The sequence below is a fragment of the Leptospira wolbachii serovar Codice str. CDC genome (assembly GCF_000332515.2).
Lineage (GTDB): Bacteria > Spirochaetota > Leptospiria > Leptospirales > Leptospiraceae > Leptospira_A > Leptospira_A wolbachii.
The window spans coordinates 56,184-113,533 of the sequence record NZ_AOGZ02000016.1 but is presented as its reverse complement, the minus strand read 5'-3'; the positions used below and the strand labels follow the sequence as shown (position 1 = coordinate 113,533).

The 57,350-nt window shown below is 39.4% G+C and carries 59 protein-coding genes and 1 pseudogene (2 of these 60 cut by a window edge); 23 read left to right on the top strand and 37 right to left on the bottom strand.

The window, feature by feature from the left end; all coding sequences use genetic code 11:
• Positions 1-405: the 5' portion of a peptide-methionine (R)-S-oxide reductase MsrB gene (gene msrB, locus LEP1GSC195_RS17990; protein WP_015682924.1), read on the bottom strand. It extends 141 nt beyond the left edge of the window; the window shows 405 of its 546 coding nt (coding positions 1-405); it begins with the start codon at positions 403-405; its stop codon lies off the left edge, out of view.
• A gap of 73 nt (positions 406-478) precedes the next feature.
• Between msrB and LEP1GSC195_RS17985 the strand changes: the two genes are divergently transcribed.
• Positions 479-2,140 carry a hybrid sensor histidine kinase/response regulator gene (locus LEP1GSC195_RS17985; protein WP_040507252.1) on the top strand — a complete coding sequence of 554 codons (1,662 nt, stop codon included), beginning with the start codon at positions 479-481 and terminating at the stop codon, positions 2,138-2,140.
• A 59-nt stretch (positions 2,141-2,199) separates the two neighbouring features.
• On the top strand, positions 2,200-3,753 hold the full coding sequence (locus LEP1GSC195_RS17980) for a DEAD/DEAH box helicase (RefSeq protein WP_015682967.1): 1,554 nt from the start codon (positions 2,200-2,202) through the stop codon (positions 3,751-3,753).
• Here LEP1GSC195_RS17980 and LEP1GSC195_RS17975 read toward each other — a convergent pair.
• From LEP1GSC195_RS17975 to LEP1GSC195_RS17965, 3 genes are read right to left on the bottom strand one after another with little or no spacing between them, the layout of a single operon-like run.
• Positions 3,732-4,802 (bottom strand): SAM-dependent methyltransferase, encoded by a 1,071-nt coding sequence (locus LEP1GSC195_RS17975; RefSeq protein WP_015682991.1) that lies wholly within the window; start codon positions 4,800-4,802, stop codon positions 3,732-3,734. The two genes, LEP1GSC195_RS17980 and LEP1GSC195_RS17975, sit on opposite strands and share 22 nt — an antisense overlap.
• 13 nt (positions 4,803-4,815) lie before the next feature.
• Positions 4,816-5,637, bottom strand: coding sequence for a DUF1295 domain-containing protein (locus LEP1GSC195_RS17970; protein ID WP_015682829.1), 822 nt, complete (start codon positions 5,635-5,637; stop codon positions 4,816-4,818).
• A gap of 39 nt (positions 5,638-5,676) precedes the next feature.
• Entirely contained in the window at positions 5,677-6,486 is an 810-nt protein-coding gene (locus LEP1GSC195_RS17965) for an SDR family NAD(P)-dependent oxidoreductase (RefSeq protein ID WP_015682851.1), read from the bottom strand.
• A gap of 91 nt (positions 6,487-6,577) precedes the next feature.
• Here LEP1GSC195_RS17965 and LEP1GSC195_RS17960 point away from each other — a divergent pair, with 91 nt between their 5' ends.
• Complete coding sequence (locus LEP1GSC195_RS17960; RefSeq protein WP_040507240.1) at positions 6,578-7,600, top strand: zinc-dependent alcohol dehydrogenase family protein; 1,023 nt, start codon at positions 6,578-6,580, stop codon at positions 7,598-7,600.
• Positions 7,601-7,824: 224 nt separating this feature from the next.
• Here LEP1GSC195_RS17960 and LEP1GSC195_RS17950 read toward each other — a convergent pair whose 3' ends face one another.
• Together LEP1GSC195_RS17950 and LEP1GSC195_RS17945 are read right to left on the bottom strand one after the other, a co-directional pair.
• Positions 7,825-8,241, bottom strand: coding sequence for a putative toxin-antitoxin system toxin component, PIN family (locus LEP1GSC195_RS17950; protein WP_015683038.1), 417 nt, complete (start codon positions 8,239-8,241; stop codon positions 7,825-7,827).
• A complete protein-coding gene (locus tag LEP1GSC195_RS17945; protein WP_015682951.1) occupies positions 8,241-8,486 on the bottom strand; it encodes a CopG family ribbon-helix-helix protein in 246 nt (81 codons plus the stop codon). The genes LEP1GSC195_RS17950 and LEP1GSC195_RS17945 overlap by 1 nt, the downstream gene beginning before the upstream one ends.
• Before the next feature lie 494 nt (positions 8,487-8,980).
• Between LEP1GSC195_RS17945 and LEP1GSC195_RS17935 the strand changes: the two genes are divergently transcribed.
• Complete coding sequence (locus tag LEP1GSC195_RS17935) at positions 8,981-10,732, top strand: alginate export family protein (RefSeq protein ID WP_015683004.1); 1,752 nt, start codon at positions 8,981-8,983, stop codon at positions 10,730-10,732.
• 181 nt (positions 10,733-10,913) lie between these two features.
• On the opposite strand, the gene LEP1GSC195_RS17930 is transcribed toward LEP1GSC195_RS17935, so the two are convergent.
• The 6 genes from LEP1GSC195_RS17930 to LEP1GSC195_RS17905 all read right to left on the bottom strand — a co-directional run bounded on the left by LEP1GSC195_RS17930 (position 10,914) and on the right by LEP1GSC195_RS17905 (position 14,537).
• Positions 10,914-11,903 (bottom strand): BtrH N-terminal domain-containing protein, encoded by a 990-nt coding sequence (locus LEP1GSC195_RS17930; protein ID WP_015682864.1) that lies wholly within the window; start codon positions 11,901-11,903, stop codon positions 10,914-10,916.
• A 54-nt stretch (positions 11,904-11,957) separates the two neighbouring features.
• Complete coding sequence (locus tag LEP1GSC195_RS17925; protein WP_015682934.1) at positions 11,958-12,350, bottom strand: hypothetical protein; 393 nt, start codon at positions 12,348-12,350, stop codon at positions 11,958-11,960.
• Positions 12,347-12,736, bottom strand: a complete 390-nt coding sequence (locus tag LEP1GSC195_RS17920) for a hypothetical protein (RefSeq protein WP_015682945.1) — start codon at positions 12,734-12,736, stop codon at positions 12,347-12,349. Before LEP1GSC195_RS17920 ends, LEP1GSC195_RS17925 begins: the two co-directional genes overlap by 4 nt.
• 73 nt (positions 12,737-12,809) lie before the next feature.
• The gene (locus LEP1GSC195_RS17915) at positions 12,810-13,124 is read right to left on the bottom strand and encodes a hypothetical protein (RefSeq protein WP_015683027.1); all 315 of its coding nucleotides are present in this window, start codon (positions 13,122-13,124) and stop codon (positions 12,810-12,812) included.
• 15 nt (positions 13,125-13,139) lie between these two features.
• Complete coding sequence (locus LEP1GSC195_RS17910) at positions 13,140-13,952, bottom strand: ZIP family metal transporter (protein ID WP_015682869.1); 813 nt, start codon at positions 13,950-13,952, stop codon at positions 13,140-13,142.
• Positions 13,953-14,537, bottom strand: a complete 585-nt coding sequence (locus tag LEP1GSC195_RS17905; RefSeq protein WP_015682937.1) for a DUF6935 domain-containing protein — start codon at positions 14,535-14,537, stop codon at positions 13,953-13,955.
• Between the two features lie 92 nt (positions 14,538-14,629).
• On the opposite strand from LEP1GSC195_RS17905, the gene LEP1GSC195_RS17900 reads away from it, so the two are divergent.
• Positions 14,630-15,019, top strand: a complete 390-nt coding sequence (locus LEP1GSC195_RS17900; RefSeq protein WP_015682982.1) for an LA_2478/LA_2722/LA_4182 family protein — start codon at positions 14,630-14,632, stop codon at positions 15,017-15,019.
• A 10-nt stretch (positions 15,020-15,029) separates the two neighbouring features.
• Here the strand turns inward: LEP1GSC195_RS17900 and LEP1GSC195_RS17895 are convergent, their stop codons facing one another.
• Positions 15,030-16,001 (bottom strand): amino acid--tRNA ligase-related protein, encoded by a 972-nt coding sequence (locus LEP1GSC195_RS17895; RefSeq protein WP_015682933.1) that lies wholly within the window; start codon positions 15,999-16,001, stop codon positions 15,030-15,032.
• 12 nt (positions 16,002-16,013) lie between these two features.
• On the opposite strand from LEP1GSC195_RS17895, the gene LEP1GSC195_RS17890 reads away from it, so the two are divergent.
• A complete protein-coding gene (locus LEP1GSC195_RS17890; protein ID WP_015683010.1) occupies positions 16,014-16,373 on the top strand; it encodes a hypothetical protein in 360 nt (119 codons plus the stop codon).
• Here LEP1GSC195_RS17890 and LEP1GSC195_RS17885 read toward each other — a convergent pair.
• On the bottom strand, positions 16,342-16,758 hold the full coding sequence (locus LEP1GSC195_RS17885) for a DUF4279 domain-containing protein (protein ID WP_002975700.1): 417 nt from the start codon (positions 16,756-16,758) through the stop codon (positions 16,342-16,344). The genes LEP1GSC195_RS17890 and LEP1GSC195_RS17885 overlap by 32 nt on opposite strands.
• Positions 16,759-16,816: 58 nt before the next feature.
• Between LEP1GSC195_RS17885 and LEP1GSC195_RS17880 the strand changes: the two genes are divergently transcribed.
• The 5 genes and pseudogenes from LEP1GSC195_RS17880 to cutA all read left to right on the top strand — a co-directional run.
• Positions 16,817-17,542: a response regulator transcription factor gene (locus LEP1GSC195_RS17880; protein ID WP_002975764.1), complete on the top strand. Its 726-nt coding sequence runs from the start codon at positions 16,817-16,819 to the stop codon at positions 17,540-17,542.
• A gap of 9 nt (positions 17,543-17,551) precedes the next feature.
• Positions 17,552-17,836, top strand: a complete 285-nt coding sequence (locus tag LEP1GSC195_RS17875; RefSeq protein WP_002979579.1) for a DUF883 family protein — start codon at positions 17,552-17,554, stop codon at positions 17,834-17,836.
• Positions 17,837-18,172: an LBF_4227 family protein gene (locus LEP1GSC195_RS17870; RefSeq protein WP_015683047.1), complete on the top strand. Its 336-nt coding sequence runs from the start codon at positions 17,837-17,839 to the stop codon at positions 18,170-18,172.
• A gap of 4 nt (positions 18,173-18,176) precedes the next feature.
• On the top strand, positions 18,177-18,422 hold the full coding sequence (locus LEP1GSC195_RS17865; protein WP_015682847.1) for a hypothetical protein: 246 nt from the start codon (positions 18,177-18,179) through the stop codon (positions 18,420-18,422).
• A gap of 31 nt (positions 18,423-18,453) precedes the next feature.
• Positions 18,454-18,603, top strand: a pseudogene (gene cutA, locus LEP1GSC195_RS17860) (divalent cation tolerance protein CutA); the annotation flags it as partial.
• Between the two features lie 332 nt (positions 18,604-18,935).
• Here the strand turns inward: cutA and LEP1GSC195_RS17855 are convergent.
• Positions 18,936-19,928, bottom strand: coding sequence for a hypothetical protein (locus tag LEP1GSC195_RS17855; RefSeq protein ID WP_040507237.1), 993 nt, complete (start codon positions 19,926-19,928; stop codon positions 18,936-18,938).
• Positions 19,929-20,408: 480 nt separating this feature from the next.
• Between LEP1GSC195_RS17855 and LEP1GSC195_RS17850 the strand changes: the two genes are divergently transcribed.
• The 3 genes from LEP1GSC195_RS17850 (at position 20,409) to LEP1GSC195_RS17840 (ending at position 21,699) form a co-directional block, all read left to right on the top strand.
• Positions 20,409-20,732 (top strand): ArsR/SmtB family transcription factor, encoded by a 324-nt coding sequence (locus LEP1GSC195_RS17850; RefSeq protein WP_040507236.1) that lies wholly within the window; start codon positions 20,409-20,411, stop codon positions 20,730-20,732.
• A 6-nt stretch (positions 20,733-20,738) separates the two neighbouring features.
• Positions 20,739-21,203: an SRPBCC family protein gene (locus tag LEP1GSC195_RS17845; RefSeq protein WP_015683028.1), complete on the top strand. Its 465-nt coding sequence runs from the start codon at positions 20,739-20,741 to the stop codon at positions 21,201-21,203.
• A 124-nt stretch (positions 21,204-21,327) separates the two neighbouring features.
• Complete coding sequence (locus LEP1GSC195_RS17840; protein WP_015682843.1) at positions 21,328-21,699, top strand: DoxX family protein; 372 nt, start codon at positions 21,328-21,330, stop codon at positions 21,697-21,699.
• A gap of 121 nt (positions 21,700-21,820) precedes the next feature.
• Here the strand turns inward: LEP1GSC195_RS17840 and pnuC are convergent, their stop codons facing one another.
• The 7 genes from pnuC to queA all read right to left on the bottom strand — a co-directional run bounded on the left by pnuC (position 21,821) and on the right by queA (position 29,414).
• On the bottom strand, positions 21,821-22,489 hold the full coding sequence (gene pnuC / locus LEP1GSC195_RS17835; protein WP_015682917.1) for a nicotinamide riboside transporter PnuC: 669 nt from the start codon (positions 22,487-22,489) through the stop codon (positions 21,821-21,823).
• Positions 22,490-22,548: 59 nt separating this feature from the next.
• Positions 22,549-23,226 (bottom strand): class I SAM-dependent methyltransferase, encoded by a 678-nt coding sequence (locus LEP1GSC195_RS17830; protein WP_015682823.1) that lies wholly within the window; start codon positions 23,224-23,226, stop codon positions 22,549-22,551.
• Positions 23,226-24,377 carry a hypothetical protein gene (locus tag LEP1GSC195_RS17825; RefSeq protein WP_015682896.1) on the bottom strand — a complete coding sequence of 384 codons (1,152 nt, stop codon included), beginning with the start codon at positions 24,375-24,377 and terminating at the stop codon, positions 23,226-23,228. Before LEP1GSC195_RS17825 ends, LEP1GSC195_RS17830 begins: the two co-directional genes overlap by 1 nt.
• Positions 24,378-24,450: 73 nt before the next feature.
• Positions 24,451-26,706: an aconitate hydratase gene (locus tag LEP1GSC195_RS17820; RefSeq protein WP_015682988.1), complete on the bottom strand. Its 2,256-nt coding sequence runs from the start codon at positions 26,704-26,706 to the stop codon at positions 24,451-24,453.
• Between the two features lie 111 nt (positions 26,707-26,817).
• On the bottom strand, positions 26,818-27,345 hold the full coding sequence (locus tag LEP1GSC195_RS17815) for a FlgO family outer membrane protein (RefSeq protein ID WP_015683045.1): 528 nt from the start codon (positions 27,343-27,345) through the stop codon (positions 26,818-26,820).
• Positions 27,305-28,090 (bottom strand): hypothetical protein, encoded by a 786-nt coding sequence (locus tag LEP1GSC195_RS17810; RefSeq protein ID WP_015683013.1) that lies wholly within the window; start codon positions 28,088-28,090, stop codon positions 27,305-27,307. The genes LEP1GSC195_RS17815 and LEP1GSC195_RS17810 overlap by 41 nt, the downstream gene beginning before the upstream one ends.
• A 277-nt stretch (positions 28,091-28,367) precedes the next feature.
• Positions 28,368-29,414 (bottom strand): tRNA preQ1(34) S-adenosylmethionine ribosyltransferase-isomerase QueA, encoded by a 1,047-nt coding sequence (gene queA / locus LEP1GSC195_RS17805; protein WP_015682977.1) that lies wholly within the window; start codon positions 29,412-29,414, stop codon positions 28,368-28,370.
• A gap of 63 nt (positions 29,415-29,477) precedes the next feature.
• Between queA and LEP1GSC195_RS17800 the strand changes: the two genes are divergently transcribed.
• The 7 genes from LEP1GSC195_RS17800 to LEP1GSC195_RS17770 are packed head-to-tail and all read left to right on the top strand — an operon-like array spanning position 29,478 to position 36,703.
• Entirely contained in the window at positions 29,478-30,770 is a 1,293-nt protein-coding gene (locus tag LEP1GSC195_RS17800; protein ID WP_015682818.1) for a glycosyltransferase family 87 protein, read from the top strand.
• 22 nt (positions 30,771-30,792) lie between these two features.
• Complete coding sequence (locus LEP1GSC195_RS17795) at positions 30,793-31,836, top strand: glycosyltransferase family 4 protein (protein ID WP_015682942.1); 1,044 nt, start codon at positions 30,793-30,795, stop codon at positions 31,834-31,836.
• The gene (locus LEP1GSC195_RS17790) at positions 31,833-32,420 is read left to right on the top strand and encodes an LIMLP_18675 family protein (RefSeq protein ID WP_015682980.1); all 588 of its coding nucleotides are present in this window, start codon (positions 31,833-31,835) and stop codon (positions 32,418-32,420) included. The genes LEP1GSC195_RS17795 and LEP1GSC195_RS17790 overlap by 4 nt, the downstream gene beginning before the upstream one ends.
• 15 nt (positions 32,421-32,435) lie before the next feature.
• A complete protein-coding gene (locus LEP1GSC195_RS17785; protein ID WP_015682837.1) occupies positions 32,436-33,722 on the top strand; it encodes a hypothetical protein in 1,287 nt (428 codons plus the stop codon).
• 11 nt (positions 33,723-33,733) lie between these two features.
• The gene (locus tag LEP1GSC195_RS17780; protein ID WP_015682820.1) at positions 33,734-35,230 is read left to right on the top strand and encodes an MBOAT family O-acyltransferase; all 1,497 of its coding nucleotides are present in this window, start codon (positions 33,734-33,736) and stop codon (positions 35,228-35,230) included.
• Positions 35,231-35,232: 2 nt separating this feature from the next.
• On the top strand, positions 35,233-36,378 hold the full coding sequence (locus tag LEP1GSC195_RS17775; protein ID WP_015682875.1) for a hypothetical protein: 1,146 nt from the start codon (positions 35,233-35,235) through the stop codon (positions 36,376-36,378).
• The gene (locus LEP1GSC195_RS17770) at positions 36,365-36,703 is read left to right on the top strand and encodes a nucleotide pyrophosphohydrolase (protein WP_015682816.1); all 339 of its coding nucleotides are present in this window, start codon (positions 36,365-36,367) and stop codon (positions 36,701-36,703) included. The genes LEP1GSC195_RS17775 and LEP1GSC195_RS17770 overlap by 14 nt, the downstream gene beginning before the upstream one ends.
• 10 nt (positions 36,704-36,713) lie before the next feature.
• Here LEP1GSC195_RS17770 and LEP1GSC195_RS17765 read toward each other — a convergent pair whose 3' ends face one another.
• The 6 genes from LEP1GSC195_RS17765 to LEP1GSC195_RS17740 are packed head-to-tail and all read right to left on the bottom strand — an operon-like array spanning position 36,714 to position 45,407.
• Entirely contained in the window at positions 36,714-37,421 is a 708-nt protein-coding gene (locus LEP1GSC195_RS17765) for a hypothetical protein (RefSeq protein WP_015683009.1), read from the bottom strand.
• 7 nt (positions 37,422-37,428) lie between these two features.
• Positions 37,429-39,189, bottom strand: coding sequence for a Kelch repeat-containing protein (locus tag LEP1GSC195_RS17760; RefSeq protein ID WP_015682986.1), 1,761 nt, complete (start codon positions 39,187-39,189; stop codon positions 37,429-37,431).
• The gene (locus tag LEP1GSC195_RS17755) at positions 39,182-41,032 is read right to left on the bottom strand and encodes a Kelch repeat-containing protein (RefSeq protein ID WP_040507235.1); all 1,851 of its coding nucleotides are present in this window, start codon (positions 41,030-41,032) and stop codon (positions 39,182-39,184) included. The genes LEP1GSC195_RS17760 and LEP1GSC195_RS17755 overlap by 8 nt, the downstream gene beginning before the upstream one ends.
• Complete coding sequence (locus LEP1GSC195_RS17750; protein WP_015682911.1) at positions 41,019-42,533, bottom strand: Kelch repeat-containing protein; 1,515 nt, start codon at positions 42,531-42,533, stop codon at positions 41,019-41,021. Before LEP1GSC195_RS17750 ends, LEP1GSC195_RS17755 begins: the two co-directional genes overlap by 14 nt.
• Positions 42,517-43,821, bottom strand: a complete 1,305-nt coding sequence (locus LEP1GSC195_RS17745) for a caspase family protein (protein WP_015682978.1) — start codon at positions 43,819-43,821, stop codon at positions 42,517-42,519. Before LEP1GSC195_RS17745 ends, LEP1GSC195_RS17750 begins: the two co-directional genes overlap by 17 nt.
• 5 nt (positions 43,822-43,826) lie before the next feature.
• The gene (locus LEP1GSC195_RS17740) at positions 43,827-45,407 is read right to left on the bottom strand and encodes a methyl-accepting chemotaxis protein (protein WP_015683012.1); all 1,581 of its coding nucleotides are present in this window, start codon (positions 45,405-45,407) and stop codon (positions 43,827-43,829) included.
• A gap of 108 nt (positions 45,408-45,515) precedes the next feature.
• On the opposite strand from LEP1GSC195_RS17740, the gene LEP1GSC195_RS17735 reads away from it, so the two are divergent.
• Complete coding sequence (locus LEP1GSC195_RS17735) at positions 45,516-46,253, top strand: pirin family protein (protein ID WP_015682909.1); 738 nt, start codon at positions 45,516-45,518, stop codon at positions 46,251-46,253.
• Between the two features lie 171 nt (positions 46,254-46,424).
• Here LEP1GSC195_RS17735 and omp85 read toward each other — a convergent pair whose 3' ends face one another.
• From omp85 to LEP1GSC195_RS20075, 9 genes are all read right to left on the bottom strand, one after another.
• A complete protein-coding gene (gene omp85 / locus LEP1GSC195_RS20085) occupies positions 46,425-47,183 on the bottom strand; it encodes an Omp85 family outer membrane protein (RefSeq protein WP_015682859.1) in 759 nt (252 codons plus the stop codon).
• Positions 47,158-47,820: a DUF5982 domain-containing protein gene (locus LEP1GSC195_RS20080; RefSeq protein WP_015683049.1), complete on the bottom strand. Its 663-nt coding sequence runs from the start codon at positions 47,818-47,820 to the stop codon at positions 47,158-47,160. The genes omp85 and LEP1GSC195_RS20080 overlap by 26 nt, the downstream gene beginning before the upstream one ends.
• Before the next feature lie 33 nt (positions 47,821-47,853).
• Positions 47,854-49,287 (bottom strand): pyruvate kinase, encoded by a 1,434-nt coding sequence (pyk, locus tag LEP1GSC195_RS17725; RefSeq protein ID WP_015682999.1) that lies wholly within the window; start codon positions 49,285-49,287, stop codon positions 47,854-47,856.
• A gap of 4 nt (positions 49,288-49,291) precedes the next feature.
• Positions 49,292-51,295 carry a hypothetical protein gene (locus LEP1GSC195_RS17720; protein ID WP_015683050.1) on the bottom strand — a complete coding sequence of 668 codons (2,004 nt, stop codon included), beginning with the start codon at positions 51,293-51,295 and terminating at the stop codon, positions 49,292-49,294.
• A 14-nt stretch (positions 51,296-51,309) separates the two neighbouring features.
• Positions 51,310-52,359: an aspartate-semialdehyde dehydrogenase gene (gene asd, locus LEP1GSC195_RS17715; protein WP_015682968.1), complete on the bottom strand. Its 1,050-nt coding sequence runs from the start codon at positions 52,357-52,359 to the stop codon at positions 51,310-51,312.
• 36 nt (positions 52,360-52,395) lie between these two features.
• Positions 52,396-53,916 (bottom strand): hypothetical protein, encoded by a 1,521-nt coding sequence (locus LEP1GSC195_RS17710; protein WP_015682925.1) that lies wholly within the window; start codon positions 53,914-53,916, stop codon positions 52,396-52,398.
• Between the two features lie 8 nt (positions 53,917-53,924).
• Positions 53,925-55,172: an MBOAT family O-acyltransferase gene (locus tag LEP1GSC195_RS17705; RefSeq protein WP_332248645.1), complete on the bottom strand. Its 1,248-nt coding sequence runs from the start codon at positions 55,170-55,172 to the stop codon at positions 53,925-53,927.
• Between the two features lie 250 nt (positions 55,173-55,422).
• Positions 55,423-55,638: a hypothetical protein gene (locus tag LEP1GSC195_RS19890; protein WP_083901925.1), complete on the bottom strand. Its 216-nt coding sequence runs from the start codon at positions 55,636-55,638 to the stop codon at positions 55,423-55,425.
• A gap of 868 nt (positions 55,639-56,506) precedes the next feature.
• Positions 56,507-56,929: a phosphatidylinositol phospholipase gene (locus LEP1GSC195_RS20075; protein WP_084597435.1), complete on the bottom strand. Its 423-nt coding sequence runs from the start codon at positions 56,927-56,929 to the stop codon at positions 56,507-56,509.
• Between the two features lie 210 nt (positions 56,930-57,139).
• Here LEP1GSC195_RS20075 and LEP1GSC195_RS20070 point away from each other — a divergent pair, with 210 nt between their 5' ends.
• A protein-coding gene (locus LEP1GSC195_RS20070; protein ID WP_232227852.1) for a hypothetical protein crosses the window boundary here: on the top strand, positions 57,140-57,350 show its 5' portion. 86 nt of this gene lie beyond the right edge of the window; 211 of the gene's 297 nt are visible here — the first part of the coding sequence; it begins with the start codon at positions 57,140-57,142; its stop codon lies beyond the right edge, outside the window.

Genomic DNA, 57,350 nt, shown 5'->3' with positions numbered 1-57,350 from the left:
CACATGGCCTAAATGCGAGTTCGCTTGTTTCGAACGTACCTCTGTCCGACTCATGCCGTAAGAACGATCTTCTATTTCTATCACATTGGTTTTTACCAGTGGTTTTGTAAAACTAGGCCATCCCGTCCCCGATTCAAATTTGTCCTTCGAACTAAATAAAGCCTCTTTGGAAACTATATCTACATAGATCCCCTCGTCATGGTTGTCCCAATATTCATTTTGGAATGGTGGTTCTGTTTCGTCCTCTTGGGTGACACGGTATTGCAGATCGGTGAGTTTTTTTCGCAGTTCCAGATTCTCGGATTTTTTCGGAAAGTGGGAAGAAGATTCGGAACAGGAAGTAATCAAAAGCAAACAAAACACCAAAAGGAAGGAAATAGAAGTCAGGGATCCAGTTCGTTTCATAACGATTTAGACTGGTGGGAAAAGCGAAAATTTTGCTTTCCTTTAGGCAAATTTGCTTTCGTCTAAACTTCGTATGTTGATTGCTCCTTTACCGAAAAATGAGGCTGCACGTCTTTCGGCCTTAAAAGGGCTCGAAATCCTCGACACTCCCGAAGAGGAAATGTTCGATGAAATTACAAAAATGGCTTCTCTGATTTGTGATGTTCCGATCTCTCTTGTGAGTCTCATCGACGAAACTAGACAATGGTTCAAATCCCACCATGGACTCGAAGACCGTGAAACTCCCAGGTCTCTTGCTTTTTGTTCCCATGCTATTTTGGGGGATGAAGTCTTTGTTGTCCCCAACGCAAAAGAAGACATCCGTTTTAAAAACAACCCTTTAGTCGAGGAAGCACCCAATGTTATTTTTTATGCGGGGATTCCTCTTGCCCTAGACGACGAAATCAAGTTGGGAACACTTTGTGTCATCGATAACAAACCAAGAGAACTAAACAAAGAACAAATGCAGATGTTGCAGTTGCTTGCCAAACAAACCATTCGTTTGTTACAAATGCGAAAGGCAACAGAACGATTGGAAATTGAAAAATTGGCCGCAGAAAAGGCCTCAGCAGCAAAAAGAGATTTTATCGCTGCGATCAGCCACGACATTCGTAATCCCTTAAATTCCCTTCTTGGTATGTCCGAAATGATTCGAGAAACTGATTTAAATCCAACAGTTCTCAGTTATGTGGACCATATACGAAATGCCGGAGAAGTGATCTTACATTTGGTCAATGATACCATAGAAATTTCTCGATTGGAAGAAAACGCAAGTGTATTAAAAAATGAATGGTTTGAGCTTTATGAATGTTTACATATCTTGAATTCCTTTTTTCAGGCAGAAACCAAACGGAAAAAAATAGAATTCAAACTAGATAGTGGAGTAAACAAAAATGTATTCCTTCATTCAGACAAAAGAAAAATCGAAAAGATATTTTGGAACTTAATTGCCAACGCCGTAAAATTCACAACCAAAGGAACTATCACTTGTTCAGTTCAGTTAGAAACCAAAACAAAAGGGGAAGGAATTTTACAGATTGAAGTGAAAGATACAGGTCCCGGAATTTCTCCTGAAGTGAAAGACAGGCTCTTTCAAAAATACAATCAATTTGTTCCCGAAGGGTGCGGGATCCCTGGTTCTGGACTTGGCCTATCTATCGTTAAACTTTCGTTAGAAGAAATGGGCGGAATGGTGGAGGTTGAATCTAAGTTAGGTGAAGGGTCTACATTTAAAGTAAAAATTCCAATCCTTTGGAAAACAGAGGAAGGGAAGTCTGGGACAACCGACTCAAACATTAAACCCCAATCCCACTTGCCTAGTTTTTCCAGACCACAAAGAGTTCTCATTGCCGATGACAATGATCTCAACCGAAAAGTCCTTCGTAGTTATTTAAAACCCTTACGTTTTGAAATTGTAGAAACTAGTAATGGAACTGACGCGGAAAAGGAATTACACGAATCTCCTTACGATATTGCCTTTTTGGACATTGAAATGCCCGGTAAAAATGGAACAGAAATTGCGAAGGGTTTTAGTGAAAAATCCCGCCGGCCCGTCCTCTTCGCCTGTACCGGCCTCTGCATGCCTGAGGAGAAAACCCATATTCTGACCTCGGGATTTGACTATTTTATGCCCAAACCCTACCAGAAAGAAGAACTCTACCTACACCTGAAGGAAATCGCAGAAAAGGGAACCTAAGACATTTAGGTATTTTTACCTTTCTTTTTTAGGCCGTTTTTTTATTGTATCCTATTTCCATGACTAAGAATGACACCGAAGTTGGAAATGACTTCCAATCCTTCGGATTACGTCCTGAAATACTACAAGGAATCACTGATGCAGGCTTTGAACTACCAAGCCCTATCCAAAAACAAGCGATTCCGCTCGTATTGGAAGGAAAAGATTTAATCGCACAAGCGCAGACCGGTACCGGAAAAACTGCCGCTTACGGACTCCCCTGTTTGAACAAAATCAATGTGAACGATGGCATGCAAGTGCTTGTCCTCACACCAACTCGCGAACTTGCACTGCAAGTATCAGATGAACTGTTTAAATTGGGAAAACATTTAGGAATCAAAACCACCACTATCTATGGCGGAAGTTCCTATTCTAAACAAATTACACAAGTGGCCAAAGGTGCCCAAGTTGCTGTTGCAACTCCAGGAAGACTTCTCGATCTATTGAAAGGAAAGGAACTTAAAAATTTCAAACCTTCAATGGTGATATTGGATGAAGCAGATGAAATGCTCGACATGGGCTTTATGGACGATATTGAATCCATTTTTAATCTACTGCCAACCAAAAGACAAACCTTACTCTTCTCCGCTACTATGCCGGAGCCCATTAAGAAGTTGGCAAGTAAGTACCAAACGCACCCTGCACTTGTAAAAATTGCAGCAACAGAAAAATCGTCTAAGAACATCGAACAAGTGTACTACGTGATTGATGAAGCAGAACGAGAAATTTCTGTCGTACGAATTTTGGATTATGAAAACCCTTTTAAGGCAATCATTTTCACAAAAACTAAAAAAGAAGCAGATGATCTTAAATCAACACTTAGTTTCAAAGGTTATCCCGTTGAAGCTCTCCACGGAGATTTAAATCAAAAACAAAGAGAACAAGTTTTAAAAAGCCTACATGATGGGCGCGTAAAAATCCTTGTAGCAACCGATGTTGCCGCACGTGGTCTTGACGTAAAAGATTTGTCCCTCGTAATCAACTACCATCTTCCTTTTGATAGCGAAAGTTATACACATAGAATTGGTCGTACAGGTCGTGCCGGAAAATCGGGAAAAGCGGTAACTCTTGTAACCACAAGAGAATCTCGTGCCCTTCTCCGATTGAAAGGAACCTCTGGAACCAATCTCACCATTGCAGCTCTTCCTACGAAAAAAGAAGTACTCGCAAGAAGAGAAGAAGACTTCCTAAACAAAGTGGTGGAAACAGAAATTCATGCGGATGCAGAAGAAGTTTTAGAAAAACTTTTGAAGTTGGACGACAAACGTTCTTTATCTTTGAAACTTCTTTCAAATATGCTTGATCAAACCAAAATCAGCGGACCGGAAAAAATCGGTAAAACACCTGGGGAATGGAGTGAAACTCCTCCTGGTGGTGGATCTGGTGGAAGACGACGTGAAGGCGGAGGATCGGGTGGCGGAAGTCGCGGTGGATACCGTGGCGGAAGATCCAACAGTGAAAGAAGTGAACGCGGTGGAGATACTCGTCGCAGCAGTGCTCCCCCTTCTAAAAAAGAAGGTGGAGTGTTTGTAAAAGCGGCTGGGAAAAAAACTCAGCGTTTTCGAAGTAAGTAGTGGCTAACAAACCACTCCTCACCGTTTCGATAGTCCCATAACTCAGCACAGGCGAGAAAGAAAACTTTCCAATAAACAAACCATTTGGTTTTTTCTTTTTCGCCGTAAGTACTCGCAAGGATAGGCAGAAGTTTATCCTTGTTTAGTATCATATTATCATACCAAGCCTCACTCGTTCTCGCATAATGTGTTCCATTCACAACCCAGTGATTTTCGATTAAAAAATCCTTCTGGAAATACAAAAACAAATCATCCGAAGGCATCTGCCCCCCGGTAAAGAAGTATTTCGCCATGAAGTCCGTTTCATCGATGACTTCAAACGGATAAGCAAACTCCTTATGAGTGAAGATATGAATAAAAAACTTTCCATCCGCTACTAGAAACTTCGATAGCTTTTCAAAAAGTTTCTCATAGTTTTTCATGTGCTCTAACATCTCAACAGAAACAATCCGATCAAATTTATCCTTCGTAGTAAAATCGTTCATGTCTTTGGTAATGATGGTAAGATTTTTTAACCCACGTTCTTTAGCGCGTTTGTCGATAAATTCTTTTTGTGTTTTAGAATTGGAAACACCTGTGACTTTCGATTTAGGAAAATGTTCGGCAATATAGAGAGAGATACTTCCCCATCCGCATCCTAAGTCCAAAACCTTCATTCCATTTTTGATCTCTGCTCGTTCCACAGTGATTCGAAGCATTTCTTCTTCGGATTCAGCAAAACTTGTATCGAGTGATGGCCAGTATCCAGAGGAATATTTCATCCTAGGTCCCATCACATAAGTAAAAAAATCACTCGGAACTTCGTAATGTTGTTCGTTTGCAGCTTCCGTATGAACCGCAATCGGAGATTTTTTTAACTCATTCACATAGTTCATTTTGTGTTGGAGTTGGGCCGTAACACTTTCTTTTCTCTCTTGTTTGATCCGTAGATTTAAAAGTTGACGGATACGAAACCGAATGAGCCAATCCGGGAAAATATCTTTCTCTAAAAGTGAATTGATGTTAAAAGCCGAGCCCTCTTTTTTCGAGGGAGAATCATTGAAATTCATGTTTTATCCTTTATTATTTTTGTTTTGAAAACCAGGGAAAAAATGCATTGGTGGTCTGTTGGTATTCACGAAACGCATCTCCTTTGGAAAGGAGTGAGTATTTTTCTGCAAAGGGAACACCCGATACAAATCGTAATAACACAAACATAAAGAGTGGTGTGAATAAAGAAAAAATTGCTTCAGGAGAAGAAAGAACCGGAATGATTCCAATCCCCACCCAAATGATCCATTCAAAAAAGTAATTGGGGTGGCGCGAATATTTCCAAAGGCCTACATTACAAACCTTACCTTTGTTTGCTGGTTCCGCTACAAACCTATGGAGATCCCGGTCAGAAATCGTTTCTCCAACCACTCCCACAACAAACAAAACCCAACCGAGTAGAACCATCAAATATCCGTTAGGTCCCATAACCCCAGAATTGGGAAATAGATTCCACTGGGCGGCAAAATAAAACGGGAATGAAAGTAAAAGTGCTAAAAAACCTTGCAAAAGAAATACATTGGTAAACATCTTTTGGTGGACTTTGGTACCGTAGTCCTTTCGAAATCCAGCGTAACGTTTGTCTTCTGGATGGTTCGTACGGATGCGAGTCCAAAAAAGAAAGCCGGACAAACGAAGGGCCCAAATCCAAACAGGAATCAAAACCGAAAATTTCGCAAAAACATTCCCTCGTCCAAAATAAACAAGGATACTGGCGATTCCAGCAATCACAAGTCCCCAACCTACATCAATGACTGCGTAGTTGTCTCTGGACTTTCCCCAAAACCACATCAGACTCATAAACAAAAATGTAAATATAACAGCCGCTAAATAAGAAAAAAATAAATTGTCCAAAGGATAGTTTCTCTCCCTATGCCTTGGTTTAGACGACTTTCAGTGCGATTTGAAGTCTTCGTAAAGTTTTTTATAGAGAATTTTTTCTAAAAACTTGGGAGAGAAAAATCTCATCCATTCCAAAAATTTACCAGACAGGTTGAATGTCACAAGCCTTGCCTCTTTGTCCTTGGCAACTGACATTAAAACATGGGCCACTTCCTTTGCCGTCTTTCGTTTTCCTTTGGCGGGAGCTTCGGAAAGTGTTCCCCCTTCGGCATCTAGGCCTGAAGTGCGAAGGGCCGTGTCTGTATACGGAACACAGACTAAAGAAACACCAAGGCCTTCCTCCCTTGTTTCAATCCGAAGCGATTCGAGTGCTGCATGTAAGGCAGACTTGGATGCCGAATAAGCTGCCCGGCCAGGCACTCCATACAAAGCAGAGACAGTAGAAGTAGTCACAATATTGCCTTTGGCAAGAAGAAGAAGTGGAAGAAGTCCCCGAACCAGTTGGATTGGTCCAAAGAAATTGGTGGCAAAGGTTTTGCGGTAAACATCCAAAGAAAGAGAATCGAACCGACCATGGGCAGTGATCCCTGCATTATTAAACAAAACATCGATTTTAGAAACTTTCTTTTGGATCCACTCCACAGCATCTAAAACAGAAGTGGGGTCAGAGAGGTCGCAAGTCACACGGTGAATGACCACCCTCTCGTGTTTGTTTTTGGGTTCCTCAATTTCTGCGGCCCGTCTTGCCAGAAGCACAAGTTCACAAGGAAAAACAGCGAGTTCTTCATACAAGGCTTTCCCAATCCCGCTGGAGGCACCGGTGATCACTACCACCCTATCGTTCCAAAAATCTTTTTTCATAACTGCCTCTATCCTCTATTCCCACTCGACAAAGGATAAGGAGACCCGAGGATCTGACGAGTGAATTTTGATTTTAAACGATAGAGGAATTATGTTAAACAAAGTATGGGAAATTCAAGGATCTTTTGGACTAGAAAATCTAAAACAATCGACAAGGGATCTTTCTGAATCACTGAACCCCAAAGAAGTCCTCGTTCGCCTAACAGCGACTTCACTAAATTATCGTGATTATTTAATGGTGATTGGAACTTACAATCCCCGTCAAAAACTTCCCCTCATCCCTTGTTCGGATGGAGCGGGTGTTGTCGAAGCTGTAGGATCCGAGGTCACTCTCTGGAAAAAAGGAGACCGAGTCCTACCCATTTTTGCCCAAAAATGGATGGATGGTGCTCCCAATATGGACAACCTTCGTTCTACCCTCGGTGGGCCAAATGACGGATGTTTGGCGGAGTATGGAAAGTTTTCTGAAGAAGGGCTTGTCGCCACGCCAAGTCACCTAACGGATGCAGAAGCCGCTACCTTAGGATGTGCTGGCCTTACTGCTTACAATGCCGTTGTCAGTTTTGGTGGGATTGAACCTGGGGCTGACGTACTTTGCCTTGGAACCGGCGGAGTTTCCCTTTTCGCTTTACAATTTGCAAAAATGATGGGTGCCCGAGTCATCATCACCTCTTCCAGTGATGAAAAACTAGCTCGCGCGAAATCACTTGGTGCCGATGAAACCATCAACTATTCCACAAAAAACAATTGGGAACGAGATGTTCGCAAACATACCAAAATGGCGGGAGCTGACCTTATCATCGAAGTGGGTGGTGCTGGCACTATGCCAAAATCTATGATGAGCGTGAAACCTTACGGAACCATTGCTCTCATTGGTGTCCTCGCTGGAGGGGAATCAACTCTTTCCCTTTACCCCATCCTTATGCAAGGTGTGAAAGTCCAAGGAGTGATTGTGGGAAGCCGAGCTGACTTCGTAAAAATGAACCGGGCCATCGAACAAAACAAAATCAAACCCGTTGTGGACAAAGTGTACGGTTGGAACGAAGTCCCCGAAGCCCTGCAGTATTTACAAACAGGGAAACATTTTGGGAAAGTGGTGGTAAGCTGGGGGTGAAGTTCTGTTTAAGATCCACTAATATTTTTTAGAACTTGAGCGCCTCGTATTTGTTTGCTGGCCATCATTTCAATCTACAACCGACCGCGCTTTACGCTACAATCTTTCCTACGGAAAGGATTTTCGCTGCAGTCGCTGGCGCGGGGGATGTAAAGCAAAGAAAAATCCCAAAAGGTATGTCTCTGATATGCGATGTTGCGGAGAGAGAAAAGGATGTCGAAATCTTAGCTCATATCTTCTTTAATTCTTAAGTATTCATCAGGAGTAATAATTTTTAAGCCCTTGATTTTTTTTAAAGTTAGAAGATCTTTATCACCTGAGATTAAAAAATCTACATTTGCTGAGAATGCAGTTTCAAGAATATGAAAATCGTCTCTATCTCTTAAATTTAAATAATCTTTAAGTGGTTTGTTCTTAATTATAGTGGTAGCGTTTCTGATTTCTGCAATTGTAAATTGAATGAAGTCATAAGGTAGCTTGAATTTAGGTTTAGCTAACGTTTCTTCTAATTCATTCAGAATTTCATTCGAAATATATCCAATGAAAATATCATCGAGTAAATCTTGAAAAACCAATCTAGGTTTTCCATTGAATAAAATTGCAGAAATATAAATGTTAGTATCTAAAAGAACTTTAAACATTAAGAAGCTTTTTTATTTCTTCTAACTGTTTTAATTTCCTCAAAAATGTCAGCTTCTGTAAGATTCGATTTCTCTATAGTTTTTGAAGTAAAATCGAAGATAGCCTGCCACTTGGATTTTTTTTCAATATAAGTCCTTGCCGCTTCACGAATCAATTCGGATCTAGATCTGTGTTCTCTTTTTGCAATTTTATCAATTTCTTTTAAAAGAGCTTTTTCGAATGAGATATTAACAGTCTGATTCATAATTTTCCAAGATATACAAGATTTGTATATTTGTCAAATTGTATATTTCTAGGAATTTCTGTTAAACGCCGCACGAATGCGGTGATTCTTCCACCCAATGTTGGCATAGTTTGGGATATATTCGCGTTACAACTAACTAACCTACAAAGGGGTTTAATCGAATAACGGATAAACGCAGAAAATTTAGCGGTTATCCGCATTGCGTTTATCACCTTACTTCCTCGCGCTATATGCATTGCAATTAACGCCACTCCCCACAACTCAAACCGTACGTTCTTTACGCAAATCACTCAAATCAAAAACAATCCCCTTAAATAACGAACCGAATGTTGAATCGCAAACAATCGTGTCACTTTTCGCATATCCCGCAAAAGATACAGTTTGTAGCATATTTTAGACAATTCGTAAATATTTTAGCTATTTTTACTCAAAACGTACGATTCTTGCATTTCGAAATCTCATAGGAGAAGACCGCAAAACCGGTCTTTTAGAAAATGCAGAAGCGAAGATTACCGATTTTTATCTTATTCTATTTGGTCATTGGTTATGAACTCCTAGGACAAACGGCGGTTCCTGAAAATCCAACCAATCAGAACCAGGCCGTAAATCCTAGTTCCACTCCCCCTCCCACACAAGAACCGCAGAAACTACCTCCACCACCAACTTGGTCGGATGGATTTACGGCAGGTGCCCTTGTGCGGGTTCGTCCAGAACTGAAGTATAACTTAGATTTCAATCGCAACACAAACGACAATGTGGATTTTACAGGACAGAAGATCCAATTTTGGATTCAAAAAGAATTTACCAAAGATGTGATCGCTAAAATCACTTTCCAGGATGCAAGGCTTTGGGGAGCAGAAAAAGGATCACTCACAGGGCTTTCCACCGCCAATGATGGGACCAGACAAAGTACAGATGTTCGTGAAGCCTATATCGAAGTAAAAAACAACTTCAATCTTCCCTTTCATATTCAAGCAGGTCGTCAAATTCTGCGATACGGTGACGAACGTTTGGTGGGATCTTTGGATTGGACCAATATAGGCCGAAGTTTTGATGGACTAAGATTAAAATGGGATGATAAATACATCTCTTCTCATATCTTTGTCACCTCCGTGAGTGAACGTCACTCTGATATCGCCGGGAACACTACCTCCTTTGGCGTTAAAAACCAATATAGTCCTTACCTAGATTGTCCTTATAACGGAACCAAAGCATGCACTCTAAAACCAGATGCCCAAAGACAAGAGTTAGGTGATTCTTACTTTACAGGATTTTATAATACTTTAAAACCCTCTGATTATTTTCATATTGATTTGTATTACTTAGGTTTACAAAAGGAATACTTGCGGGCCAATCAATCGCTCATCCTCACCACAGGAGAAACGGGAAATCCTGCCTCCAGGGCTAGTAGATGGGATATCTTACATACTTATGGCATCCGTATTACCAACAGAACACAGGCCAATAAAAAAGCACTCCAAGCTTTGGACTATTCTTTCGAATATGCAGTGCAAACAGGAACCACTGGTAAATCCATCAGACCCAGATGGGACAATCAAAGAACCGAAGTCACCTTGACCGACCCTTTAACCAATGGGACTTACAACCACAACCTGTATTCAGAAAAGGAAAAGTACAAAACCTTTGCCTTTGGGGCCGACGTGGGATATACAATCGAAAAACTTAGATTAGGTGTAGCTTACGATATCGGAAGTGGAGATCCCAATAGAACGGACGGATCCATTGCCAGTTTCCAAAACTTATTTCATACCAACCATTTATTTTATGGGATGGCAGACCAAGTAAGCTGGGTCAATATGAAATCGAAATCAGTAAACGCCACTTACAACTTAGGGACTTATGGAAATTTCCGTGTTGATTACTTTGCCATTGAAAAACACAAACTTCAAGATAGTTGGTATGATGTCGCAGGTGTTGCCAAAACGGGAGCGAGCACAGAATCGATCACGAATAACAGTTATGATTCAAGCCAAGTTCTGACAGAAAAAGGAGCTGGTGACAACAGGCCAGTTTCTATGCTCGGGAGAAGTTTGTTTCGGGAGATCGATTTCAAATACAATATGCCTTACAAAAACTTAATTTTAGAATGCGGGTATAGTATGTTATTTGCCGGGGATGCCATCCAAAATCGCGTAAACGATCGCACGATCAACTCCCAAGTTTATACCAATCAATTTTCCAAAAATGCACAGTTTGCCTATTTAATGGTGACTGCTCAGTTTTAATTTTTGGGAAAAAAGATCTCATTTACCTATCAAAGTAAGGTGTCGAAATATTTTGGCGCCTCGCAAATGTTAGCTAAATTAAAAATGGATTTCATCACGCGACCGCGCTTTACGCTCCAATCTTTCACTTTCGTGAAAGGATTTCCGCTGCAATCGCTGGCAGGAGAATGGATTCTGCCTCTCATCCAACTTTCAATTTCAATAGTCCGGCCATCGCCTCATATTCTAAATCCGAAATTCGATTCAAAAGACTTTTTATCTGAGGCAGTCGACGATCTTCACCCGTCTTACCCAAAGACTCAAACAAGGATGCAATTTCTGTCCAGTGACTTGCAATTTCTTTGAATTGTTTATGAGCATTTTGAAAGATCGGGTCTTTCGTGATCTCATAAGCTTCTAACAAAAAGTCTCGATATAAGTTTCGAAAAATAGCACCGCCCGTACCGGCCTTTTCCATCATCATGGCTGTGGTTGCAAAATCTCTCTTGGGATCAGAAGAAGAATGAAACCATTTTTCTAACTGTGAAGCTAGTTTTTTGATACCCTTATAGGAAACATTCGTGATAGGTGGGTGCAAATATTCCCGAGCATTGTTTTTTGCAGCCACTCTCACTATCTTTGAGAGCTCTGGTGTTTTTTTCCCTGCTTCAATCGTATAAAAAAGATTTTTGGAAGCCATAGGGCCTTTTTCACTTCTTGCCAACTCCAAACTCTTTAGAGAAGTTTGCGCTTTGGTTCCTTGCTGTTTGGTATCAACCAAATAAGCATTTAATTCATCATAACCGTAAAGGGCAACATAGTGACCAGCAAAGTGAAATGGTTTGGAAAAATATTCTAAATAAAAAGAATCTAATTTCAAACCAACCGGAGTTCCCCTATCAATTAAATCGCAGACCGACGACCAAGCCTTCGTTTTAGAAGCGGTTTCCTGAATTTCTAATTTCAGATTTAGATTTTTACATATATTTTCCGTTAGTTGATCAGGTTTGATCCTTCCACCGATGAAAGGGAAATCCATTGTTTTCATATTCCAAAAGATAAAACTGAGGCCTTCCCCAAGCCCAAATAACATAGGCTCCGACAAATTCATTCCAATATGTTTTAAAAGTGTTCCTGTGGCTGTGGTTTCACAGTGGGCTCCCAGAAAAGGAGAAATTTTAGATAAAATCATATATATTAACCAACAAACTCATAGAATCATCATACATATAACAAATCAAATTCCCTATTCTACAACCAAACCTTCAATGATAATAGTCCTTTGAGAATATAAAGCTCGGTTTGATACAAAAAGCAATTGTGCTCCGGTAGTCAAAGTTCTGATCAAGGAATCAACGGCATTCTCTTTCGAATAAATCCGAAGATTTACAATCTTCTTTGCATAAGGAAGTTGCCTTTGAAAAATATCATCCAGATTCAAGGTTTCGATAGGAAGTGTGTCAAACAGCCACCAAGAAAGTTTTGTTTCGATAATGAAATGCCTATACTTCTCATTACTTCCTAGTTCGTTAGAAAAACTGATAGGGATTTTTGTATCAACAAGTTCATATTGATAGGAAGCGCAATGGCTTAAAAACAAAACACTGACAAGAATTAGGAATGGTTGCAAAAATTTCATTTGGAAATACCTCCGTTTGTCATCGCATATATATTCCCCTTTAGATTGAGTGTATAAGGCCTTACTATTCCAAAGGTGATCATGTCAAATACTCCATCCCAAAATTCGTATTCTTCTGTAATTTTTAAATCCCCAATTTGAGCATTGGGATGTTTGAGATAAACCTCTGCTAACAGTTCATCCAGTGCTTTGTCTCTAATGTTGGATAAACCCCAAAAAAGATAAACTCGTGTATAGGTTAAATCAAAAGAATCTGCAACAGTATACCCTTCAGCCGTTGTATATCCGTTCAATCGAACTTTGTGTTTACCCCATGTTTGGAAATAGGAAGTGTTAGCACAATGGAACAAAAGAAAACTTAAACTAAATAAAAAAAATTTTTTCATATCTCCTCTTAACTTGGAGGCAAAAAGAGCAGCGCATCCAAATTCAACAAACTACCGAATGACAGCAGTCATATTACCAACGTTCTAATGGTTTTGCATATGCAACAAGAATATTTCCACCTAATTTTTCCTCAAACTTTTGGCAAAGATCCAATGCCTTAGAATCTAAAATTGCATATTTGAAGGTTGTACATAACCCTTTCGGTTTTGCGATGGTTCCTTTTTTATAAATAGCTAAAAAAGTATGAAACTGCTCTCCTATTGCTTTGCATTCTTTCTCTAATCCTTGATCCAAAACCACTAGGTCGGAAAGATCATAAACATTAAGTTCGAAATCAGGAATCCATTCATACAATAAACTTTTAGTAAGAAAATAATTTGGAGTCATGGTTCTTCTGAAACTTCAGCCAAGCCCCACGTCCAGTGCCATCATAAGAACAAATCCAAACATGGCACCGAGGGTTGACATTTCGGTTTCTTTGCCTGTATGAGATTCGGGAATCAACTCTTCTACAACTACAAAGATCATGGCTCCTGCGGCAAAAGATAATGCAAAGGGAAGTATACTTTCCACATAAAAAACAAGGGCAGCTCCAAGAAGACCACCGATTGGTTCTACAAATCCAGAGAGTTGTCCATACCAAAAGCTCTTCCGCGCACTAAAACCTTCACGTAACAATGGAATGGAAACTGCTGCCCCCTCTGGTATATTTTGGATTCCAATTCCGAAAGCAACAACCGCCGCCGCCATCAGCGCTTCATAGGTAAATCCGTCGCCAAGCGCCCCAAAGGCGACACCTACCGCCAAACCTTCCGGAATGTTGTGTAGTGTGATGGCAAGAATCAAAAGTAAACTCCGCTGAAAGGAAGACTTCCCTCCTTCCAAATGGTTTTCTTCCAAACCTACGTGCAAATGAGGAAGGAGTTTATGCAGAACATAAAGACTGAGTCCACCCGATAAAAACCCAAAACTAGAATGGAGCCAAGCAGGATTCCCAGCATTTTCTGAAAGCTCGATAGAGGGTAATAACAATGACCAAAAACTGGCAGCAATCATAATGCCGGAGGCAAACCCTAACATTGCATTGAAGACGGGCCTTGGTACGGTGCGAAAGAAAAATACAAAACCAGCACCAAAAGCAGTACAAAACCAAGTGAACCCAGTGGCAAGGAGAGCCAAAACCACTGGATGCCATAACATAATAGAATCTAACATTTATTTGGCTGGCATCATTCCGACAAAAAGAGAACTCATTTCTTTGGCACGCCAAAGACCATCAGTATCTTTTTCTACAGACACTGGTCGAAAACTGGAAGCCCCCCGAGTGGCCACAAAAAGTTTCAATTTGCCTGTGGACTCATCTCCCGAATACGGGTTTGTATAAGTTTCAACAGTTAAAGGCAAACTCGGTGTGTATCCATTCGAAGGTTCTGCCCCTTTCCAATATCCATTAGATAACATTTTGTATTTATCCAGTTGTCCAAGAAGATACAGATCACTCCCTCCTAAATCAACTCCATCCACTGCCGTTGGTTTGGTAGACTTTTGTCTGTTTTTGGAGAGGACAGATAAAGTGACTGCCTTTCTACCCAAGTCTTGGTTTTTGCCATAAAGAGAAATCGCAAGTACAAGGATCGCAGCTCCTCCTTCTGGTGTGGCTGCAAGATTTGATTGTAATGATTTGAATTCTTCAATGGTGGTAGGTTCGGAAGAAATGTTTACTGGATTTCTTCCTGTCAAGTTTTGTGCCACAAGCGGTAAGGAGAAACAAAAGACTAACAAACTAGTGAATGTTTTCATGGTCGAGAATCCTAGAATCATTATGATTTGGTTTCAATCCTTTTTCTTCATTTTTTTCTTTACCAAAAGACGGTGATCTGTAATCTTTTTGTATGAAAAAAATATTTCTCGTTTCTCTCTTTTTTATTCCATGCCTTCTCACCTCACAGTCATTAAAGGATGCAAAAGAGTTTCAAAGCCTTTCCAAAAAAATGTGTGCCAAAACTTCTGAGTGTATGAAAGAAAAACTGAAAGACCTTCCCGCAGACCAAAGGAAAATGGTCGAGTCTCAGTTTGTGAATGGGAATGTCTGTGAAGCACGCTACAAAAACTATGTAGTGGAAGGCCAAAAACCAGCAAATGACAAACCTACCAAAAAACTGACCAAAGAAGATTTGGAAGACATGAAAAAATGTGCCAAAGAAATGGCGGCCTTCTCTTGTGCTGATTTCGAAGATGGGAAAGTTCCTGAGTCTTGCGAAAAATTCCAATCAGAAGACTAATCCTTCTTCTCTAAACTTCCATCCAATACGGGCTAATCTCACCTAGCCCGTGTTTCCCTGATAATTTCAAAAGTAACCGATCCATTCCAATCGAGATCCCTGCACATTCGGGGAATCCATTTTCCAAACAACGAAGAAATTCCTCATCCATGGCAAATACTTCTTTTCCTAACTTGGCCCGTAATTCCCGTTCTTCTCTAAATCGTTTTCGTTGCTCTTTTGCATCACTTAACTCATAGAAGGCATTGGCTAGCTCCAACCCGTCCCAATAAATTTCAAATCGTTTAGCAACCCCACCTACCACTCGAGCCAGGGCCGCGCATTCTTGCGGATAATCATATAAAAAAACAATTCCTTCCCCTAACTTTGGTTCCACCAAGTTTAAGAATACCAAAAAGAAAAGATCTTCATACTGCCAAGTTCCGAGTTCTGCCAAACTAGAATTAGATAGTTTTCTGTTTTCAATCGTTTCCAACAAATCAGCGCGAGAAAATCCATGTCCGACATTTTGTACAAAGGCCTCTTCTACAGAGAGATGACGGATCCAATCTGGGAGGGAGGTTTTTTTATTTTCCTCTTCGGTTCCGAAATTGCGGATCAATTCTCGTAAAAAAGTTTCCATATAATGACGTAAGGAACTATCATTCATTCCTTTTGCATAAAGTTCTAACATCAGAAACTCTTTGGAATGAAACTCACTTCCCATTTCGCCTGACCTGTAGGTATGGGCCAATTCAAAGATCCGAGTCATCCCTTTTGCCATCATCTGTTTCAGACTGTATTCAGGAGAAGTGATGAGGTATCCTTTTTCACGTCCATTGGGAGAGCGCACTTCAAAAGGATCCAAATAAGGTTCCATCCCTACAATGGGCTTTAAAGTAGGAGTATCCACTTCCAGAAATCCATCCCGCCATAAAATCTCACGAACCTTTCGGATGACTTTGGAACGAAAAATGAGTGTATCTTTTGAGAGTGAGACCATACATTACCTCCAATGGCAAAAAAAACAAAATACTTGAATGTGCGCGAAGTTCAGAATGCGTATGAAATTGTCATTTTGTCTAAAACCGTTCACAACGAACTGGAAGAAGAAATGGATTCTGTGATGCACATGTTGTTCTTCCAAACAAGATCCCATATCCAAATGGATCTTTCGAACCTACCTTACCTTCCTGTCACTCTCCTCACCAAACTCTTAAATATGGCGCGTGACCTGCGATTGAAAAAAAGAGTCCTTGTGCTCCTCGGTCTCCCTATCTCTAGTTATATGTATTTAAAACGATTTGACCTCATCAGGCTCGTTTTTCCAAGTCCTGCCATCCTTAGGGAGTCTCATCGAGATTCCAGGGGATAATTTCCAAATTCACGCCCATCTCACCTAACAAAAGCATAGTCCTTTTGTCGAGAACCACACCTTTTGTGAACTCAGAGGCAAACTCCACCGACGCATAGATGGTAGATTCATAACTTTCTGTGAATTCTTTTAAGTCTTTGCGAACAGGTGCTAAGGTTTTAAGCAGATCCCAAATATGATCGAGTAACGGGAATTCCGGTCCCAGTTTGGAATTGAGCTGCCAATGACTCGGAATTGTCATATTTTCGATGTCTTTTACATCCGCACCGTGATAATAGTCCGGTTGGATGCCTAGTTTTTCCGTCACTTCCAGAGGCCTAAGCCTTGGTCCTGTGATGGCAAACATTGCCCACGATTTTGCTTCTCTTTGTGTTCCCGATTCCATTTTTTACTTTTTTTTTCTACTACAAGAACCAAATTGAGAAAGAACTCAAGGGAAAAACATGAAAAATATTTTGGTAATTGAGGACGATCCGGATATCGGCAACCTAATCCGGAAATCTCTCGATTCTGCTCACTACACAACCTCCGTTTTTGAAAATGGCGAAGAAGGTTTGAAATTTTACAAGTCCAATCATCCTGATTTAGTGATTCTGGATCTCTCTCTCCCGGACATTGATGGTATGGAAATTTGCCGTAGCATCAGAAAGGCCGATGAAAGTACGCCAATTTTTATTCTTTCCGCAAGGACTGAGGAAATTGATCGCATCATGGGACTTGAGTTAGGTGCTGATGATTACATCACAAAACCATTTTCGGTGCGCGAACTAAAAACCCGAGTGGATGTTTTCTTTCGTAGATGGGATAAAAAAATTGGGATCAAACCCAATGTGGGACAAGCCGGAGAAATCATTCGTGGTGCTCTTAAAATTGATTCCATCCGTAGACGAGTCACTCTCAACGAAAACATAATCAACATTTCTAGAAAAGAATTTGACATCTTACAACTGTTAGCCGGTTCTCCCGGAAAAGTTTTTTCTCGTGAAATGATTTTGGAATCGGTTTGGGGTGTGGAATGGGATGGTTTCGAAAGGATGATTGACAGTCATATCAAACGCATTCGCTCCAAACTAGAAAAAAACTCCGCACAACCAGAATGGATCGAAACCATTTGGGGAATCGGATATCGTTTCACTGATAACTTTGAGAACATTGTGGTTCCCGATTAAGTAACCGATATGGAAGAAGTGAAAAAAGACAAATCCCTCATCGATGAAATTAAGTTGTATGAGAAAAAAGCCAAAGAAATTGAACAAAGAGCCAAGGAGAAGTATATGGAACAAGTAAGCGACATCAAACAAAAGTTAGGTAAAGCCAGCGAAGAGGCTTCTATCAAAGCAAAAGAAGTGATTGATACTGTGGGAACTTATGTAAAAGAACATCCACAAAAAGCTGCCGTGATTGGATTTGGTGTGGGGCTTGGACTTGGTCTTGCTCTTGGTTGGGTGTTTAAGAAGAAATAATTGGAACATAAAGAATCAAAACATCGTAAAAAAGGCGGAATCAAGGCCGCCTTCGAAGACTTAGTCGCAAAAGTTGCTTCTTATGTGGAAGTGATGACAATTTACATTCAGAAGAATCTCCAAGTTTATATTAAAAATTTGGTCCTCTCTTCGGTTTGGGTTTTCACTTCTATTTTCCTTATCTTCTTAGGCCTCATTTACATCTCCTATGGAGTGTATTTAAGTATTCAAAAATTTCTCTCCAATGGGGATCCGATCCTTGCCAGCTTCGGAACAGGATTGGGATTTTTAGTTTTTGCCATTTTGTTTTTATCTTTAGTGCTTCGAAAAAAATAACCCAATGCGCTTCAACCCCCTAACAGACCATGAACGGTATTTAGACAAAGATCCCAAAGACATGTCACTTACCGAATTACGAATGTTATTAAAAATCAAACGAATGGACTTACAACTTGGTTGGAATGAGTTTGAAGGAAAAATCAAATTCTGGCAACGAGTGGTTCGTTCCGTTCGCGAGTCGGGCATGGTAGACCAAGTAAGAGAAGGAATCCAAACTTACCTACAAAACAAATCTCCCAAGGAATAAGGGTTTTCCTACCAAAAGCCGATACTTGTAAAAACAAAAAGCTGACAAGTACAATGCGACCGAAGAATATATTATGAAACGTCATCCTTACATTGCACCTGAAATCATTCGTATGGATGTAAGTTTCGGAAGCCCCGCCTACAAAGCGTTTGTGGAAGATAAGATTAAAAAAAATAGCTAAGTTGGGCGCCTCGAACTATTTGGTGGAGATTGTTTTATTGATTAATCGATCCCGCTCTCCCTCGACGCGGACGCTCGGTCGATCGGTGGCGCGGGAATTTGTTTGTGGATAAGCTTTAGAAAACGTTGATGTGTTGTTGGAAATTGAATTACGGATTCCTTAGCTTTCATCATCTATAAAAAACTGACTTCTAGAGCAAATCATCTGTTTTGAACGTGAAATCAATGGTTCACATGTTAGCTTTTGTATTCAAAGTTATTCTTTCTGTAACTTGTGTCTAACTTAACAAATATTTTGTTCACTATTATATTTTTTGCGAAGTTCAACTATTTTTACTTAAAATTTTTTGATTCCCAATCCTGAAGTATTTCTACTTCATTATTCTTATTAATTCGGAATTTCAAAGATTGGTACCCAAAATATAAGTCTCTATATTTTACAGCTTCATAAATATTTTCGTCTTCTTTTCGAAGATAATCTACATGATCTCCGATTGAAAAACAGTTCTTCTCAATAGGTATTCTGGAGTAATCTGCATAGCATAGATTTTCAGAGCGAATCAGGAAATAGAAAAACCGGCCATCATTAAAATTGTTCACTTGAACCAATAGGTCATCTTTGATAGATTCTTTATCTTCTAAAACTGAATATTCTTTAAAACAACTCCCTTTGTCTTTTTGCCAAATAAAAGCTCTATTAGAGTATTGTTTCATTCCAAAAAAAAATTTGTCGCTCAAAAAGCCAACATTCCACTCGATATTAGAATTAAATCGTTGGATTAAATTTAAATTTTCATCAAGGCAGTTGTTTTTATTTTTATTTGAAACAAGTATTCTTTCACCATCAAAGAATATTTGAAGCGAAGCATTCGAATCCATCTTGAATTTATTGAGAATAAATCCTTTTCTATCTACTTTGAGTAATTCTCCACCATATCCCCTTTTTTCAAGTCCAATTCTACCATAGCGTAAGATAAAAAGATTAGTTGCAGAACCAGCGAAGACGCCATAATATTCCTCTCCTTTCTCTTCTGAACAATTTTTAGTGTCCAAATTGTTATAATTTAATTCCTCTTTTTCTCCAATAACATGAATCCTGCATCCGTCGGAAATTATTAATGTCTTATCATTTACTAATAATAAGTGGCTCCCACTTTTAGATAGTCCAGCCGATACTCCATCATACTCACCGATATAGATTAGTTTATGATCTTTCCCTACTATAAAAAAATCTTCTTTAGTATCGAAATCACCTGTTAGTCGGTTGATCAAACCTGGATTGATTTTTGTCCTTTTGACTACAACTACTTGGTTCTGAATTGACACATAATATTTGTCAAACGGGATGTATATGCTCCCTTCCACACTAATGATCCAGCAATTTAGCAAAAAGATCAGCAAACAGAGTTTCAACATAGGTCTAAAATGCATTGAAGAACTTTTTTAACATAAGATTTTTTTTTAAGCAGAAAACCATATCAATTCACAAAATCAAATACCTACATTCAAATAATCATACATCCGCAACGGCTTTTAGGAGCCCATGGGCTTCTTATCTTTATAGGATTCGCATAAGTAACTATTGGCACATTGCAGTTTGAATGATTCACAATAGACCACATTCCACGAAGAAATGGAAATTATATTTTCAATAGCTAAAGGTTAGCTAAGAAAACGGGCTAAGTCAAACCAATTCCCATTTAGCTTTCGCTTGCCTCCCCTAATCTAAATTCCTTTGTATTTTTCTTGAAATAAATATGTGTTGCCAAATGGCTACATATCTTTTATTAGTCAAATGACTACACAATGGATTTAAGAAGAGACGTATTCCAAGCAATTGCCGATCCCACAAGGAGAGCCATCCTCTTACTTGTCGCCACCCAGTCTATGACTGCGGGAACAATCGCTTCCCACTTTGACACCAAACGACCCACAGTTTCCAAACATTTACAAATCCTTACCGAATGCGAATTACTGGCGAAAGAACCTAGCGGCCGGGAGATTTATTACCACTTGAATCCGAACAAAATGAAAGAAATCGCTAATTTCATCGCGCCTTTCCAAAAACTTTGGGATGACCGGTTCAACAAATTAGAATCCGTAATGAAAAACTACAAAACCAAAGGATAAGAAATCATGGAACTAAAAACAAAAATTCATGCCGAAGACGGCAAACAAGAGTTAACGATCGAACGTGAATTTGATTTACCTGCTTCTTTAGTTTTTAAAGCACACACGGAACCTGAACTCATCGAACAATGGATGGGAAACAAAGTCTTAAAATTTGAAGCTAAAAATCATGGCGGTTGGATCTTTGAGACCAAAAACGCAGACGGTGTTGTGTTATTTCGGGCTAACGGAGTGTTACATGATATCGTACCAAATGAACGGTTTACAAGAACCTTTGAAATGGAAAACACAGGGTTTTTTCCCCAACTTGAGTTTTTTGAATTTCAAGAGATATCAGAGACCAAAAGTAAACTCGTCATGCATATCATCTATAAATCGGTAGAACAAAGAGACAAAATTCTAAAGATGCCCTTTGCCCAAGGAATCAATATGGCTCACAATCAATTGGAACAAGTGGTAAAAAACAAATAACAAATATTTTAAACGGGAAAGGACTGAACGATTCAGTGTAAACTTAAGTTATGGGGGACTGCATTTAGTTATGCACTGACCTTAGCCAACAAACAGAAATTATATTTTAATTTAGGAGAATTTTATGTCTGAGAAAACAAAAAAAATAGCGTATTGGTTCTTTACTCTTTGGTTGTCATTGGGTATGGTATCGACTGCGGTTGTACAACTTATGAAACTTCCCGAAGAAGTAGAAAAGATAAACCAATTGGGGTATCCCACTTATTTTCTAACACTTCTGGGTGTTTGGAAACTACTTGGTGTGGTTGCCGTGTTATCACCTAAGTTTTTGTTACTAAAAGAATGGGCTTATGCTGGATTTTTCTTTGCGATGTCGGGAGCTGCGTTTTCGCATATTGTTTCTCGTCATCCCATTGGAGAAATTTTCCCATCTCTTCTTCTTCTAGCACTCACGGTTATTTCTTGGTACTTACGTCCAACAAATCGTAGAATCTAAAGAATGAGGATTTGGCTCTAAAGAAAATCAAAACTGAAATTCTGCTTGGTTCTGTTCTAAGCCAATGAGTAGAACTCAATCAAGCCAGAGCCAGGAAATCATCCAAGATTTTCATTTAGGATCAGGCCGCCAAAGAGGATGCAGAGTCGTTAGTTTTATATTCCCGATACCAATGGTAACATCCATAGAAGGCTATCAGTAAAAACACAACATACTCTAAGGTAACAAAGGGAATCTCTTTTAAAGAATACAAACCAATACAAACTACATCCACAAACACCCATAAAAACCAAGATTCCAATTTCCTTTGAGCCAGTAAAAAATTGGCAAAGATACTTGCCACCGTCGTAAAAGCGTCCCAATACAAAAATGCTGGTGGTTTTTTAAAAATCTCTGGTAACCAGATAGGCAGGTGGCTTGTGATTTCACCTAGTAGGTAGGTTCCTAGAAAAATAGAAACTAGGAGTAAGGTATTATTTCTTTTTCCAAGGGATTGAATTTTGACAAAGGAACCAGTCCTTTTTCGCCAGATCCACCAACCATAAATACTCGATCCAAAAAAATAAATTTGTAATAACATATCCGAATACAATTGGATCTGAAAGAACAAAAAGAAAAAACAAATCGAATTAAAAATTCCAACCGGCCAAGTGAGGATATGATTTCGGGAAGCCAAATAGACGCAGGCGAGACCAGAACTTGTTCCCAGAAGTTCGATAAAACTAATAGAGTAACCGAATACAGAAAAGATTTGAAAGTCTATCGAAAGGTAGGAGAAAAAATTCATCATGTGCTGAAACCAGTTTCAATAAACATTTTGTCCCTATCCAAATCATCCAATTTGGCAGACTAAATCCGAAAAAAATCTTCCTTAAATCCTTTTTCCCCAAGCCATTTGCTTTGCAAAAGATTATATCCAACAATTTCAAAATCACGGGAGATCCATTTTCTATATTTCTTTTTGGTTCTAGAAAATGCATAAGGGTCGGTAAAAGACATTTCTTCCTTCATCACCGCATAATCTTCGTTTGTTGGCACTGTAAAATACAGGTAATTACAATATTTAGCCATTTTTTCCAAAACTCCAGGGATCATTGTATCAGGAAGGTATTGGATCACGGAATTACAAATCCCAAGTTCTACTGGTTCCTTTTCTAATTTCGGGAGTTTGAAAGTTTCTAACGATTCATGATAGAGATGAAATTTGTCAGAACGTTTCACCCAATCTTTTTTCTTTAGATCTTCATAAGCCTCTTTAGAAGCATCCACAGCATACACTTTCACCGGGGAAAAGGTTTTTACCATTTCTCGTAGTAAAATCGCTTTCCCAAATCCAAAGTCAGCCATTTTGTAAACGGGAATTTCCATCAGTTGGAATAGAGTTTTTAAGTATTCTGCATGTTGTTTGGCATTATACGAACCATCGACATCCAGTCCATTGCCGTAAATATCTGACCAATAAGAACCATCAAATTCTTTACCATTTTTACCCAGACCAAAGGCCTTTTTGTTCAAAAAACTCTTCATTAGAATTGGGTCCCTAAACTTTGTAATTCACGTATCATCTCTTTGATGTATTTCGGTTCTTTTGTTAGCTGCTCTACTTCCTTTTCATAAGTTTGAGTCACCATTTGGTTGTCGATTCTTACTCGTTTTAAATAGGTATTTAAGGTTTCTTTTGTGATTTTTCTCTCAGGAAATTCAGCCATCAAGGGATGTGAAAAAAATCTTTGACGAATCGAATCTTCCAAGTCACGGATTTTCGTTTTAATAATACCTACAAACCTCTTGATCGAAGTGTCATGAAAGGAAACATCTGTTTGTTGGTTTGGAATTAGCTCATCTACCTGTAATCTGATTTCTAAAATTTCTGCGATGTTCATATTGTCTCTTGCACCGGAGAGTTTGGTCATGAGTTTAGATTTTTTTTCCCTTAAAACGGGATCCTGCTCTTTGTCGGGATGGATGAGTTTTGCTAAATTTTTAAATAGAGTGTTGATGTCTGTGCTTAAGAGGCGTTCGGACTCTAGAATCTTTTTTTCCTTTTCAGTTTGCGATTTAGTTTTTTTTCGTTCGTTGGATTTGGGACCCCTTCCTCTAAAGTATTCCGATCGGTATTCTTCATACTTCTCACGAAATTCTCTATACTTCTCCTCGTGAGACTCCCGCTCCTCTTCTGAATCAAACCCAGTTCGATTCATATCGTCTAAATCAATATCGATTCCAAATGTATTTTTGATTCTAGATTCCATTTGGTTTTTGTACCGAAGGCGTTCCATCCGTTCAAATTTAGTTTCCAGTTGGTCTCGAAACTTTCCATAAAAGGTTGTATCTTCCAACATCGAATCATTACACATTTCCAAAAGATAACGTCGCAAAAACTCCCTTTGCATCTTACCAAAGGAAAGTTTTTCTTCGAGTAGAATGGCGCACATCAGTTCAAAACGTGTTCGTTCTAATTTTTTCTGTTTTTCTAATTCAGGTAAAACATCATTTATATAAGTTTCATTTACAAGTTGGAATAAAGGTTCAATTTCTTTGGAACGTTCTAATGTCTCTTTATGTTTACGAAGAGCGTCGTTAAACTCTTTTTGGGCTTTCGTTTGGTTGGAAGAAACTCCCGTCCAAATCAGAGTTTCCTCTGTGGTTTCTATAGGTTTGGATTTTTGTTTTGGCATTACATACGGAAAAGGAGAAAGTCGCCAGATAACCTGTATCTGGCGATGGTTCGAGATTGTTTCGCTAAAAATCTTATGCTTTCATTAAATTCAAAGCAGCACCGGCTTTGAACCATTCGATTTGTTGCGCATTGTAAGTATGGTTGACTGGAATTTCGTCCTTTTTGCCATCCTTATGGTTGAAAACAAGTGTCAGTGGTTTTCCTTCTGCAAAACTTGTGAGTCCTACAATATCTATCACATCATCTTCTTGGATTTTATCGTAATCTTCTTTGTTTGCAAAAGTGAGAGCCAACATCCCTTGTTTTTTCAAGTTTGTTTCGTGAATACGAGCAAACGATTTTACAAGTACAGCTCTTACACCTAAATGTCTTGGTTCCATGGCCGCATGTTCGCGAGACGAACCTTCGCCATAGTTTTCATCCCCAACCACAATCGACCCAATCCCTTGGGCTTTGTATGCTCTTTGGGTTTGCGGAACCGGTTCATAGTTTCCAGTGAGTTGGTTTTTCACCTCATTGGTTTTGCTATTGAAGATGTTTGTCGCACCGATGAGTAGGTTATTGGAAATATTGTCCAAGTGACCACGGAATTTTAGCCAAGGACCAGCCATAGAGATATGGTCTGTTGTACATTTACCTTTGGCTTTGATCAGAAGTTTTAATCCTTTGAGATCTGTCCCTTCCCATGCTTTAAAAGGGGCTAAGAGTTGGAGCCTTGTCGATGCTGGATCTACAATCACTTGAACCCCAGAACCATCTGCCGCCGGAGCTTCAAAACCTGCATCCTCAACCGCAAAACCTTTGCTCGGTAGCTCTTCCCCTGTAGGCGGATCAAGTTTGACTTGTTCCCCTTTTTCATTGGTGAGAGTGTCTGTGAGTGGATTGAATCCTAAGTCCCCTGCAATCGCAAGTGCTGTTGTGATCTCTGGAGATGCCACAAAAGCATACGTGTTTGGATTCCCATCTTGGCGGGCTTGGAAGTTTCTGTTAAAGGAATGAACAATGGTGTTTTTTTCTTTTTTATCAGCACCCACACGAGACCACATTCCAATACAAGGTCCACAAGCATTGGAGAAAACTTTAGCTCCAATTTTATGGAAGGAATCAATGAATCCGTCTCTTTGGATGGTGTAACGAACCAGTTCCGATCCAGGAGTGATGGTAAACTCTGCTTTGGTTTTTAAACCTTTAGCAGCGACTTGTTTGGCAAGAGAAGCAGCTCTTGAGATATCTTCATAAGAAGAGTTGGTACAAGATCCGATAAGACCTACTTCTACTTTGAGGGGCCAACCATTCTTTGCTGCTTCTTCTTTCATTTTAGAAATAGGAGTCGCAAGGTCAGGAGTGAAAGGACCGTTGATATAAGGCTCTAAAGTATTAAGATCAATTTCTATTACTTGGTCAAAGTATTTGTTTGGGTCTGCGTAAACTTCTGGATCCGCAGTAAGATGGGTTTTGTATTTGTTTGCAAGATCGGCCACATCACTTCTATTAGTGGATCGCAGGTAACGCTCCATAGATTCATCATAACCAAAAGTAGAAGTGGTTGCTCCAATTTCCGCACCCATGTTACAGATTGTACCTTTTCCAGTACAAGAAAGGGATTCAGCACCAGGACCAAAGTATTCTACAATGGCACCCGTCCCTCCTTTCACAGTAAGAATTCCTGCTACTTTTAAGATAACGTCTTTTGCAGTACTCCAACCATTTAGTTTTCCAGTAAGTTTGACACCGATAGCTTTTGGCCATTTGAGTTCCCAAGCAAGTCCTGCCATGACATCACATGCATCAGCTCCACCCACACCAATGGCAATCATCCCAAGACCACCAGCGTTTACTGTATGAGAGTCAGTTCCAATCATCATCCCACCAGGGAAGGCATAGTTTTCTAAAACTACTTGGTGGATGATACCTGCACCTGGTTTCCAGAAACCAATTCCATATTTATTAGAAACGGAGGATAAAAAATCATATACTTCTTTGTTTTCTTTGACAGCAATTCCGAGATCCACTCCGGATTCGTCTTTTGCTGTGATCAAGTGGTCACAGTGAACGGTGGAAGGAACCGCTACTTTTTTACGACCCGCTTGCATAAATTGGAGAAGCGCCATCTGCGCTGTTGCATCTTGCATGGCAACTCGGTCGGGAGCAAAGTCCACGTAATCGACACCACGGCCAAAACTCTTCGTTGGGTTTCCATCCCAAAGGTGGTTGTATAAAATCTTCTCTGTAAGTGTGAGGGGTCGACCCAATAACTTCCTGGCTTGTGTGATGGTCGCTTCCATTTTGGAATAACGTGCCGCAATCATTTCTATATCAAATGCCATCTGAACCTCTTATACCTATCAGACCGCAGGAAAAAAGGGAATCAATCGAAAATTAAACTACGAATGCTAAAATCAGTAAAATTGGCTCTGTAGTGAGAACCGGTTTCTTTTCTAACCGTCGATACGGACATAAACTTCGTCAGCTTTGAGGATGAGGCCCGATTTAATTTCGATGAGTCTTGTATTGACAAAAACTCCGTCTTGGTATGGGGTCACAATTCCTGTAATGATGACATCAAGTTTCAAAACGTCGCCTATTTTCCGCAAGGTGGCAGTGTCCGTAGGTGAATCCAAACCAAGGCCTGCTTCTTTCAAAACTTTTTGGTTGGCCAGGCGGTCTAAGATCTGAAACCTGTCTTTTTTTACAAGTTCCGTCGTGAGTTTTTCTGCAAGGATTTCCCCATAGGGGCTTTTTTTTCCTTCATTATCTAAAAATGTCAAAACAACAAGTCGTTGTGGTTGGAAGTAGAAACCTTTTTCAGAAAGGGAAACTGCTAACTGTTCCAGTGGTGCAACGGAAGGTTTTTTAGGTTTGGATTCTCTTTCCTCTCCCAAATAACAAGCGCTAACGCTAAACAAAATCCCCAGTAAAATTATTTTAAAACGCAAGTTCCATCCCAAGTGAAGTAACATATTCATAAAACGATTTTCCATTAAAGCCATTCCCATACATAAAACCACCGGGAACCCCAAGCAGCATACCGTCTTTATAAAATTGGTTCTGGAAATTAAGAAAAAAAGTGGTTTTTAGGCGGCCAGGGGGTTTACCACGAAAGGAGGCAGAAAATGTTTCAGGGGACCTACCATTGTGATCCTTGATCTGCAATAGTGGATCATTAAACACATTGAAGATCTGATTGCCAACATACAAAGAATAACTTTTGGATGAACCCAAAAAGAAAATGAGGCCGAGTGATGCGTTGTCCTGTGCTGGAGAGAACCCAAGTTGACCATGAGGGACAGAACCTGGTCTTGGGTTTAAATAGTTGTATTTTAAATTTAATTGAACTTTGTCGCTACCGAAAAAAAAAGAAAACTTACCACCTTCTGCACCATAAGCAAGAACAGGGTTTTCCGTTTTTACATTATATACAGACGTTTGCACTTTTAGGAATTGCGAAGGGTTAAAACTTCCTTGGTATTCATACGATTGCCTAGGGTCAAATAACGACCGCTTATTGGCCTCTAACTGACGAAAAATAAGGGCTGCCGATGGATGGACTGGGGCTGCAAGAGAAGGTTGCGACAAGGAAGGTTCTCCTGTCAGCTTTGCGTCCCAAACTAATGGTGTCTGTTGTGAAAAATCAAAATCCAATTTAGTCCCAGTATTTGCGAACGGGTTCCACTGCGATGGATTATAACCCTCTTTTTTAAAAGAGGTCATAGGATTTGAAGAAAAGAATTTTAGAGAATTCTTATATTCTGAAGTTTGACTATCTCCATCGTTTGAATCAACTCACATAAGTTTGGCGCAAAGAACCATCGCCAAACTTATGTGAGTTTGACGAATCGAATTCTCTTATACCTGAGTCTTTTAAGGGCGCAATAAAAACAACCCCCAGAAGACCTAAACCTGAGAATAAGGAAACAAATACCGAAGATTTCGGGGAGTACATAAAGAGACTATGAAACATATTTCCTGATTTCCAATGAATGTAAATCTATTTTTGAAATAGGAACATTGAATCCCCATAAGAATAAAAGCGAAACCTGTTCTGCAAAGCATATTGATAAACATCCAACACGAGTTGGGTATTTGCAAAGGCACTCACAAGAAGCAAGAGGCTGGACTTTGGTAGGTGAAAGTTTGTAATCAGTCCTTGTACTGATTGAATCCTGTCACCTGGCGACAAAAAGATGTCAGTTTGACTTGATCCTACCTTATATTTCTGTAATTGAGAATCAAAAATAGTTTCTAAAACGCGAAGAGTAGTCGTCCCTACGGCAATGATCCTCCTCCCCTCCTTCCTTGCATCGTTTAACTTTGATGCTGTGGATTCGGAAACAAAGTACTTCTCCTTATGTAAAGTCTTGGTTTGCCATTGTTCAGGAGTTAACGGACGAAATGTCCCATAACCTATTTGTAATTCCACAGGAAGGAACTCGGCACCGAGTTTTCGAAGGTTCTCTTTTAGATCTTCAGTAAAATGTAACCCTGCGGTTGGAGCCGCCACCGATCCAGATCTGTTTGCAAAAATAGTTTGGTATCGAACCTTATCTTCCTCGGTCACATTGCGTTTCAGATAGGGAGGGATCGGGATATTTCCAAAGATTGCGAAATCAGAATCAGAAATGGGGGTTTCAGAGAACAAAATGGAAAGTTCTTCTTCTGGGCCCTGGAAAAAAAAACGAAAGTTCTTAAATCCCACCGGAGAGAGAATATCACCTAATTTAAGTTTTGCTCTATTTTTTAAGATACATAACCAACCTTGGTTGGATTTATCCACTGATTCCAAAAAAATCGATTCATGGATACGACCCGATTCCACTTGTAAATACACACGGCGGTAGGATACTTTTGTCTCATTATAAACAAAAACATCACCAGGACGCACAAGTGCCGTGATATCTCGAAACAAAGGGGCTTCCCAAAACTTAGTTTGCCCTATGTCAACGACCAAAAGCCGAGACTCATCTCGATTTTCTAAGGGGAATTTGGCAATTTGTTCATCGGGAAGGTGGAAATCGTATTCCTGTAAAAAATCCATCTTTGTATAGCCTTGGGAAAACCTTGTCAATTAACCAGAAATATTGGGAATGGTAGGAGAACTATGTGGAAATTTTTAGAAACCCTAGAGAAACGTGGAAAATGGATTCTCTGCATTCTACTCGTGATTTTTCTCGTCCTTTCCGTTTCTAGATCCAAACAAAAATCGGATTTTTTGGATTATTACCATGCAGCGAAACGTTGGGCAACTGGAGAGAATCTCTATCGGTTCGATGCGGCTTTCGAACTCCAGTCCAAAGTAAAAACCATGGAAGATCTGTTCCAACCAGAGAATTTTCACCTATTAACAGCGCTCCAAAACGAAACAGCGACCTATATTTATCCGCCACTATTCTCTTTTTTACTCATTCCCTTCACTTATCTTACAGAACCGAATGCAGCACTACTCTTTGAACTATTGAGTTGGATTTCTTTATTAGCAATCTTATACCTTATTTTTCAGAACAGAGAACTTTCCAACTCAAGTTCGCCATTCCCGTATTTAATTCTACTGGCAACCTTAGTATTTAATTTTCGGTTTTTAGAAAGCCATATCCAGAACAACCAAGTAGGTTTACTGCTCATTTTACTTGTGTTAGTATCTCTTACTGCAAAATCACACTGGCAAAGTGGTATCCTTTTAGCATTAGCAGTTAGTATCAAAATCACTCCACTGGTATTCATTTTCTTATATGTTTATGAAAAACAATACAAAAGAATCCTCTGGTTTCTAATTGGGATTTTTCTCTGGAATGCAATTCCACTTCTTTATCATTGGGATTATACCATTCAAATGACAAACGAATGGCTGACAGAAATTTTGGGGAATGCTTTTAGTAACCCCCTTCTCCGTTCTTGGAAAAATAACCAATCTTTAAGTTCGACACTCGCAAAATATTTTGTTCCGGGCGCAGATATGATGAACCAACCAACATACGGTTTACCATTTATCACTCTTTCCCTTCCAATGTTAAAGATCATTCAACTCGTGTTTATGGTTTTGTTTGGCATCCCTCTCTTATTACTCTGGAGAAAGGAAAATAAAAAATGGGAAATCATTTCTCTATTATTTTTGGTTTCCGCACTTTTCAGTGGGATTAGTTGGATTCATAGTTTTATTATTTGTTTAATTCCGATCTATTTCATTTTGAATCAAGTTATAAGTTCCCCAAACAATAAAAAAGAAATGTTTGTTCTAATCTTAATTTTGAGTTTACCGCTACTGGCTCATAGAACCTTCGTCGGGTCAAAAATAGAAGCCGCACTTTCTATGTTTTCCATTTTATTTTATACAACCAGTCTCTTATATTTCTATATTGTAAGGTTTGCATTACGTGAAACAGAAAATCGGAATTGATGTTAGGCCACTGGCCTATGGGATGACCGGGAATTCTCGGTATTTAGCTGAAGTCCTAAAAGTCATTCTACCCAAACACAAAAAGAAAGAATTTTTTTTATACACCAATAAACCGATCCATCCAGTATTTCAAAATTTACTTGGTCCCAATACAAAAGTGGTTCTGGAACCAAAAAACATACCTGGGCCAATCTATTTGAATTTTATTTTACCGAGGCGTCTGAAACAAGATGGGGTCGAAGTGTTTTGGGGCACCATACAAATGTTACCTTTTCTAAAACTTCCCATCCCAAGTTTCGTAAATTACCATGACCTAAACTTCATATCAGCCCCAGAGACTATGGCTAAGTGGAACTATTGGCAACACAAACTCCTCTCTCCTATAACAATGAAAAATGCTGATAAAATCTTTTGTTTATCCAAAAATACAAAGGAGGAAATTGCCGCTTTTCGTCCTGAATATGAAAAAAAATGTATCGTAGTTTATCCTGGTGTATCTAAACAAAAAGTAACTAAAACTAAAACCATTTTCCCAAAAGAATTCTTTTTGACAGTGGGAACCTTAGAACCAAGAAAAAATATCAATCGTTTGGTGGATGCATTTTTGGATTTTAAAACCAAACATCCGAAAGACAAAAATTCCTTAATCGTCATGGGACGAAAAGGATGGGGGGAAGAAGGTGAATTTTTATACCAAAAACTGAAAGACTCAAAAATACAAAGTTTAGGTATTCAATTTCTAGAGAACCCGGATGATGCAACGTTAGCGGAGGCATTTAAACAATGTAAGGTGTTCTTTTTCCCTTCTCTCCATGAAGGGTTTGGGCTTCCTCTATTGGAAGCTATGTTAGAGGACAAACGTTGTGTTGCTTCTGACATCCCTGTATTTAAAGAAATATTATCTGACAAATGTGATCTCTATGTTCCTCCAAAAGAAACAAAACTTTGGACTCATAGTTTTGAATTGATGTCCGGGCCAAAAAAAAGTAGGTCCCCAAAATTTCCCGCCAAACAATGGACATGGGAAGAAACAGCAAAAAAAATAGAAGAGGTACTCTTTCAATGAAAATCATAAACAAATGGATATCCAAATGGAAGGAAATCCGAAGCAAAAAAGAAACCGCTTACTTTGGAACTTCATTATACGATGAGTTAACTGTAAACCCAATCCCTTCCTTATTACTCATTCTTGCTGCAGTTCTTTTTTTCACATACAGTTTACCGTATGCGTTTTATTTAGGTAAGTTTTTCTATTGGTTTGTTGGGGTTTTAGAAATCACTAAAGTTTTAAAAATTCCTTTTTTAGATGAGCTTCGCTATTACCACTACCTTTCTGTTTTTGTCTATTTCTACATTGCAGCATCTCTCTTAATTGATGTTAGCCGCCTCTTAAACAAGTGGAATATCCGAACCATCGTTGTTAAAAATGAGATTTGGCAAATTCAAAGATTTGGGTTTGGGAAAAAACTCACCAAGTTTAACTTTGAGACCGAAGGTTTAGAACTCGGTTATGAACACGGTGGATTGAGTGATTATTTAGGATGGAATCGAATGATTTGGGAAAAAAATGGAAAAGCTATATTTACCACTCCCTATTTTTTTCCATATAAAAAGAATCGAAACATAGTGAATCGAATTTTAAAACGTTAGAGTGGAATTGGACTCTTGAAGAAGTTATTTATTCTCCTTTTACTACTCGTCCTTTTTTTATTCCATCTAAGATACCTCTCTCGGGCCTTTGATTGGGATTCTTGTGTTTATGCACTTAATATTCAAAAGGATAGAGTGGAGTCAGCGTTTTTCAATCCTCACCATTTAGGGTTTGAGTCTTCGGGACTACTCTATTGGAAAATGCTTCGTTCTATCTATCCGACAACGGATATTATGTTTTTTTTGCGGTTACGAATTCTAAGTTTTTCCCTATTTTTTTTGGGACTCTTTATTTGGCTCTACTACAAACTATACAAAGATTTAATCCTTGGAATCATTCTTGCACTTGTCATCCAGGTAAGCCAAGCTTTTTGGTTCTATAGTTTACACAATGATACCCCCCTCATCCATTCCTGTTTGATGGCTCTTTTGTTTTTATTTACGATTTATTATCTAAGGCAAGGTTTACTGACAAAACACTTACTTGTATTATGGATCATTCAACTTTTTAGTATCTATTTCCACCAATCCAATGTCATTCATTTTGGGATGGTCCCTATGGCAATCTTCCTCTCCCCTAACAGAAGTTTTGGTAAAAAACTTAGAATCATATTAGTTTATTTGACATGCCTGGGTGTTGCGACCATTCTATCATACCTTTTTGTTGGATTCATTATTCTAAAACGAGGACTCGGACCTCTTGATGAAAAACATTTTTCCTTTTGGATGTTCTTATATGCAGCCATAAACCGCTGGGGTACAAGCCTCGGGGAAGAAAAAAACTATGTGTTGTACTTCTATCGAGGGATAGGAGATGCTTTTCTTGTATTCCAGAACGTCATTCCTAAATTCCGAGTGAACCTATTTGACTTCCAAAACCCAAAACACCTTCCCTACAATTTGAATCTTTTATTCTGGATTTTTAGTTTGTGTCTAGGAATTTTGAATTTCCGCACTATGTGGGCACGATACAAACAAGAACTATTGGTGATGACGTTTTGGATCTTACCTTCGATTGGTTTTTATACATGGTGGGAAGGATATTTTTTTGAATTTTGGGTGGGAACCACCATTGCCCTTTGGATACTTAACTCTTATACCTTAAAATCCTTATCAATACCCATGTTACCAAAATTTTCAGCTGCCATTCTTCACACGATTTACCTTACATTATTCCTTTTTTACTTCAGTACTAATTTTACTTTTTCTACTCTTCCTCGGTCCATTGGTCCAAAATTTGGATATACCGAAGGAATCCAAGGGCCAGTTGAAAAGTTAGCCGAAGAATCAATATACCGCTAGGAACCAAACAAATGTTATTTAACTCCTTTGAATTTTTAGTATTTTTCTTTGTGACGATCATAGTTGGGAATCTTCTAAAGAATCGTTGGCAAAAACTTTTTTTTCTACTCACCAGCTATTACTTTTATATGGCTTGGCAACCTTCGTCTATCTCCTGTACGGCGATGGCGGCAGATGGGTTTAAATTTTACACAGATAGACTCTATTGTGATTTTAAGATCAACCCTTACGTATTTGTTCTAATTTTTTCCACAGTAATTGATTATTTTGCGGCAAGGTTCATCGAAGCGAAAGAAGATGGAGACAGCACAAGAGGTTGGTTGCTTGTACTTTCTCTTGTTGTTAATATTGGAACTCTTGGATTTTTTAAATATACTGACTTTCTACTCGGAGTTATTAACGATATCAATCTTTTAGATGACTACCAATTTGCAAAACAAAACATCATCCTCCCTGTCGGAATTTCCTTTTATACATTCCAATCCATGAGTTATACCATCGATGTATACAATCGCAAAATAGAAGCAAGAAAATCATTCCTTGATTTTGCCTTGTATGTAACCTTCTTTCCACAACTAGTTGCCGGTCCGATTGTTCGTGCAGAAACTTTTTTCCGCGACTTAGACTTTCGTCTCGGTGTGTATAAAGCGAATATTGATGCTGCCTTTGCCTTAATATTGATTGGTTTCACAAGAAAAATCGTTTTCGCAGACAACCTGGCTCGAGTGGTCGACTCAACATTCTCTAATTATCAAAACCTCAACTCAATTGAAATTTGGACAGGGGCCCTTGCCTTCGGATGGCAAATTTATTTTGATTTTGCAGGATATACTGACATTGCAATCGGAGTAGCAAGATTGTTTGGATTCCAGTTCAATCCAAACTTTAACTTCCCAATGTCTTGCAGAAATATTGCCGACCACTGGTCGCGGTGGCATATTTCCTTTTCCACATGGATTAGAGACTACATTTACATCCCGTTAGGTGGCTCTAGAGTAAGTGTCATCATGTACATTCGCAATATTATGATCACCTGGTTATTTGCTGGGTTATGGCATGGTGCGGCCTACCACTACGTGGGTTGGGGAATTTGGCAAGGAACAATGTTACTTTCCCACAAGTTCTACGGCGACACCAAACTGGCTAAATTCCTAAACGGAAAAGGTGGTAAAGTTTATGATTTATTTGCACGGATTTTCACCATGTTTTGTTTATCATTTGGATTTATCATGTTCCGCGCTGAGACAATGGAAAAAGCAATCCCGATGATGAAGGCTCTTGTTTTTCTAAATGATTCTGTAGCTCCCATCGCAAGATGGTCTAACTACAGATTCGGTATTTTATTAGTGATTTGTTTTACTGCTAGTTACATTTTTTCTAAAAGACAGATCCCTACTCTTCTTACTGGCAGTTGGTTGAAATACACAACCTTCGTCATTGTAAACATACTATTATTATTACTTTTTGGAGTCACTGAAAGCCAGAACTTCCTCTACTTTCAATTTTAATTATGAACTTACTCAAAGAAACCATCTCATTTCTGACCGATAAAAAATTAGTCACAGCAATACTCTTTTTATTAGTATTGGAATGTTTACTTCAGTTTGGATTGTATAAACCATATCTAAAGAAAAATTCCTATGCCTCCAATATCAATCGAGTCACTGAACATGTAGTTTCAAAAAGAGATATGTTGGATCCGGACATTTTGATCGTAGGGACATCTGTAGCTTTCGAAGGAATAAGTATTCGTATGCTCAACGATGAACTAAAAAAAACTGGATGGAAAACTCAATCCATTGCTGTTCGAGGTTCTGAGCTCGTAGTCCAACATCGAATTTTAGAAGAATATTTAGATAAATTTCCAAATGTTAAAATCATCCTACATGTAATGGAACCTGGAATGCCATGGGTCGATAGAAAGTACATAGTGGACCCGACATTGGCGATGTTATCGGAGCTGGGGAACTTCAAAGCAATTCCCACAGTTCTAAATTTCGAATACAATCTTGCGTTTTCAAATTACCTTTATTTGATCTTTAAGTCGGTAGCCTATCGCAAGGATCTATCTGATTTAGTTATCAATTTTAACGAAAGGTTAAAAGCAATTTCGAGAAAGAATAAAAATCCAAATTTGAATCCCTGGGATTATGAAAATGATCATCCTGAATCCATTGATGAATACCAACTTACAAGCGTAGATGATTGCCTAAACCGATTGGCTCTCCACCTTCCCTTAGAAATCCCCAAAGCATCCAACCCTGACCATAGACGTATGTTGTTTGAAACTTGTGGCATTGCAAGTGTTGTCCCTCAAGATTCAAATGCAACCGAAGATACAGAACGGTATTTTAGACGACTGAAAAAAATGTATAACTTCATTGGGAGCCGCAACATTCATATCATCAACGTATTTGCACCGTATTCCGATGTAATTCGAAAGGTAAACAACGAAGGTAGAATGAAAGTCTGGCATGATGGATTGTCCGAAGCATTAGTGTCTCACCAAACTTTAGATGAAATGGACCTTCAAGATTCTCTAGGAGATTCTAATGGAAAATATTGTTTTGATTTAATTCACTTGAACGAAGCCGGGATGAAGGAATTCACCAAAATTCTCGCAAAAAATTTGGAGAAAAAACTTGGGAAACGATGACATCACTCTTAGGCAATTACAATCGGAAGTCGATGATTGGATTCAAACCATTGGTGTTAGATATTTTTCTGAGCTTACCAATTTAGCAATTCTAATGGAGGAAGTGGGTGAACTTTCTAGGCTTATGGCAAGAAAGTATGGGGACCAGTCCTTCAAATCAGGCGAATCCGCTGACAATATCCCGAGTGAGATTGGTGATATTTTATTTGTTCTCACCTGTTTGGCCAATCAAATGGGAATCTCTTTACAAGATGTGATTCAATCAACGATCAAAAAAAATACTAAACGCGACTTAGATCGTCACAAAAACAATCCAAAACTCTGAACTAAAAACACTAACCGATTGAGATTCCAGCTTCTCTCCGAATTGCATTCCAATAGGCAGAAAGGTGGGCAGGATGTGAATTCATATCAGAAATACAGTAATCGAACTTAGTGCGAAAGACAGGATTTGTGTCTAATACAGATTCATACTTCGAATAGTCTAAAAACATCTCCCTGAAGAACTGTTTTTGGCCCTCAAAATCATAATCCTCACGAAAAAACATATAAGCATGGGCCAAGTCATGAAGTAAATGTTCAAACGCATCTCGTTTGCCTTCGACCAAACTTCCATTCATGGCATCAATCCAACTGATAGTAGAATATCTGTAACCATGGCTTTGTGATTCCAACATTTCCAAAGAACTAGGATTATAGTCTATGAGTCGGATATCCCACTCACCTATATGCCATTTCCAGAGTGCAAAACGTACGGTATCGGGCATCCCGTAGAACCGAACTACCTCTAAAAATTCTTTTGATTGATTTCGGTTGGGCAACGGTTTTCCCATTCTCAGAAAAGGATGTCTTTTCACGCGACGTTCTAAGTATAATAATACAATTTGGAAGGTAAGGTAGCTGTCGGATATCTGGCCAGTTTCCCAATCCATTTTCAACGAAATTAAATTAGAAAGAATGGATTCGGCCTCTTTTTTTAATTCCACTTCAGGGATACAGATTTTTTTGAAGGAACCGTAAATACGGCCATTGTCGTGAGGCATAAAGAATTTAATGAGACAGTCCGTAGTACTCCGTTTCTAAATGGAACATCCCTCCGATTTCTCCTCCTAGAAAAAACAAAGTACCATCCGAAAATTTCACACCGCTGTGTTTTGATACACTATATCTGGCCATACCCATATCAAAGAAATTATTACTTTTTGCATAATCAAGTTTTTCCATGACTCGGCTTGGCTCGCTTGTATTATATCGGTATCCCCCACCGTAAAAAAGAACTCCGCCGTCAGGAAGCTCCGATGCAATACTCCACTCTCTTCTAAATTTCGAATTGGCAATTGTCAAAATTTGATTCCGAGTTCGATCATACAACATAGTGGAATTGTTTAAGTTAGACAATTGTGCTCCATAAATTAAAACATTCCCATCCACTAATTTCATACATTTTAATACACCGACAGGTACAGGTAAGGTTGGACCCCAAGAAAAGGTTTGTGTGATAGGATCATAAAACTCCGTTGTGTCTTTTGGTGCGAAAATTCCATCTGTCCCACCGATTACAAATACTCGGCCATCATCCAGTAACACGGAACAAGAAAACGATCTTGGAGTCATCATCTTACTTGTAAGCTCAGTAAAGTTTCCGGTAGCAGGATCATAAATCTCGGCAGTATTTAAAGAGAAAAAAGCCAAAGGTGTCATAGGATCAAGGTCATACTCACGAATCCCACCTAACACGATCACTTTTCCATCTTGAAGTTTGACAATATTATGCAAATGCCTTGGACCATTCATACTCCCTGTCGGAGTGAAAGCGGTTGTCTCTGTATCAAATATATAACTCGAAGTAAGAGCATACGGATTTGGGGCTTGAATTCCACCTGTGATAAGAAGATTCTTTCCATCCAACATCACACCGCGCTCACCCCTAGAAATGAATGGCAAACTAGGATTGGTGAGAACAAAACTAGACGAACCTTTCCGAAGAATTTCTGCACTAGAAGCAAAGCCATAAATTGCAATTACATCACCATCGGAATTTTGGAAGGCATCAAATTCCGACCTACCGTGATGTAATTTAGGACCTGGCACTAAACCTATGAATTGTACTGTCAATGAATTGGACACTTCATTTGATGCATTATCTTTTGAATTGGAAAACTGCAGGGTAAGCGAACCAGGATTATTCGATGAAAAATTAATTTCAAAGTATACTCTATATGTTGTTTCATTAATCTTTTGAACTGATCGAAGAATGACCGATGAAGCAAGAGATCCACTCAAAATCGGTGGCCCAAAATTTGCTAATGGTTCGGAAGTGGTAAAGTCCCAATAATGAGCAGAAAAAAAGGTATAATCTGTAATTGGAATATAGCCAACCAAAGATACTGTAGGGATTTTTGTATCGATGATGATTGGAAGTTTATCGTTTGCAAGAGTTTCCCCTACATTAGAAACCACACCAGAAAGGATCAGTTCATATTGTCCATCATCCGTGAGGGGGTCAAATTTCACGAGAAGACGATCTCTATCTATCTTAGCAAAACTGACATTTGAAAAAATGTCTTGGTTGGACTTGGCAAGGTACTCCGCATCAATATTGGCAAGATCTCGATTGCATTGTAATAGAACTTGGTCCACGCTCCCAAGAGATTTATTGTTTGAACGATTTTCACAACTAAATGGGCTCGAATTAAAAAAAGCACTTAGAAACAACCCACCAGTGGATTTTTGATCAAAAGGATTCCCATACTTTGCGGGGAAAATACATCCGATCGTACACAATAAAATAGGAAAAATCAATTTATTCAAAACTGTATTCCTCCGTATTTCCAAGGATATCACCAATCCTACCGCCAAGAATCATCCCACCACCGGAAGAAGAATAACGAATTTCACAACCATCCCAACGAGCATTTAAGGAACGGCTTGTCATATAAAATCGGTTGATTGACTCAGACCAAGACTCTGTATCATGAATTGAATCGAATGTGGAACCGTTTACGGTTCGATACTCTAACCCACCTGCGACAATCAGTTGGTCTTTCCCATAAGGAAAAATAAAAGAAGAACCCCATTCCCTACCAAAAAGAAGATTTTTATGATCTCGAATAGTATCCGTCATTGGATTATAAATTTGAGCGCGTAACACCGGCTGTGCGACGTCAAAACGAGAATTCACACCTCCAAAAATCAGTATCTCTCCATTTTTTAATCCGTGAACAAAGTGATTGAATCTTTTGTATAACTTCGCATTAGATTTAGAAAGAATTTTTGTATTGATATCATAAATTTCAATAGAATCCAACGCATTCGCATTAAAATTATTTGCCATGGGTCCAAACGCATCAGAACGTTCTCCTCCAATAATAATCACCTTACCAGAAATATGCGAAAGGATCTGTGCGTGTTTACCTCTTGAATCAGAAAGGTTCCCAATGGTTTCAACAGTCATTGTAGCCGGATCATTTGTAATATGAACCAACTCAACCATCCCCACTGATTGGATCGGCTTAAATGGACTCATCCCCCCAACAACAAGTACATCTCCATTCGGAAGCACTGTCATTTTATGAAATAAGCGGGGGGTTAACAAGTGCGGGCCCTCTGTCCAAGTATTGGTAATTGGGTTATAAACTTCGGTAGAAGTTAACTCATCGTTGGAAGGCCCACCTTTACCACCCAATCCAGCTGCGGCAAATATTCTTCCGTCAAGGAGTTTGACGGCTTCAAATTCTTGCCGACGATATACCATCTCAGGAGCCGGAATGAATTGTTTCGAAGCAGAATCATAAAACTCGGCATGGCTCAATGTGCCATTTCCGTTGATCAAAACATCCTTTTTAGCCTTTCCTCCAAAAACCAAACGTCGACCATCATCTAATTCAACACCAACACAAGACCTTCTTGCTACATTTAAATTAGGCCCACTTCTGAAGGCATAAACATTTACAGGAACCATCACAGTCCCTTGAGAATTGGAAGCTTTGTCTTTAATGTTTAGAAAGGAAATCGTTAATATACCGCCGTTGGAATTTGGGTTCCCAGCAAATAACAAACGTATGTTGCGGTCGGAAGTAATTATATCAGAAACCACAAGACTATTTTTAGCAGTCCCCGACAAACTAACTTGAGACAGGACTCCGTCCCATACAATATCTTCATTGGAAACGATGTCCAAAAATCCCGATTCTAATTCGGAGATATCGATTCCATTACCCGTTCGAAGTTCAAGGACAGGTGGCTGGGAATCAATTTCAAATTCAAATTTCTCTGGGTTTACTAGAAGCGATTCGCTTAAATAATAATCCTTTAAATTGATACTAAACTTACCACTCGTAATGGATGGGTTCATTCGAATTTCATATAAAAACTTACTTCGTGGTATGATTTGCGAAATAGGGCTATCGCCAACCCCAGAAACAGGCAATTTTAACCCTTCAACCTTAGTCGTAAAATCATGGTTAGTGGATACATACATAACCCCACCAGGTTGCACACGATTGGTGGAAAATTCCATGGTAACAACGGGTTCTGAACCTAACAGGAGAAGTCCTAAACTTGTTGGAGAGTTCGGATCAAATAAATTATTACCTGATCCTATTTTACAAGATACAAATAAGAAAATAAGGAAGATGGCTCTAATCTTTTCCATACAACTCTACTCTTGTATCAGCTAATGCAGAATCACCGAACACAACAATTCCCTTACTAGTTCGTATTGCCGTATGTTCTGAACGCGCATTCATCATTGTATCGACTATAAAATTCTGTTTTTCTACATGATCATAAAGTTCTAAGATTGCTGATTTATAGTAAGTATCAACCCCACCTGTATAAAGAATTTGGGAATTTGAAAAAGTTACGATAGAACTTCCGTTTTTTATTCTACTGGTAAAACCATGGGTTTTGGTAATAGAACTTACTTCATTCCATGATTCAATACTTCGCGAACCCACTCCACTCCCCGTGATACCACCTAAAACCAACCGATCTCCACCAGGCATGGGAATACTTGTCACATTCGACCTGTATGTTGGCATCACTGCAGGCAATGAACTTAAAGTTTGCGAATTAAGGTCCAAACTATTGATAAGATTTGAATAAGCTGCGTAAACTAAGAGCCGATCTTTACCACCAAAGAACAATATTCTTTGTTTGTTCGCATCATACTCTGCGAATTGGAAAAAAGTGTTCATTGGAAAATTAGCTGCAGGACCCAGGTATGTTGAGGTTGCATTTAAAATAGAAATATATTCATGATCATTTGATATGGCGGTGGGGTCGGTTCCTACTTGAAATTGACCCCCAGAAATAAGTAAGTCCCCGTTTGACAAACAGACCATCGTATGGCCAGACCTTCGTCTTTGCATAGTCACTGGAAGTTCTATAACAGTTTGGTTTGTCACATTGATTCGATAAATTCTATCATTGATTTGAGAATCTACAGTAGGATCCCCTCGGATTATTTTCCCACCTGAAACATAAACATTCCCAACCGGGTCAGTACAGATTGCCATTCCCATCAAACTTTGGTTCAGTGGGGGAAGTAAAGTAGACACTCCAATTTCAGGATTAAAAATTTCCACTGTAGAGACGGTATTTCCCGATATGGAAACCCCTCCTACCAATAGGATTCGGCCATCTGACAAAGAGGTAGTTGTTATTTGGCCTTTTGCTTCTGATATAGAGCCAATATAACGTGGGTAAGGAAATTTGAATTCTAATACCTTACTCGAAAATGAATAATTACCTAATGACTCTGGCCTTTGAATGAATATAGAAATTGGTTCTCTCCATTCTGACCGAGAGGACACAGAAAAAAGCAGACGAATTTTAGATTCGGATAACGGGAATACATCTCGCATCACCAAATCATCTTTATAGTTTTCTGAAACACGAAAGTGATTTTTAGCAAAATGAGCTGCTAGAGGTTGGTTAAGATCCAGATCAAGTATTTCTGTTTTTACGAAGGATGGATAATCGTTCGGTCGGTATCGAGAGACGATTTCAACTTGGTCCTGGAAAATTAATGTTGATAAAACTGCAACGGAACTACCAGCCAAGGTAGTGGGATCAAAAATGTTTTGAGAAGAATTCTGTATCTTACAGTGAAAGAGTAATAAAGTTAAGAGTAGACTAAAACTGCATCGCATATCCTAACTTCCCAACCCTGTCAATTCCCATAAGTCCATGGTTTTCCCAATCAAACTCGAGCAAAACACCCGACTTTTCCTTAGGATTGGGTCCCAACAGATAAAAATCAAACACATTTGCTGACCACAGTATAAGAAGTACGGTAAGAGCTTGGGACAAGTGGGTCCTAGATGATTCCATCTTTTGCCTATATGGCTCAATTAAGTAGTAATTTAATGCGACAGTTTCTGCTACACGAGAGTTTGGTGGAATACCAATTGCCGATTCATAGTTTGCTTTATCGTGTCGAAAGGTGTTATATTGAAACCCAGCATAAAGAACCCCCAGAGCAAAGATGGACATATAGATCTTCCCTTTCTCTTCTTGCCCTCTCGCATACTGTCCCCAACCAGGGAAAAGGAAGGATCGGAAAGCATATGTCGGATTGTAAGGATTGAATAAAGGTGCATCTGCCAGTGATGTCTCTGGATTGACTGCGTAGGTTAAAATGGTATCCTCGGATTTCTCCGCATATTCTTTCGTATAAGGTTTTTGTAATTTCTGATTAGCCTTGCCCCATTCTCGTAAGGAAGTAATGACATAATTGGATAATTCGGAATAAGAAACTTCTCCATTGAAATTGGAATCTGCTCTACCTTCTAAGCCATAGATAAGAAACTTAGTAAAGACACCATAACCTGACTTTGGATCTTCGAAGCTAGAATAACCCACCTTGGTCGAATAGAATACAGAAAGAATTTCCGAGTCACGAAACGAAGTTTCCACTAAGAACTTTTTGCCCTCTTCTCCTTTGCCATCATCTGGATTTCGGCAAGCATCAATAAAAAAAACAACTCGTTTTAGCTTATACTTCCTTGTCATCTCGAGGAGTTGTTCTACTGCAATTCCTGACTCAAAAGGAGTTAAGGGATTAGCATCCTCTGGAAGTAAATAAACCTTGTCATTGTAATCAACCACGCCATGACCAGAAAAATAAAACACAAACAAATCGTCTGGGTTTGTTTCTTCTAACAATGCTTCAAAATTAGATAAGATATTATACTTGGTCGGAGTTGAATTAGCCGAACCTTCCTGTACAAGCGTCTGGATACGATTGTAAGAGCCGTAACTAAATAAAATTTTGGTCATCCCCAAAGCATCGTTTTTTGCGGTTTTCAAATCACCAAGAGTTAAGTTCCTATATTCACTAACGCCAACAATAAATCCAAGGCGTTTTGGCCCAGGATCAGCAGCAATTATTGCCGGTGTAGTAAAAAAATATAAGAATATTAGAATTTTTGATTTCATCAATATTATTGTTCGACTGCCAAATCTGCGGCTTGTTTTTCCAAACTTAAAGTATTCTCACCAACTTTTCTAGCATTAATAACCACTTCCCGGTTGATTTCATCCATTTTTTGAACGACAGCTACCATCTGGTCTTTGTCTCTATTCAGGATCTTAGATTCCTGATCTAGTTCTCTTGAAATCGTCTCAATCAAATCTAACGACTCGAGCACCTCATTATTAATATTCTTTTGAGAATTGATTTTATTCGTCGCCGTTTTAATGACTTCACTCAAAAGCTCATATTTTGATTGTAGTGCTTCGGTTTGTTTGAGAGAAACGGAAGCCAATTCCGTGCCTTCCTGAATGAACCGGTCGGAAGTTGTGATGATTTTCTTAATCTTAGTGGCATTTTCATTCGAGTTCTCTGCCAACTTTGCCACTTCCTGCGCTACAACAGCAAATCCTCGTCCATGTTCCCCAGCTCTTGCTGCTTCTATGGAGGCATTCAACGCAAGTAAATTGGTTCTGTCTGCAATTTCAGCCATAATATCATTCACTTCACTCACCTCTTTTTGAGATTCGTTCACCGAGCGAAGTCTTTCTTCTAAATTCTTAACTGTTCCAGAAAATACGTTACTTCTATCTTGAAAATCACTCATATTGGAATTCAACTCTTCCACAACGGTCCCAATTTCCGATATACTAAGTTTAAGTGTATCGGACTTGTGATTTAATAAAGTAATTTGGTTGTGTTGTTTTCCAATATTGTCCACCGAAGTTTGAATACTTTCTGAAAAAGAAGAAACAAACTCCGTCAATTCATGAATAGATTTGTCTTGTGATTCAATTTGAACGTTAAAATCAGTTGTGATTTCACGAATCGATTTTAGAGTTTTAAATAGTTCAGAACCAACCTGCACCAAGTTACGATTCAAATTGTCTGAGGTAATTCTTTCCGTTTCTGCAATTTTTTGGCGGTCTTCTGACTCATTTTTGATTTCGTTTAATAAATTTAAAACTGCCGATGTTAAATACCCAAAACAAATTAAAAATAGTATTTTAAATACTTCATTAGAGATACCAACCGTACTTTTTTGGCTTTGGAATCCCTCTACCTCTTTATACTCAACCCCTTGTGTATAACCAATTACCAAAATTAAGATCAGACAAAAAGCAGAATAGTAGGTACTCATAAGTAGAGTTCGTTTGGAAAATAAAAACGCAGAATAAACTACATAAAAATAATACAACACATAGAGTGTGGGTGATTTAATTAAGTCTGCAGCAACCCCACTACCTCCCATTAGGCCAGAAGCAGTGACAGCAAAAAGAACTGTGATGTCTAAAATGATGAGTGCCTTAGGAAAAAATGGATGTAATTTTTCCTTTTTGAATAGATAGGCCTGAAGACCTCCATACAAAAACATACAAGTAATCCCCACGAGATAACTCGTAGTTTGTAATGTGGTTGAGGTTTTATAGGAACCAAGGGTTGCGATAATATAAAATCCTGCCAAAAGAAACCTGACCCGATTTACATACACAGGGCCCAACTCTACCCAGTTTTTTTTGGTTTTTATTGATTCTAAACTAGTTCTCGACATAGGATGATGATCGGGAAGGGAAAGCGAATGGAAAGTGATTTTCTTTTTTTACTCTCTGAAAGAGGAAACTCTCTTGACAAAATATAGTTTGATATTAAACTATTCAATATGGAAACATTAAAACCCAACAGCAATTCCGTAGAAAAAAAACTTCACCCCGCATCCGAGCGTGGGCATGTCAACTTCGGATGGTTGGACAGCCACCACTCCTTTAGTTTTGGCCATTGGCACCATCCCGAAAAAACAAACTTCGGGGCATTGCGGGTTCTGAACGATGACATTGTCGAACCAAGTATGGGGTTTGGAACACACCCTCACCAAAATATGGAAATTATTTCTATCCCACTTTTTGGAGAGTTGGCTCATAAGGATAGTACAGGTACGAATGGTATCATCCGCACGGGAGATGTACAGATTATGTCTGCGGGTTCTGGGATCCTTCACTCGGAGTTCAATCATAGCAGTGAAAAGAAAGTGAATTTTTTACAAATATGGATCCTTCCGAAAGTGGCAGGCATTGAACCAAGGTACGCACAAAAAACTTTTTCGGAAGCAGGAAGGGTCAACCGGTTCCAAACTGTAGTTTCTCCCATCGATGAAGAAGCCGTATGGATCAACCAAGACGCCTACTTTTCTTTGGCAACTTTAGATCCAGGAAAGGAACTCTCTTACCAAGTCCATGCACCGGGCCAAGGGATTTTTACTTTCCTCATCAGTGGGAAACTGAAAGTGGAAGATACTAATTTGGAACGGAGAGATGCCGTGGGATATTGGGGAAAGGATGAATATAAATTTCGTGCGGAAGTGAAATCCGAACTACTTGTGATTGAAGTTCCGATGAAGTAGGAAAACAAAGATTCGAAAAAAGGAGAAAACATTTGTTTCTCCTTCTCGATGGAACCAATACAGAGTTTAGGAGATCGAAATTTCTTTGTTCTGTATTGTTTTTGTTTCCAGGATTAAAAATTCCCCTGACCAATTTTAGATTTTAACCTCTATCTTCTAGAGGAGTTAAAACTAAAACGTATGACCCATGTCTACATAAAACAATTGGTCTTCTTTGGAATAAGCGTAATCCAATAGAATCACAGTAGCTTGGTCCCAAATGATCCGTAGCCCCACCCCTCGTGCATGTTTGTAATTCAAAGTGTTCACATCGTGAAGTTTGTCCCAAACGCGACCGACATCATAGAATGGAACAATGCTTAGCTGAATGAACTGGTCCCAAACCGAAAAACTTCCCACACGGTACCGTAACTCAAGATTATAGAACCCAATCACCGGGCCAAAAAAACGTTCCTGTCTGTACCCACGAAGTGTGTTCTGTCCTCCCAGAGCACCAAACGGACCGTCGATGGAAAATAGATAACGATATTCAAAAAAGGGAACATTCCCTTCAATTTTTGTCAAAGCCACACGTTGGGCTATGACAAACTCTTCAAAGAGTTTCGGGAAGGGTTGGTAGAAATTCTTCGCTTGGGCAAAATGTCTAATATAATTAAAATCAGATCCAATGGTTCTTTCTGCTTTATTGATATTGTATTCAATGAGCCAACCACGATCGGGGTCCGGTTCATAATCTCTTGTGTCGTAAGCAATACCAGCGCGCACATAATTTAAATTCCCACCATTGATACCAATGATTTTCCCTGCATTCGCATCCTCTGTGATTTTAGAACTATCTTCCACTGCCGGGACTTTGATACCTGTTATGGGGTCTCTTGCTACAGAGGAAGTTCCGTCATACCGCCTAACGGAATTTTTCGAAAACTCCACTCCCCCCCCAAACTCGAAAGACCTGGAATATGGTTTTATCCAGAGCAAATTGTCCATAGGTAGTTTCAAATTGGTAGTCATGGTAATGTTGGTTCGATGTGAATTCTTTACCTGGCCCACGATTGCGTGCATAGGAATTTGCATTTTCGAAATCGGAGAAAGTAGCATTGCGGGTAATCCGGCTTCCATCCATATTCCGATCTTTGAAATAAAGTGGCTGCAGACTTTCCGTTCCCACACCAAAGTACTGATTATAAAAACTAGCATCATGGCCTACATAGGCTCTAAGCCTATAAGCTGTATCCGCAAAGTATGGTGCATCCCAAGCTAGATAATTGTTCTGAGTTCCGCGATTGGTTCGGTAAATTCCCACGTTGAACATATGTTCGTAAGGAGTGTATTTGAACGAAGAATCGGTTTTGGTTCCGTTATAAAAAATATTTGCGATTACCCCAAGGCCCGAACCGTTCACAGCATCATTTCTAAAGTCAGGAAGACCAGTGGCATACCAACCTTCCTTTTTGTTGGCAAGTTCTTTCTCATCTAATTTTTTGAACTCACCGATCCATTCCGGTACATCGGATTTTCTTTCTTCTGCATATAAGGGAATGGAAATCCCTATTGATAAAGTTACCAACAGGGAAATCAGATTCCGAAAGGGCATGGGAGATTATTTTACTTCGCGGACTTGGATGGTTTCGACTCGATCTTCACCGGCGATAATATCAGAAAGAATTACCACTTTTTCTCCCATTTGGAGATATCCATTATTCACGAGAGTTTGGATGGCGAGTTTGATTGTTTTTTCTGGATCAGAAGAAAAATCCACTCGGTAGGGAATCACTCCCCTTGTCAACCAGAGCTTTCGCCTAACGGATGTCATATTTGTAAATGCATGAACAATGGGATATTTAGGATGAAAAGATGCTAAATTATTGGCGGTGATCCCCCGACGAGTGATGGCAATAATTGCATGTGCTTGCATAGAATCTGCTAAATTCGCAGCCGAACGAGCCATTTCTTCTTTTTGGTCTTTCGGTTTTCTTTGTGCGGCAAGACCAAGATTGATCGACATCTCCATACGACGCGCAATTTTATCTAACAATTCCACACAACGGACAGGAAATTTACCCATTGCCGTTTCCCCAGACAACATAATGGCATCAGCCTCTTCATACACAGCATTGGCAACGTCTGTCACTTCTGCTCTTGTAGGGGAAGGATTCTGAATCATAGATTCTAATAGATGCGTTGCGACAATCACACGTTTCCCTTCTTCTTGGCAACGTTTGATGATTCTTCTTTGTACAATGGGAAGTTCTTCGATTTCGATCTCTACTCCCAAATCCCCACGCGCCACCATAATGCCATCAGACTCTCGAATGATGGCATCTAAGTTTTTTAGGCCTTCTTGGTCTTCAATCTTGGCGATGATTTGTGCATGGTGATTCTTTTCATCTATGATACCACGAAGTTGGATTACATCTTCCTGGGAACGAACAAACGATAAAGCCACAAAATCAATATCCTCTTCCAAACCAAAAAGAATATCTTTTAAGTCTTTCGGAGTGATCGACGGTAGATTTACTCGAATTCCAGGCAGATTGATATGTTTTCTCGAACCGAGCTTACCGCCGTCTAACACAGTGCAAACGAGCTCGTTTTCACGAATCTCTTGCACTGCCAGGTTGATAAGTCCGTTATCGACAGTAACTTTATCTCCAACTTTTAGATCTTTAACAATATCTCTGTAGTTTACAAAAACACTTTGTGCCTCGGCTTCCATTCCAGGGATAATATGAAAAGTAAAAGTCTCACCGACTTTTAGATGAAGGTCATTTTGTACATCTCCCGTTCGAATCTCTGGCCCTTGGGTATCAAGAAGGATAGAAATGGGATGTTTGTGTAATTCATCTTTGTTTAAAGATTTAATAATTCGAATGACCTTTCTATGAAACTCATGATCTCCATGGCTCATATTGATCCTTGCGATGTTCATTCCGGCCAAAGCTAAACTTCGGATCATTTCTTTGGAGGCAGTCGCAGGACCAATGGTACAAACGATTTTTGTTTTTCGAGCTCTTAGTTGTTCAATAGCAGGCATAATTTTAAGGTTTCAATCTAGGTAAGATTCTATTCAGAAACTCTAATTGCGATTCCGCAATGTCAAATTTCTCTTGGTTCGGAAATTTTTCGCTTCGTTGGCGGTCACTTTCTGCGCTAACTTTATCTAAAAGTTTTTTGCCATACCGTTTTAGGTATCCAGTAGAGATAAGAATCGGCCAGGGGAACTTTTCTCTTTGATTTCGGATAGGAAAACTATAGATTTCCTTTCCTCCAAACTTCTTCAAAAAAAATATCAAATTCTCTTCCGTAAACTTCCCATTTAATTTAGAAAGCACATACTCGCGGTCCGGAAACACTCCAAACTCCCAAGCTTCATCTAAAATACGAATGATTGCTTCAATGGATTCTTTCCATTTTTTCTCTTCTTCTGGACTTCCCTGTTTGACAGGTTCAGGAGAATCTTCTTCCCCCCCATTAAAACCGGCCGTAGAGGCAGCAGTCTGTTGTGACTGTTTGGATTTTTTTTCAGCATCTTTCTCAGCTTCTTCTCGTTCTTTCAAACGAGCTTTTACCAGACGTTCTTTCTCTTGAGATATTTTTTTAACTTTTTGATTTGCTAAATCTCTATTTAGCTGCTGTTGCAACCTTGCTTTGATTGGAGGGATTTCAAATTTATGAACAACCATACTCCCCATGATCATTCTCCATATCCTAGTGAAAAAAGGCAGGAATTGGAAAAGACTTTGGGCCTCGATTTCTTCTAACAGTCGCTTGGGGCTTTCATCATTCAAATGAAGAGTGACATTCATCTGGTTCAAAACTCGAATTTCTAAATCTGAATGTTTGATTTGAAAAGTTCTTTTAGCCGATTCTATGGCTTGGGGGATACACGACTTATGAAGGATAAACTCGTTATATATTTTGTTGTCCGCATATTCTGTGTATAAAAGTTCTGGTTGCGAAAGAAGGGTGGCCCGAAACTCATCTGTCAATGGCTCCCCACTCACTCGGAGTAAATTGACCTCAACAATACGGCCAGCTTCTGCTAAAAATGCCATCAAGTCATCGACCTGTTGTTTGCGTTTCTGTTTTTCTTCTCTTTCTTTATCTTTTTCAATGATCTCATTTAAAACCAAACACTCTTCAATGAGGGTTTTTTGGTCTCCGTAAGAATCATTCATATACCCTTTAATCTCTACTAAAAGATTCCGTGGTGACTCCCATGAATCCTCGGTGATTTCACCCATGACTCCTAAATTTTTCAAAGCAGGGTAAATTGTATTTTTTGTATAATCAATGTATCCATCATAACGATCTGCAATTTCTGATGGCTTGTTATACAAAAATACACTTTTATTAGCAGGCCTTGATGCAGAATCGTTTCGAAAGAAAAACAGAATCTTATCGTCTACTAACTGTTTCAAAATGGGCTTCAAATGGATAACGATGGTTGCATCCTTCTGTACCTTTGTTTTGTCGTAAGGACATTGGAACAAATTTCCAATTTCTGTGGATGCATAGGTATCAAACAACCTGTTGGAATCAACTGCTGCTTTGATGACCTTACGCATCTTTTCTTTACCGACGTACTTTCTTTTTTCGTTAAACCAGCCCTTAATGGCGGCAGTAGAAAGTTCATTGAGCCCCAGTGCGTAACGAAACGCAGTTCCCCCATCAGAAGTTGTGGGTCTTGCAAATACAGTATTGTGTTTGATAAAGGTCTTTGGATTTTCAGGATCCCCTGGTTCATTCGGATGGAACTCGAGGACATTCATTTTTCTAATGATGGCAGGATTCTGTTTATAACTTAGATCGATCACATAGTTTTCTGTACGATCACGATCAATCGAACTATCACGTTCAATTTGTTCTACATTGGGAAGAACTTTGTTTTGTAAAAACTTATCCGTCCATTCAAAGATCACAAGTAAAACTTTGTAGATCCCTTTATAGGAAAAATCCCCCCGTGAATCCATGGCCTGCACTTTTTGGAGGCAGGCGGTGTAATCCATTACTTTTAATTCCGGGAGGTTTGGATCCAACATGGTTTGGGAGTTCCTTAGTTAAAAAATCCTTTTTTATACAATAACTCTGCATTCAAAATCGCAGCACCAGCCGCACCTCGAATCGTGTTATGCGACAGTACTACCCATTTCCAATCTAGGATTGGATCTTCCCGAAGTCTTCCGACAACAGTGGTCATTCCCCTACCTGTCTCTAAATCAAGACGTGGTTGAGGCCTATCATTTTCTTCGCGGTAGAGAATAGCCGGATTTGGTGCAAACGGCAATCCCAATTTCTGCGGTTCCCCTTGAAAATCGGCCCAAACCTTAAGAATCTCTTCTTTTTTTGGTTTTTTGTCAAAGGAAACAGAGACACAAACTGTATGTCCGTCAAAAACCGGGACTCGATTGCAATGAGCCGAAATTTTAAAATCTGCTGACTGAATGATTCCGTCTTTCACCGTTCCCAAACATTTCTGTGGTTCCTCTTCGGCTTTGTCTTCTTCCCCACCAATATAAGGCACAACATTCCCAAGAATGTCCATAGTCGGAACTCCCGGATAACCCGCACCAGAGATTGCCTGCATAGAAAATAACATCACAGACTTCAGTCCAAAAGCATCCATAAGTGGCTTTAAAGAAATGGTAACTCCCATGATCGTACAATTGGAATTGGTAATGATTTTTCCTTTGGTCTTTTGGAATTGCAAAACATCCAAATGGTGTGCATTTACTTCCGCAGAAAGAATCGGAACGTTCGGATCCATTCTATGATTTTTAGAATTGGAAAGAACCATCACACCCGCTTCTGCGTAAGCAGTTTCTACTTCTCCTGCAATGGAGGCATCCAGACCGCTGAACACGAGTTGCACGCCCTTCGTCACTTCGGGATTTGGTAAAGAGATAATAATGTCTTTAGCGTAAGCAGGGATATCGGAGGAAATCTTCCAACGAGATTTCATTACCTCACCATACGTTTGGCCGGCACTTTTTTCTGAAGCTGCCAAATGAGTCACCGTGAAATAAGGGTGATTCTCCAAAAGTTGAATGAATCTTTGACCGACGGAACCTGTTGCTCCCAGGACTCCAACTTTGATTTTTTCCATAAAATTCCTTATCTAATGTAAGGATTGAAAAACATCCTATTTCGGAAAGAGATTTCCAATTCTTTTAGCATAAATCGGATTCATTTGCTCCATTCCAATATAGGTAAAGTGATGGAAGTCGGAGAAACCTTGCATGGGCAAACTTCGGTGGATGTCCCAATAATAGACAGACCCACCCGCCAAAGACTGCAAATAGGTTAAGTGATCCCGATACCACCGGGAATCTTCATACCAATCCAGTGAGATGGGGTTTTCAGGATTGTTGATGAGTAAAAAAGATATATTCCGTTCTCGAAAATGATCTGCAATTTTTTTGAGATACCGAAAGTGGAAATAAGGCCGAAAGGATTCCTCGCGAATTCTTTCTTTTGCCAACTTTAAGGCAACTAAGTACCCAATGCCTGGTCGTTTTTCCAACCCCTCTAACAATCGATAGTGAAAGTACTTACGGTATTCTTCCTCTTTCATATTCCTATACCGAAAGTCTTCAGTTCTTGGCTCACGTTCATACTGGATACCCGATCTTGCCTCTTCCAAACCAAAGGTTTGTTCCAACCGAACTCCCATTGGATCGAAATGATAGTCGAGATAGGCACCCGTGGCCTCGTTTGCAAACCAGGTACGTTCGAGTTTTATAGTGATTAACTTTTTTTCCTGGAAGAATTCTGAATCCAAATACAGATGAACCCATCCCGCCTTGTTTAACACAATCTCCTGTTTGGCTTTCCCATTCGAAATTTCCATCCGGCAAGGTTTTCCTGCCAAAAGAAAAGAGGTAACTTCCACCCAAAATCCCTTGTTTTTCATTTTTTCTGTGGGGAGAAAACTAAATTGTTGGCCAGTCCAGCCAAGCCCACTGATCCCTTCTGGAATGAGGACTCCCGCATAAGCATGATAACTGGTATTACGTCCGAAACGATGTTGGACTAAATTTTGCAAATTTTGCAGATATATATCTTTATAACGATAAAAGGAAAACCCAGAGGAAAGTACATAACGAGACCAAGTTTCTAGGTCCATCGAAGAACCAACTTCTTTCAAAGTCTCCCAAGGAAAAATCCAAAGAGACTGTGGAGCCTCACCAAAGGTAAGAGCGTCCTTCACCACAACCGACTCATCTACGGAATCATTTCTACCCTCAGGAAACATAACATACGTTCGGTGGATCCTGTAATCAATAAAATTGACTGGGTATACAACCAGATCTGGCTCTAAGGGATCCAACCAATTTAGCAAAAGATACACATAGAGTGGGCTATTTCCCGCATACGCTAGATAAAAAACATCTACATCTAAATCGAAATCATTCCGTAAACTTTCCTTTAGTTTACCTGCATCAATGGAATAATAAGCGACAGAACTTCCTACAATGATGACTCTCTTTTTAGTTTTGGGTAGCGTTCGAATTCTCTCGTATTCGTACAAAAAATTAAAAAAATGGTTGGTGTTCCAAGGAGATTCATTCGGCAACCAAAACTGAAGTTTCTTAAAAACTAGGAAGTCTAGGGCAAATAATGAAATCAAAAAGAAGCATATAAATAATATCCGATGTTTCATTTCCCTACCTAGAATACAAAATACACAAAAGGTTTGCTATCGGCCGAAAACAAAACTATCATAATCATCAAAATTGATGCCAAAACACCCAAAAAAGCGGTTTTTCCTAATGAATTCTGCCATTTTTCAAACCTACCTAACAACTGCTTGTTGTCAGAAAAATAAAAAATCCCAAGTATATGTCCTATGAAAATCACGAAAACACAATAAAGAAAGTTCATCTCCATTGTATAAGGAAGTGAAAAACCATCGTTTTTAACAAAAAGACCCTGTAGGTAGCACAGTGAACTTTCAAAATCAACGCTCCGAAAGAAAATCCAAAGCAAACTCACCGTAAAAAAGGTTCCAAGGATTCGAAAGGGTCGCAACCAAGGAAAACTCCATAACTTGGATCCCCGAGCCATTCTTTCTAAGATCAGTAAAATTCCGTGACAACAACCCCAAAAAACAAAGTTCCAAGAAGCACCGTGCCAAAGTCCTCCAATGGCCATGACGAGAAATAAATTTCTATAAGTAAAGATCGGGCCGATTCGGTTGCCACCGAGCGAGATATAAATGTACTTTTTTAGCCACTGGGAAAGGGAAATATGCCAACGAGTCCAAAATTCCGAAAATCCGTCGGAAAAGTAAGGCATCCTAAAATTTTCAGGCAATCGAAACCCAAACAGAAGTGCCGATCCTTGGGCAATGTCAGTATAACCCGAAAAATCACAATAAATCTGCAAAGAATAAGAAAACATACCGATCCAAAGTGCTTTCGTGGAAATATCCGCAGGACGGCCAAAAACAAAGTCAGAAGTTTCCGCCAAATGATCCGCCAGAACCATCTTTTTAAAGAGTCCGAGAAGGATGAGAAAAATGGCAAAAAAAACGGGGGTTTTCAAAAAGGGGAGAGGCCTACGGATTTGAGGCAAAAAGGACTTTGCCGTGACAATGGGACCTGCGACCAATTGCGGGAAAAAAGAAAGAAAAAGTAAATAAGAGAGAAAATTTCGTTCGGGATTTAGTTCTCTTTGGTATACATCAACAACATAAGATATGGATTGGAAGGTGTAAAAAGATATTCCCACAGGAAGCAGCCAATCGCTCCAAAAACTGGAATTGGCCACCGCGAAGCCAGATATATATGCCCAATTTTCAGCAATAAAGTGACCATACTTAAAAAAGAATAAGATTCCGAGACTATTCCCAAGCGAAATCAATAGAAGGAGGCGACGTAAGCCAACAAAACGGATAAAACCGAGGAGTTTCGCCACCGAAAAATCAACAAAAGCAACCCAAACCAACAACAGAAAATAAACTGGATTCCAGAAACAATAGAAAAATGCGCTTATACTAAGCAAATAAATGATTAAAATCAATCGATAGTGCAGGAAAACAATAGCAAATATCTGCCGACTTTTAAGCGCAAAAGTGCGCAATAGCGACCAACCGAATAACGCCATCGTAAGGAAGAGAGCGAAAATTGCTGAATTAAAGAGCATATAAATGACTATTATTAATCAATTATACATTGTACTTGCATTTGACTCCACAATTAGGGCAGGTGCAAGTGACTTCCGCCTTAACTCTTCGTCCCTGCGCACCTTCTACTTTCCCAACGGCCACAAAATCAAAGACTATTCCTTCTGGGACAAAGTGCCCAGACCCATATTTTGCCGTTCCTTCAATCAAATTGGAGCAGGCATGGCATTTCACCCTTAGCCGTATCGTTTCCGCCATAATAAAAAGAACGTTGGGCTTAAGGTGGCGAGGTGGCAACCACTATTCAGCCTGCTGCCATTTTTACATGCTGATGAATTTTTTATACACATGACATTTTGGCACCAAAACAGACGATTCCTCTCAAAAAGCAGCATCCTGGGCATCAGGAACCATTCCCGTGAATTTTGGGCCGACCCACAGGCGGGTTTGTGCCTATCTGCCGGGAATTGGTCTCTTGCGGCCGTTCCCTTTGTTTTCCTTATAGCGAAATATTGTTCCATGGGTTATACGGCGTCCGATACAGGAAAGGAGCAAAATGCTTTGCCAATTCGTTAAATTGCAAATAAATCGCAGGGATTGGCTCAAGGATACGGAAACCATCTTCAAATCGGAACTGCCCTAATTTCGCCATATTACCCGCCCTCTAGCTTGGGTAGGCCTGGGCTTTGGCCTTATGTAAGCCTTGGACTCAAATATTAACAAATGCCTACTCTCTTTGCTCAATTCTTGGCCGGAGACAGAAAATGGTATATGCCTTCAGATTGACCGCCCAAAGGCTGGCATGCCCTAGATTGGTTGCCCAAGAGCGAACAGTAGGTGCCGGGAATTGAACAACCGAGATAAGCAAAGCAGAGGTTAGGTGGCCGTAGATGGACAGTTATGGTTTGAGGCGATATTCTTGGCAATTGCCTAAATTTGGTCAATTTGTTTGAGATTTGAAGCTACTCTCTGGTCAATGCATGCCTCTTTCTAAAGAATTCCCAGTAAATGCTTAAAAATGGGCAACACTAGAAAGATTTGGATTATGTCTTCTCGGAATAGATTTATTGAAATCTTTCCTGTGTGCACCACAGGAAAAGGTACAAAAAAGGTAAACTTACAGTATTTAGGACTTTTTAGAAGTAGATTTAGAGGAAGGTTTTCCCTTCTTTACAGGGCTTGAGGATTTAGATGTAGTGCGTTTGGTTTTGCTACTGCTAGCAGGCTGTTTTCTTGTTGGTTTGTGCCCAGAGCGATCCCCGGAAGATTTATCCTCTTCTCCTGCAAGGTCACTGGGGACCCTTCCATTTCGTTTAACCATATAGATGAAATGTCGGACATATTGGGTATACGGCTCATGGATGGCCTTAGGATCGAAGTTTTTAGCGTCCTGGAGGAGCTGATTGACGAGTGCCAAAGGGAGGTCGTCCTTACTGGTTGCCATAAGAATTTCCAATCGTTTGCAGATCTCCGAGTCATTGACTTCGGTAGAGAGTTTTCGCATAGCATTGAGAAATTTTTGGAAGGCAACTCGCTTCGGCTGAGACATATCCCCAGAAAACCAAAAAGTCCTAGGCTGGCAATCGATTTTACAGAGAAATGCTTCCGGCCATTCTCAAAAACAGGAGGTAAGGTGTAGAGCCTTGAGATTTTGCTTTGGGACAGATTTTCAAAATCTCCCGATGGAACCTGCTCTGAAATAAAAGTCATAGCAGATGAATGCAGGTTTAAACCTTTCGAATCCGAGGGAAGAGTAAAAATGGCTTCATCTATTTCGGAAGAAGAAGAGGCTCCGAAAGCCAATTCTGTTTCAGGTTCCACAACCACTTCAAAAACCAAACCATCTCGAAGTTCGATCGGAGTGAGAAGTTCGTCTGCCGGAATGATGACAGGAAGGTCGGCCTCGTTTGCAAAAAGACCCACCGCAGGAAAAATAAAAAATACGGAAAGCAAACCCAGAAGGGCTCCCT

Coding starts and splice junctions, on each gene's coding strand:
- LEP1GSC195_RS17985 (WP_040507252.1), top strand. CDS start 479: ATGTTGATTGCTCCTTTACCGAAAAATGAGGCTGCACGTCTTTCGGCC.
- LEP1GSC195_RS17980 (WP_015682967.1), top strand. CDS start 2,200: ATGACTAAGAATGACACCGAAGTTGGAAATGACTTCCAATCCTTCGGA.
- LEP1GSC195_RS17975 (WP_015682991.1), bottom strand. CDS start 4,802: ATGAATTTCAATGATTCTCCCTCGAAAAAAGAGGGCTCGGCTTTTAAC.
- LEP1GSC195_RS17965 (WP_015682851.1), bottom strand. CDS start 6,486: ATGAAAAAAGATTTTTGGAACGATAGGGTGGTAGTGATCACCGGTGCC.
- LEP1GSC195_RS17960 (WP_040507240.1), top strand. CDS start 6,578: ATGTTAAACAAAGTATGGGAAATTCAAGGATCTTTTGGACTAGAAAAT.
- LEP1GSC195_RS17950 (WP_015683038.1), bottom strand. CDS start 8,241: ATGTTTAAAGTTCTTTTAGATACTAACATTTATATTTCTGCAATTTTA.
- LEP1GSC195_RS17945 (WP_015682951.1), bottom strand. CDS start 8,486: ATGAATCAGACTGTTAATATCTCATTCGAAAAAGCTCTTTTAAAAGAA.
- LEP1GSC195_RS17935 (WP_015683004.1), top strand. CDS start 8,981: ATGCAGAAGCGAAGATTACCGATTTTTATCTTATTCTATTTGGTCATT.
- LEP1GSC195_RS17930 (WP_015682864.1), bottom strand. CDS start 11,903: ATGATTTTATCTAAAATTTCTCCTTTTCTGGGAGCCCACTGTGAAACC.
- LEP1GSC195_RS17925 (WP_015682934.1), bottom strand. CDS start 12,350: ATGAAATTTTTGCAACCATTCCTAATTCTTGTCAGTGTTTTGTTTTTA.
- LEP1GSC195_RS17920 (WP_015682945.1), bottom strand. CDS start 12,736: ATGAAAAAATTTTTTTTATTTAGTTTAAGTTTTCTTTTGTTCCATTGT.
- LEP1GSC195_RS17915 (WP_015683027.1), bottom strand. CDS start 13,124: ATGACTCCAAATTATTTTCTTACTAAAAGTTTATTGTATGAATGGATT.
- LEP1GSC195_RS17910 (WP_015682869.1), bottom strand. CDS start 13,952: ATGTTAGATTCTATTATGTTATGGCATCCAGTGGTTTTGGCTCTCCTT.
- LEP1GSC195_RS17905 (WP_015682937.1), bottom strand. CDS start 14,537: ATGAAAACATTCACTAGTTTGTTAGTCTTTTGTTTCTCCTTACCGCTT.
- LEP1GSC195_RS17900 (WP_015682982.1), top strand. CDS start 14,630: ATGAAAAAAATATTTCTCGTTTCTCTCTTTTTTATTCCATGCCTTCTC.
- LEP1GSC195_RS17895 (WP_015682933.1), bottom strand. CDS start 16,001: ATGGTCTCACTCTCAAAAGATACACTCATTTTTCGTTCCAAAGTCATC.
- LEP1GSC195_RS17890 (WP_015683010.1), top strand. CDS start 16,014: ATGGCAAAAAAAACAAAATACTTGAATGTGCGCGAAGTTCAGAATGCG.
- LEP1GSC195_RS17885 (WP_002975700.1), bottom strand. CDS start 16,758: ATGGAATCGGGAACACAAAGAGAAGCAAAATCGTGGGCAATGTTTGCC.
- LEP1GSC195_RS17880 (WP_002975764.1), top strand. CDS start 16,817: ATGAAAAATATTTTGGTAATTGAGGACGATCCGGATATCGGCAACCTA.
- LEP1GSC195_RS17875 (WP_002979579.1), top strand. CDS start 17,552: ATGGAAGAAGTGAAAAAAGACAAATCCCTCATCGATGAAATTAAGTTG.
- LEP1GSC195_RS17865 (WP_015682847.1), top strand. CDS start 18,177: ATGCGCTTCAACCCCCTAACAGACCATGAACGGTATTTAGACAAAGAT.
- LEP1GSC195_RS17850 (WP_040507236.1), top strand. CDS start 20,409: ATGGATTTAAGAAGAGACGTATTCCAAGCAATTGCCGATCCCACAAGG.
- LEP1GSC195_RS17845 (WP_015683028.1), top strand. CDS start 20,739: ATGGAACTAAAAACAAAAATTCATGCCGAAGACGGCAAACAAGAGTTA.
- LEP1GSC195_RS17840 (WP_015682843.1), top strand. CDS start 21,328: ATGTCTGAGAAAACAAAAAAAATAGCGTATTGGTTCTTTACTCTTTGG.
- pnuC (WP_015682917.1), bottom strand. CDS start 22,489: ATGATGAATTTTTTCTCCTACCTTTCGATAGACTTTCAAATCTTTTCT.
- LEP1GSC195_RS17830 (WP_015682823.1), bottom strand. CDS start 23,226: ATGAAGAGTTTTTTGAACAAAAAGGCCTTTGGTCTGGGTAAAAATGGT.
- LEP1GSC195_RS17825 (WP_015682896.1), bottom strand. CDS start 24,377: ATGCCAAAACAAAAATCCAAACCTATAGAAACCACAGAGGAAACTCTG.
- LEP1GSC195_RS17820 (WP_015682988.1), bottom strand. CDS start 26,706: ATGGCATTTGATATAGAAATGATTGCGGCACGTTATTCCAAAATGGAA.
- LEP1GSC195_RS17815 (WP_015683045.1), bottom strand. CDS start 27,345: ATGAATATGTTACTTCACTTGGGATGGAACTTGCGTTTTAAAATAATT.
- LEP1GSC195_RS17810 (WP_015683013.1), bottom strand. CDS start 28,090: ATGACCTCTTTTAAAAAAGAGGGTTATAATCCATCGCAGTGGAACCCG.
- queA (WP_015682977.1), bottom strand. CDS start 29,414: ATGGATTTTTTACAGGAATACGATTTCCACCTTCCCGATGAACAAATT.
- LEP1GSC195_RS17800 (WP_015682818.1), top strand. CDS start 29,478: ATGTGGAAATTTTTAGAAACCCTAGAGAAACGTGGAAAATGGATTCTC.
- LEP1GSC195_RS17795 (WP_015682942.1), top strand. CDS start 30,793: ATGACCGGGAATTCTCGGTATTTAGCTGAAGTCCTAAAAGTCATTCTA.
- LEP1GSC195_RS17790 (WP_015682980.1), top strand. CDS start 31,833: ATGAAAATCATAAACAAATGGATATCCAAATGGAAGGAAATCCGAAGC.
- LEP1GSC195_RS17780 (WP_015682820.1), top strand. CDS start 33,734: ATGTTATTTAACTCCTTTGAATTTTTAGTATTTTTCTTTGTGACGATC.
- LEP1GSC195_RS17775 (WP_015682875.1), top strand. CDS start 35,233: ATGAACTTACTCAAAGAAACCATCTCATTTCTGACCGATAAAAAATTA.
- LEP1GSC195_RS17765 (WP_015683009.1), bottom strand. CDS start 37,421: ATGCCTCACGACAATGGCCGTATTTACGGTTCCTTCAAAAAAATCTGT.
- LEP1GSC195_RS17755 (WP_040507235.1), bottom strand. CDS start 41,032: ATGGAAAAGATTAGAGCCATCTTCCTTATTTTCTTATTTGTATCTTGT.
- LEP1GSC195_RS17750 (WP_015682911.1), bottom strand. CDS start 42,533: ATGCGATGCAGTTTTAGTCTACTCTTAACTTTATTACTCTTTCACTGT.
- LEP1GSC195_RS17745 (WP_015682978.1), bottom strand. CDS start 43,821: ATGAAATCAAAAATTCTAATATTCTTATATTTTTTTACTACACCGGCA.
- LEP1GSC195_RS17740 (WP_015683012.1), bottom strand. CDS start 45,407: ATGTCGAGAACTAGTTTAGAATCAATAAAAACCAAAAAAAACTGGGTA.
- LEP1GSC195_RS17735 (WP_015682909.1), top strand. CDS start 45,516: ATGGAAACATTAAAACCCAACAGCAATTCCGTAGAAAAAAAACTTCAC.
- pyk (WP_015682999.1), bottom strand. CDS start 49,287: ATGCCTGCTATTGAACAACTAAGAGCTCGAAAAACAAAAATCGTTTGT.
- LEP1GSC195_RS17720 (WP_015683050.1), bottom strand. CDS start 51,295: ATGTTGGATCCAAACCTCCCGGAATTAAAAGTAATGGATTACACCGCC.
- asd (WP_015682968.1), bottom strand. CDS start 52,359: ATGGAAAAAATCAAAGTTGGAGTCCTGGGAGCAACAGGTTCCGTCGGT.
- LEP1GSC195_RS17710 (WP_015682925.1), bottom strand. CDS start 53,916: ATGAAACATCGGATATTATTTATATGCTTCTTTTTGATTTCATTATTT.
- LEP1GSC195_RS19890 (WP_083901925.1), bottom strand. CDS start 55,638: ATGGCGGAAACGATACGGCTAAGGGTGAAATGCCATGCCTGCTCCAAT.
- LEP1GSC195_RS20075 (WP_084597435.1), bottom strand. CDS start 56,929: ATGTCTCAGCCGAAGCGAGTTGCCTTCCAAAAATTTCTCAATGCTATG.